Raw genomic sequence first — 56,404 nt, 5'->3', positions numbered from 1 at the left:
CCGACCTGCAACCGGGTAGCTCGATCATGCCCGGCAAGGTGAATCCCGTTCTCCCCGAAGCAGTTACGCAGGTGGCCGCGCAGGTGATCGGCAACGACGCCGCGGTCGCGTGGGGCGGCGGCAACGGTGCGTTCGAGCTCAACGTGTACATCCCGATGATGGCCCGCAACATCCTCGAGTCGTTCAAGCTGCTGACCAACGTCTCGAAGCTGTTCGCGGAGCGCTGCATCACCGGCCTGGCGGCCAACGTCGAGCACCTGCGCGAGCTCGCCGAGTCGTCGCCGTCCATCGTGACGCCGCTGAACTCGGCGATCGGATACGAGGAGGCCGCCGCGGTCGCCAAGCAGGCCCTCAAGGAGCGCAAGACGATTCGCCAGACCGTGATCGACCGCGGCCTGATCGGCGACAAGCTGTCGATCGAGGAGCTCGACCGCCGGCTCGACGTGCTGGCCATGGCGAAGGTCAAGCCGGAAGACTAGGCCCGACCGTCACGCGGCGACGGTGTCGATGAGTGTAAGGGTGGTTTTTCCATGACGGCTCCTCCCGGCGGCGGCCCCTACGGCCCTGGGCCTTACGGAAGCAATCCCTATGGGCAGGAACCGAATTGGGGTGGCCAGCCGCCGGCCGGCGGCGCTTACCCGCAGGGTCCTTACCCGCAGGGGGGTCCGTACGGCTACCCGCCGGGCGGTCAGTACCCGTATCCGCCGCCGGGTGGTCCCGCCGTCAATCCGTACCAGGCACCGCAGTATCCCCCGCCGGGACAACCATTTCCGCCCGGCGGGCCCTACCCGCCCGGCCCTCCCCCAGGCGGCTCGAAGCTGCCCTGGCTGATCGTCGCCGGCCTGGTCGCGCTGGCCGTGATCGCGCTGGTGGCCACCCTCGTGGTGATGAAGGGCGGCCACGGCAACAAGCGATCGAGCGCCGCGCCGCCGTCGACGAGCACGTCGGTCTCGCAACCGAAGAATTCGGCACAGAACGCCACGGATTGCACCCCGAACGTGTCCGGCGGTGAGATGCCCCGGGGCGACTCGATCACCGCCGGAAAGCTGTCGTTCCCGGCCAGTGCGGCGCCGTCCGGGTGGACGGTGTTCTCCGATGACCAGGGCCCCAACCTGATCGGCGGACTCGGCGTCGCCCAGGACGTGCCCGGGGCCAATCAGTGGATGATGACGGCCGAGGTCGGCGTCACCAATTTCGTTGCCAGCATGGACCTCACGGCGCAAGCCACCAAACTGATGCAGTGCGTGGTCAACGGGCCCGGCTATGCCAACGCGACACCCACGCTGGGACCGGTCAAGACGTCGTCGATCACCGTGGACGGGACCAAGGCGGTGCGGGCCGACGCCGACGTCACGATCGCCGATCCCACCCGCAACGTCAAGGGCGACTCGGTCAGCATCATCGCGGTCGACACCAAGCCGGTCACCGTGTTCATCGGCAGCACACCCATCGGTGACACCGCGTCGGCGGACCTCGTCGGCAAGATCATCGCCGCGCTGAAGGTCGCGAAATCCTGACGCGGCCCTGGTCCTAGGTGGTCGGCGCCGAGACGTGGGTCGTCTCGGATCGCCCACGCAATACGGTGGAATAGCATTCGGCCCAGTGCCCGCGTTCGGCCTCACCGGCCGCATCGATGGCGGCCGCCGAACACAGGATTCGCCGATCGGACGTCTTGGCGAGGTCGGCCAGCCGCGCGGCCTCGTTGACGGCGTCGCCGATCACGGTGTATTCGTACCGGTTCTCGGCGCCGACGTTGCCGGCGAACACGCGCCCCGCGGAGACGCCGACGCCGAAATCGACTGGCAGCCGGCGCAGTTGAGTGGCCAGCGCCCGGGCCGTCGCCAGCGCTGCGGACGCCGGCTCGCTGGTCGGCAATGGCACCCCGAAGACGGCCAGCGCGGCGTCTCCGGCGAATTTGTTGATCAATCCGTGGTGTTCGTCGACGGCGTTGACGACGATCCGGAAGAAGTCGTTGAGCACCTCGGCGACTTCTTGCGGCGGGCGGCTTTCCGCGAGCTGCGTGGAACCCACCAGGTCGATGAAGAGCACCGCCGCTTCGACCACGTCGCCGGACAGGGAGGCTCCCTCTTCGACGGCGCGCTGCGCGACGTCGGCGCCGACGTGGCGGCCGAACAGGTCACGCAGCCGGTCGCGCTCGGCGAGCCCGGCCACCATACGGTTGAAACCCGTTTGCAGCCGCCCGATCTGGGAACGTTCGTAGGCGCCGACGTAGGTTTCCATGCGGCCATGTTCAACCTCCGCCATGGCGTCGACGACCTCCCCGATCGGGTCCGAGATGGACCGCGAGGTCAGGATCATCGTCGGCAGTCCCAACACCAGCGCCGCCAACGACACCACCAGGATCGGCACGTCCAACGATGCCGACTTCTCGATCAGCCACCCGTAGGAGCGCAGAACGACCAGGGACGCGATGACCGCGATGGGAAACGCGCTGCAGAGGAACCACAGCAGAACCAGTCGCGCGTACACGCTCGGCACGGCCAGCCGTGGCTCGGCGCCCAGTGTGGCGGCACGCATGATGGGGCGCAGGGTGCGTTGCGCGAGCAGCATCCCCGTGCCGGCGGCGGCCGACCCGCCGAGCAGCACGCCGAGCACGATGGGTAGCAGAAGCCGGGCCCCGCCACCAAGATTCAGCAGGATGAAGGTCCCGCCGCTCAGCGCCCAGGCCGTCACCAGGATCGCCGACTGGCGCCCGGCGAGCTTCATCACGGCCTCGCGTTGCTGTGGTGTCGGTTCGTCGCCCGGCACGAACCAGCGCAGTGTGGGCGCCAGGCTCAAGGCGCCGGCCACCGAGACGCCGATGATGCCCAGCACGACGAGCAGCGCCACCGGCCCCGTGCTGTGCCGCGCGAAGTCGGCGTTGGCCCCGACGGACGTGTGGCCGCGCAACGGGATCAAGATGGCGGCCGCTTCGACGACCGCCAGCACATACGACAGACTCAAGTCGAGGCCGTAGTGAAACATCCACCGTCGAGCGGACTTTCGTCCTTTCGTCGCGGGCCCGCTCGTCGCGCTAGGCACCGTTGTTCGGCCCGCCGGAATTCTGCCCGGGGATGTCGGTGATCGGGAAGTTGGGCATCGGCTTGGGTGAGGGCGTGTTGGGCAGCGTGGGGATGTCACTGGCGGGAATGTCGCGCAGACCGTTGACGGGTGGCCCGTTCTCCCGGCCACCATAACTGCTGCCGGGCGCGCGTGGTCCCAGCAGTTCGCTGACCGTCACCATCCGGTAGCCGTTAGCCTTGAGCACCGGGATGAACTGATAGACCAGATCGACGGTGCTCGAGTAGGTGTTATGGAACAGCACCACCGAGCCCGGTTTGATGTAGGTCATCAGCATCGATCGCGTCGCCGCCGTGTTCGAGTCGTTGGCCCAATCGAAAGGGATGACGTCCCACAGGATTTCGGCCAGCCCGAATTGCCCGGCGGTCTGGCGCACCACCGGGTCGGACAAGCCGCCCGCGGGCCGGTACAACGTCGGCGTGTGGCCGGTCGCGGCGGTGATCGCGTCATTCGCCTTGGAGAACTGCGCGGCGATGTCCTCCCGCGGGATGGTGGTCATGTTGGGGTGTTCCCAGGTGTGGCTGCCGATTTCCATCCCCGCGTCGGCGATGCGTTTGGCCCCCGCCGGGTTGGCGGCCACCTTGTTGCCGATCAGAAAGAAGGTGGCCTTCGCGTCGTTGCCCTTGAGGATCTGCAGCAGCCGCTCGTCGAAGGGACCGGGGCCGTCATCGAAGGTCAACGCGACGCATTTGACGACCGAGCAGGACAGGTCGTCGGCGCGCGTCACGTGACCGGTCAGCCCGCCGATCACCAGCACCGCGACGGCGGCGACGACACCGGCCAGCGTGCGCCCGTAGCGCCAGGCCAAGGTGTCGGGTCGTTTCGCCACGGTAAAAGCGTACTCACCGCGAGACTGCAACCAGCGACACATATCGCGAGTGGAGCTGTCGTGGAATACAGCTTCGCGGCGAAACCGCTCAGTGCGGCCCGGCGATCTCCTCGAGCATCTCGGTGACCAGCGCGGCGATCGGCGAGCGCTCGCTGCGCAACAGGGTGATGTGGGCGAACAGCGGGTGGCCCTTGAGCTTCTCGATCACCGCCGCGACCCCGTCGTGGCGGCCCACCCGCAGGTTGTCGCGCTGGGCGATGTCGTGGGTCAGGACCACCCGCGACCCGGTGCCCAGCCTGGACAGCACGGTCAGCAACACGTTGCGCTCCAGCGACTGCGCCTCGTCGACGATGACGAACGAGTCGTGCAGCGAACGTCCCCGGATGTGGGTCAGCGGCAGCACTTCGAGCATGCCGCGGGACAGCACTTCCTCGAGCACCGCCGGGCTGGCCAGCCCCTCGAGGGTGTCGAACACTGCCTGCGCCCACGGGCCCATCTTTTCGCTCTCGCTGCCGGGCAGGTATCCCAGCTCCTGGCCGCCGACGGCGTACAGCGGACGGAAGACCACCACCTTGCGCTGGGTCCGCCGCTCCAGCACGGCCTCCAGCCCGGCGCACAGCGCCAGCGCCGACTTGCCGGTGCCGGCCTTGCCGCCCAGCGACACGATGCCGACCGACTCGTCGAGCAGCAAGTCCAGCGCGACCCGCTGTTCGGCGGACCGCCCACGCAATCCGAACACCTCGCGATCACCGCGGACCAGCTGAACGCGCTTGTCCGCGTTGACCCTGCCCAGCGCGTGAGAGCTGCCACCGAGCAGCCGAATGCCGGTGTGGCAGGGCAGGTCTCGGGCTTCCGCCAGATCGATCTCGCCGTCGCTGAACAGGGCGTCGATATCCTCGGTGGCGGTTTCGATCTCGCGCATGCCCGACCAGCCGGAGGCCACGACGTCTTGGGCGTGGTATTCGTCGGCGGCCAGCCCTACCGCGGCGGCCTTGACCCGAAGCGGAATGTCCTTGCTGACCAACGTGACTCGTTTGCCTTCGGCGGCCAGGTTGGCGGCGCAACTCAGGATCCGGCAGTCGTTGTTGTCGTTGCGGAAGCCGGCGGGCAGCACCGCCGGGTCGGTGTGGTTGAGTTCGACGTGGAGCGTACCGCCTTGTGTCCCAACGGGAATGGGTTGATCCAGGCGCCCGTGCACAAGCCGAAGATCGTCGAACAGGCGCAACGCCTGGCGGGCGAACCATCCCAGCTCGTGATGGTGGCGTTTGGCCTCCAGCTCGCTGATCACCACCAACGGAACAACCACCTCGTGTTCGGCGAACCGGCTGCACGCCCACGGGTCGGACAGCAGCACGGAAGTGTCGATCACGTAGGTCCGGATATCGGTCACGTAGCGCTCCTCGAGCGGGATGAGCCCGCGCGGACCCGCACAGGCATGTCGACGGGAACCGCAGCACCAGGACCGGGGCCGGTCCTTCCGTTGTGATGACGGGAGGTGCCGCCCTGGCAGCAGAGCATGACGCTGACCATCGGGAACGACGCTACTCCCGTGGCCGCGTGCCCGCTGTGCAGGCGCGCCGACATGACGAGCCGCGACGACGCCCCAAAGGGATCGGCGCGGAGGGGGCCGCGGCTCAGCCGACGATGAATTGCCGCAGCGCGGGCTCGTCCGCGAGCCCCCATGCGGCGATGCGGTCGGAGATCGCCTGACGCAGCTGCTCCGGACCGAAAATGCCTGCCTTTTCGACGTTCTGCACCTTGTCGCGGTACGCGTCGATGTCGGCGCCGGGCACATCCAGGTCGGCGGCACGGGCGGCGATCGCCGCGATCGTCTCGTCGCGGGTGTATCCCAGGCAGTGCTCGACGAGGTTGGAGAAGAACAGTTCGTGCCGCCGCTCGTCGCGGGCGATCCGGTCGATCAGGCCGGCCAGGATGGGCTCCTCGAGCTTGGCGGCCAGGTTCTCGCAGAACACGGCGTGGGTGCGTTCGACGAACGCCATGTGCACCAGGGTCTCCACCTGCGAGTAGGTGTCGGCGCGGTAGCCCTTCATGACGTACTGGACGCGGGCCTCTTCGTTGGCGGTCGGGTCGACCTCACGGGTCACCACCAGGTACTCGCGCAACGCGATGGCGTGCAGGTGCTCCTCGGCGGTCCACCGGCCCAGCCAGCGGCCCCAGTAGTCCTCGAGGATGAAGTGCTCGACCAGCTCGCGGTGGTGCGCGGCCAGGTTGTCCTTGAGCAGCAGCATGATCTCGCAGGCGTCGGTCAGCGGTCTCGGCAACGTCATTGACGACGGGTCCCAGTCGCGCCCACCGAGGAATGCGAAGTTCTCGCCCCGATCGAACGGCACGTAATCGTGGGCGAACCAGAGCTCTTCGGTGGACAGGTGGCGGTCGACGTTCGCTTCGACGACCGGCTCGAGTTCCAGGGTCAGCGCGTTAGCGACGGGTCTTTCGGCCATGAGATAACTGTAACCCGCGTACACAGGTTCATGAAATCGGCGGGGTCGTGTCGGAGCAAGTGGTGATTTTGGTCCTCGAGCCCGACCAGACGGGCGTCAGCGGCCGACCAGCGCCCAGTCTTCGAGGCCGTCGTACAGCGGGAACTCCTGCGCCAGCCGTGTCACGCGCTGGCGCAGCCCCGCCACGTCGGCCGAGCTGCCCGCGGCCAGGGCGGTGGCGATGACGTCGGCGACCTCGCTGAACTCGGCGTCGCCGAAGCCGCGGGTGGCCAGGGCGGGCGTGCCGATCCGCAGCCCCGACGTGACCATCGGCGGCCGCGGGTCGTTGGGCACGGCGTTGCGGTTGACGGTGATGCCGACCTCGTGCAGCAGGTCCTCGGCGGCTTGGCCGTCGAGCGGGGAGTTGCGCAGATCCACCAGCACCAGGTGCACGTCGGTGCCGCCGCTGACCACCGATACGCCGGCCTTGGCGACGTCGGCGGCCAACAGCCGGTCGGCGAGGATGCGCGCGCCCGACAGGGTGCGCTGCTGCCGCTCGACGAATTCGGGGGTGCTCGCGATCTTCAGCGCGACGGCCTTGCCCGCGATGACGTGCATGAGCGGTCCGCCCTGCTGGCCGGGGAACACCGCCGAGTTGATCGCCTTGGCGTACTCCTGCTTGCCGAGGATCATGCCCGAGCGGCCGCCGCCGAGCGTCTTGTGAATGGTCGTCGACACGATGTCGGCGTGCGGCACCGGCGAGGGGTGCAGGCCGGCCGCGACCAAGCCCGCGAAGTGCGCCATGTCCACCCAGAGCTTGGCGTCCACCTCGTCGGCGATCGAGGCGAACGCCGCGAAGTCGAGGATCCGCGGGTAGGCCGACCAACCGGCGATGATGACCTTGGGGCGAAATTCCAGCGCCTTGGCGCGCACCGCGTCCATGTCGACGAGATGCGTCGTCGGGTCGACACCGTAGAAACCGTTCTCGTAGAGCTTGCCGGAGAAGTTCAGCTTCATGCCGTGCGTCAGGTGGCCGCCGTTGGCCAGGTCCAGACCCAGCAGCCGCTCCCCCGGCGTCATCAGCGCGTGCAGGACGGCGGCGTTGGCCTGGGCGCCCGAATGCGGCTGCACATTGGCGAAGTCGGCGCCGAAGAGGGCCTTGGCCCGGTCGCGGGCGATGTTCTCCACGACGTCGACGTACTCGCAGCCGCCGTAGTAGCGGCGCCCCGGCAAGCCCTCGGCGTACTTGTTGGTCAGCACGCTGCCCTGGGCCTGCAGCACCGCGCGCGGGACGAAGTTCTCCGACGCGATCATCTCCAGCATGTCGCGCTGGCGGCCCAGCTCCTGGCCCAGCAGCCCGGCGATGTCGGGATCGACCTCGGCGAGCGGGGCGGACATCACGGAGGTCGTGGCGCGGGCGTCAGGTGCAGCAGTCACGGCGCCAGTCTATCCAGCGCCGACTTTTCGCCAGCCCAGCCGTCGGGCTTTTCGGCGCTCCTGCAACACTTGCACTATGCCGCGGCTTAGCGAGCCGAGCCCTTATGTGGAGTTCGACCGAAAGCAATGGCGTGCGCTTCGTATGTCGACGCCGCTGGCCCTCACCGAGGAGGAACTGGTCGGCCTGCGCGGTCTGGGTGAACAGATCGACTTGCTCGAAGTCGAAGAGGTTTACCTGCCGCTGGCCCGGCTGATTCACCTGCAGGTCGCGGCGCGCCAGCGGTTGTTCGCCGCCACCGCCGAGTTCCTGGGCGAACCTCAGCAAAACCCGGACCGGCCGGTGCCGTTCATCATCGGGGTCGCCGGCAGCGTGGCGGTCGGCAAGTCGACGACCGCCCGTGTGCTGCAGGCGCTCTTGGCGCGCTGGGACCATCATCCCCGGGTGGACCTGGTGACCACCGACGGATTCCTGTACCCCAATGCCGAGCTGGACCGGCGAAACCTGATGCATCGCAAGGGGTTTCCGGAAAGCTACAACCGTCGGGCGCTGATGCGGTTCGTGACGTCGGTCAAGTCGGGCTCGGACTACGCGTGCGCGCCGGTGTATTCGCATTTGAAATACGACGTGATCCCCGGGGCCAAGCACGTGGTGCGGCATCCCGACATCCTGATCCTCGAGGGCCTCAACGTTTTGCAGACCGGTCCGACCCTGATGGTGTCGGACCTGTTCGACTTCGGCGTCTATGTGGACGCGCGGATCGAGGACATCGAGCAGTGGTACATCTCGCGGTTTTTGGCCATGCGCAGCACGGCCTTCGCCGATCCCGAGTCGCACTTCCACCACTACGCGGCGCTCAACGACACCAAGGCCGTCGCCGCCGCCCGCGAGATCTGGCGTTCCATCAACCGGCCCAACCTGGTCGAGAACATCCTGCCCACCCGGCCGCGCGCCACGCTGGTGCTGCGCAAGGACGCCGACCACTCCATCAATCGGCTGCGGCTGCGCAAGCTCTAGGCGCCACTACGCCGTCTCGAGGCGACGCACTCCCAGGTACTGGAGCGCGGCGAACGCGGCCGCGTAGGCGCCGCTGGCCAGCGTCAGCGCGGCCCCGGTGATGGTCAGCGGCAATGCTTCGGTTGCCACGATCGAGGACAGCGTGAAAAAGATGTTGGCCACGATCACGCCGATGCCGACACCGCGCACGTCCGGCATCGCCCCGAGGCTGAACACCACGAGGCCGTAGATCACGAAGAAGGCCCCCATGGCGTAATTCTCGAAGGACGTCAGGCCGGTCAGCGACGAGAGCGGGTCGGCGAGGAAGGCGATGACCAAGCCGAAGAGTCCCGTCAGGGTGGCGTCGGCGCGCACGGCGAAGCGCAACAGCGAGTCGGTCGCGTCGTAGAGCGGCCGCGTGGTGAGGCCGGATACACCAGAAACAAGCAACATGTGATTACTCCTCGCGATGGCGGTGTTGGCTATTGCCACGGATACAACGACGAGGTGGTTCACCCGGCTATTCCCGTTATTTTGTAAATATTTGACACGCGCCAGTCGGGCGGGATCAGCCGCCCCACGAGTCACAGGCGCAGCGGATTTACTTCCCGTAGCGGCGATGGCGCTGGCTGTAGTCGCGCAGCGCGCGCAGGAAGTCGACGCGGCGGAAGGCGGGCCAGTGCGCCTCGGTGAACCACATCTCCGAGTACGCGCTTTGCCACAGCAGGAAGCCGGAGAGCCGTTGCTCGCCCGAGGTGCGGATCACCAGGTCGGGATCGGGCTGACCGGAGGTGTAGAGATTTTCCGAGATCGCATCGACGGTGACGGTGTCGATCAGCTCTTCGGCGGTCGCGCCGTTGGCGAGTTCCTTGCTCAGCAGCGAACGCACCGCGTCGACGATTTCGCGGCGACCGCCGTAGCCGACGGCGACGTTGACGTGGAAGGGCGCCACGACCGGGGTGGACTCCACCGCCCCGCGCAGCCGGCGGGCCGGTTGCTCGCCGAGCAGCTCGAGGTCGCCGACGGTGCGCACGCTCCAGCGGTTGGCCGGCGCGCAGATCTCCTCGACGACGTCGGTGATGATCTCGATGAGCCCGGCCAGCTCGTCGGGATCGCGCTGCAGGTTCTCCGTGGAAAGCAGGTACACGGTGGTCATCTCGATGCCGGCTTCCTGACACCAGCGCAGCATCTCCGCGATCTTGGCCGCGCCCATCCGGTAGCCGTAGCTCACGTCGTCGTATCCCGCGTCGCGCGCCCACCGGCGGTTCCCGTCGCACAGCACCGCGATGTGGCGGGGCAGTTCCGACTTGGAAGCGGTCAGGCCCTGCCGCAGCCGCATCTCGTAGATCCGATACAGCGGCTCTTTGAGTCGCCGCGGGATGATTTCCACGAACACACACCCTACTGCCAGGCGCAATGGATTCCGGGTTGCGATTTCGGCCGGTCATCCGAGCAGCCGGGCGAGAAGTCGACACTGCGCCGTAACCATCTCTGGCTACTCTGGCTCTTACACCCCGCCCATGGCACCGTGGCCACCGGCGTCCCCCGTTGTAGAGACATTCCACAGGAGACATGAGCAGCCAGACCAGCACCGTCCCGCATCCTGAGCGCGAACCCGAGCCGATCGCCCCGGGCAACACCGTCGAGCGACTCGCCGAAGGGGCCGCCAATGTTTTGGGCAAACCCCGGATGCGCGGCTGGATCCACTTCTACTCGGCGTGGCTGGCGATCATCGCCGGCGCCACGCTGGTGTCGGTGTCGTGGGCGGCGTCCTCGCCCCGCGCCGGGCATTCGACGCTGATCTACGCCGCGTGCACGGTGGCGTTGTTCGCGGTCAGCGCGACCTATCACCGGGTGCACTGGAAGTCGGACCTGGCCCGGATTCGCATGAAGCGGCTCGATCATTCGATGATCTTCATCTTCATCGCCGGCAGCTACACGCCGTTCGCGCGGCTGGTCATGCCGCAGGACACCGGCGTGGTGGTGCTGTGCATCGTGTGGGGCGGCGCGCTCGCGGGCATCGCGCTGAAGGTGTGCTGGCCGACGGCGCCGCGCTGGCTGGGTGTACCGCTCTATCTGCTGTTGGGCTGGGTGGCGATCTGGTACGCGCCGACGATCCTGCACCAGGCCGGGGTGGCCGCGATGGTGCTGCTGGCCGTCGGCGGTGTGTTCTACAGCGTCGGTGGCATTTTCTACGGTCTACGCTGGCCCGACCTGTGGCCGCGGACGTTCGGCTATCACGAGTTCTTCCACGCCTTCACCGCGATCGCGGCGATCCTGCATTACATCGCCATGTGGTTCGCCGTGTTCTACACGGAAGAACACGCGTGGCTGCTGGGAGCCTGATGGCCCGGCTAGCCCTGGTCGACGTCGTCGTCGGGTGACCAGTACGCCTTCATCGCCGCGATCTTCCCGCTGCCGTCGAAGACCATGACATCGATCGGCTCGATCACCATCCGGTGCTCGCCGGCGGTCACGATCAGCCGGAACTGGAAGGCCGCCTCGTTGCCGGCCACGCGCAGCGTCTTCAGTTCGCATTCGCGCTGCAGGTTGTCGACCGCGGAGTAGAAGCCGTGGATCGCTTGGCGCCCGATGTGCACCTCGCCGCCGACGGGGTCCTCGACCGTGGCGTCGTCGGCGTACAGCTCGACCAAGTCGTCGGCGCTGCCCTTGGCGACCAGCTCGATGTAGCGGTGGACCGTGCTTCTGATCGCTTCGGTCTTGGCGGCATTCGGCATGGGAGGCAGGGTAACCCGGCTTCAGTGGTGATCGCCAGCGCGGCGCAGCCGGGCGCAGCGGGTCACCACCACCGGCTCAGCGGCTGGAAACAGCCAGGGCGGCGGCCAGTTCGGCCGCGGTGGTCACCGGCAGGTCGCAGACCTGGCCACGACACACGTAGGCGGCGTCGGCGCCGGCCACCCGGTCGCGGCCCGCCAGCAGCGCCGAGGAATCGACGTCCCCGCCCACGACGACCGCCCCGCCGGGCGCCAGCCGTCGCGCCTCGGCCAGCAGCGGCGACCACGACGGGTCGCAGGCCACCGCGATCTGCAGCGGCCCGCGGACCGCGGCCTCCGCCACGGCCAGCCAATGCCCGGCCGACCGCGGCGCACGCTCCAGCAGCACCGAGTGCGCGCGCAGCGCGTCGTCCGCCGCCCGCAGGTACCGCTCGGCGCGCTCCCCGTCGACCACGTGCGCCGCGGTCAGCAGGGCCTCGGTGATCGACGACGCGCCCGACGGGGTCGCCCCATCCAGCGGGTCGGCGGGCCGCAGCATCAACCGCTCGGCATCGTCGGCGGTGTCGAACCAGCGGCCGGGCTGCTCACGATCGGCGAAGTGCGCCAACGCGGTGTCCAACAGATCGGTCGCCCTTGTCAGCCAGGCCGCCTCGCCCGTCAGCTGGTAGAGCGCCAGCAGCCCGGTGGACAGCATCGCGTGGTCCTCGAGGATGGCGGCGCTGTCGCCGACCACGCCGCCGAGGCTGGCGCGCCGCAGCCTGCCGTCGACCACGTGCAGGTCGAGCACCGCCCGCGCGCAGCGGCTTGCGGCGTGGACGAACTCGGGCTCGTCCAACGCCACGCCGGCCTCGGCCAAGGCGGTGATCGCCAGCCCGTTCCAGGACGTGACGATCTTGTCGTCGCGGCCGGGCTGGACGCGGGCGCGCCGGGCGTTCAACAACGCGGCCCGCACGCGTTCGGCCCGCTGCGCATCCTCCGGATCGGCGGGGAGCTGCAGCACCGAGGCGCCGTGCTCGAAGGTGCCGGCCGGGGTGACCGCGAAAACCTGTGCGGCCCAACGACCGTCGTCGGGCCCGAGCGCGTCGTTCAGCTGTTCCGGCGTCCACACATAGGTCGAGCCCTCGCGGCCGTCGGCGTCGGCGTCCAGCGATGAGGTGAACATGGCACCGTCGGCGAGGTCGTCGAGCAGGAACCGGGCGGTCTGGTCGGCGATTCGGCGCGCCAGCGGATCGCCGGTACGCCGGGCCCAATGCGCGTAGGCGCGCAGCAGCAGCGCGTTGTCGTACAGCATCTTCTCGAAATGCGGTACCACCCAAGCGTTGTCGACGCTATACCGGGCGAAGCCGCCGCCGAGCTGGTCGTAGATGCCGCCGCGGGCCATAGCGCTGCCCGCGCGCGACACCGAGTCGAGCGCCGCCGGCGATCCGGTGCGCTCGTAGTTGCGCAGCAGCGCCTCGAGCAGCGCCGAGGGCGGGAATTTGGGCGCACCGCCGAACCCGCCGTGCACGGTGTCCTCGTCCCCGAGCAGCGCGGCGACGGCGTGGTCACACAGGTCGGCCGCCACCGCGGGGCCGCCACGCGCTACACCGGAAGCCATCTTGCGCAGTTCGCCGGCGATATGGTCGGACGCCTCCTCGACCTCACCGCGACGCTCCCGCCATGTGGCCGAGACGGCCGAAAGAAGTTGCAGGAAGCTATCTTTCGGATAGTAGGTGCCGCAGAAGAAGGGCCGCCCGTCCGGCGTGAGGAAACAGGTCATCGGCCAGCCGCCCTGCCCGGTGAGCGCCACCGTGGCGTTCATGTACACCGCGTCGATGTCGGGCCGTTCCTCGCGGTCGACCTTGATGCAGACGAATCCCGCGTTCATCGCGGCGGCGACGTCGGCGTCCTCGAACGACTCGTGCGCCATGACGTGACACCAGTGACAGGCCGCGTAGCCGACCGACAGCAGGATCGGCACGTCGCGGGCGGCGGCGTCGGCCAGCGCCTCCGGTGTCCACTGCTGCCAGTGCACCGGATTGTCGGCGTGCTGGCGCAGATACGGGCTGGTGGCCAGCCCCAGGGTGTTCGCGGCGGACGAGTCAGCCTGGCTCATCGCCGGATCCCGGGGGTCGCGGCGACCCGTCCGCCCGATCCGGGGCCTGCCCGGCGCCCGGGTCGACCGCGTCGGTGCCCTCGTCCGCGGCCTGGTCCGGCTCGGGATGCTTGGGGTCGAACGACTCCGGCACCTTCTTCAGCTGCCGGTTCATCGAGCGCAGCAAGAACAGCGTGCTGATCAACAACAACACGACGATCAGCAGCCCGACCGGGCTGGCCTTGCCGAAGTCGGGCCCGGTGTGCTGCGGCGCGTTGTCGGCCTGCCAGCCGGCGGCGCTCGCGAGGAGGACGAGGTGATTCACGCGTCCGTCTCGATCCCGGCGAACAGGTCGTCCTCGGGCAGCCGGGCCGGGACCCGCGAGCGGGCCAACTCGAATTCCTCGGTGGGCCAAAGCCGTTGCTGCCATTCGATGGGCGCCGCGAAGAAGTCGTGGTCGGGGTCGATCTGCGTGGTGTGCGCCCGCAGCGCGTCGTCGCGCTGGCTGAAATAGGCCGAGCACTCGACGCGCGTGGTCACCCGGGATTCGAACGGGTCGTGCGCGGCGTCCCAGTGCTCGAGCCACTTCTTGAACGGCGGTTCGTGACCGTGCTTGAGGGCCTCGTCGTGCAGCAACTGCATCCGGGCCCGCAGAAAGCCGTGGTTGTAGTACAGCTTGGACACCGTCCACGGTTCGCCGGCGTCCGGGAAGCGCCGATAATCCCCGGCCGCCTCGAAGGCGCCGACCGAAACCTGGTGGCAGCGAATGTGATCGGGATGGGGGTAGCCGCCGTTCTCGTCGTACGTGGTCATCACGTGCGGGCGGAACTCGCGTACGACGCGCACCAGCGCCTCGATCGACTCCTCCAGCGGCACCAGCGCGAAACACCCCTCGGGCAGCGGGGGCGGGGGGTCGCCCTTGGGCAGGCCGGAGTCGACGAAGCCGAGCCAGGTGTGCTCCACCCCGAGGATCTCGGCGGCCTTCGCCATCTCGTCGCGGCGGATTTCGGCGATGTGCCCGTGCACCTCGGGCAGATCCATCGCGGGGTTGAGGATGTCGCCGCGCTCACCGCCGGTCAACGTCACCACCAGCACCCGATGCCCCTCGTCGGCGTAGCGGGCCAGGGTGGCCGCGCCCTTGCTGGACTCGTCGTCGGGGTGGGCGTGCACCGCCATCAACCGCAATTCGCTCACGTGCTCCCTTGTCACCTCGGGTGGTCACCCGGTCTGACCCTATAATTCCAGTTCCACATCGTTGCATGCTGTCGGCCGGTGCCCGGCAGCCGACAACCAGGCATAACCAGCCATGACCGATACCCCCACTCCGCGTCCGGAGGCCCGCTACGGGCGTTCCCGGCTGTCGCGCATCCCCCGGCGATGGGTGATCGTCGCGCTGGGCGTGCTGGTCGTCGCGGCCGGCCTGGCCGTGGCCGCCGTCGGCTACCACCGCTTCGGCACCAGTGATGTCAAGGGGACGCTGGCCGGGTACCGGGTGATCGACGAGCAGACGGCGTCGATAACGATCAGCGTGACCCGATCGGATCCGTCGCGCCCGGTGGACTGCATCGTGCGGGTCCGCTCCGCCGACGGGAGCGAGACGGGACGACGTGAGCTGCTGGTCCCGCCATCCGACGCGGCCACGGTGCAGGTGACGACGACGGTCAAATCCTCCCAGCCGCCGGCGGTGGCCGACATCTATGGCTGCGGCACCGATGTGCCCGCCTACCTGCGCCCGTCCTGACCGTCGCCATCGACGCCGAACAGCGAAGATGGAGTCATCAGTTGTTCGCGCGGTGGTAACATGGGTGAATGCACGGTTCCGATTGGGACCGTGTTGCTGCATTAGCGGCCGTCAGCAGATCGGCGCCGCAGCACACGGGGATGGACCCGCACGCTTTCGACGGCGGAGTTAACAGGACTTACGCGAACTCGCGGAACAACATACGAGGAGCACGACGAGATGACGGACACTTCGGTGACCTGGCTGACCCAGGAGTCGCATGACCGACTCAAGGCCGAGCTCGACCAGTTGATCGCGAATCGTCCGGTCATCGCCGCGGAGATCAACGACCGCCGCGAAGAGGGCGACCTGCGCGAAAACGGCGGCTACCACGCCGCCCGCGAAGAGCAGGGCCAGCAGGAGGCCCGGATTCGCCAGCTGCAGGATCTGCTCAACAACGCCAAGGTCGGCGAAGCGCCCAAGCAGTCCGGCGTCGCGCTGCCCGGTTCGGTGGTGAAGGTCTACTACAACGGCGACAAGTCCGACACCGAGACGTTCCTCATCGCCACCCGCCAGGAGGGCGTCAACGACGGCAAGCTCGAGGTGTACTCGCCGAATTCACCTTTGGGCGGCGCCCTGATCGACGCCAAGGTGGGCGAGACCCGCAGCTACGTGGTGCCCAACGGCAACACCGTCGAGGTCACGCTGGTCAGCGCGGAGCCGTACCACTCCTGATCGCTTTGCGCGAGGTGCGCTAGGCGAGGGCCTGCTGCAGATCGGCCACCAGGTCGGCGACGTCCTCGATGCCGACCGACAGCCGCACCAGGTCGTCGGGCACTTCCAATTGCGACCCGGCCGTCGACGCATGCGTCATCGCGCTGGGGTGCTCGATCAGCGACTCGACCCCGCCCAGCGATTCGGCCAGGATGAACACCTTGGTGTTGGCGCACAGATCCCGGGCGGCGTCCCGGCCGCCTTTCATGCGCACCGAGACCATGCCGCCGAACCCGCGCATCTGCCGCGCGGCGACCTCGTGCCCGGGGTGGCTGGGCAGGCCGGGGTAGAGCACCGCGCTCACCGCGCGATGGCCCGCGAGGAATTCCGCTACGGCCATGGCGTTTTCGCTGTGCCGCTGCATGCGCAGCACCAGGGTCTTCAGTCCGCGCATCGTCAGGTAGGCGTCGAACGGGCCGGGCACCGCGCCGGCCCCGTTCTGCAGGAAGCCGAACGCGTCGTCGAGTTCCTGGTCGTTGGTGACCAGCGCGCCGCCCACCACGTCGGAATGGCCGCCGATGTACTTGGTGGTGGAGTGCAGCACGATGTCTGCCCCCAGCGTCAGCGGCTGCTGCAGCGCGGGTGAGGCAAAGGTGTTGTCCACCAACACTTTCGCGGAATGCTGCTCGCCCAGCTCGGCGATGGCGGCGATATCGGCGATGGACAGCAACGGGTTGGTCGGGGTTTCCACCCAGATCATCCGGGTGCGCGGCGTGATCGCGGCGGCGACGGCGTCCAGCTCGTGCAGCGCGACGGGCGTGTAGTCGACGTTCCACTGGGTGAAGACCTTGTCGATCAGCCGGAACGTGCCGCCGTAGGCGTCATTCGGGATCACGACGTGGTCACCCGGCCGCAGCACTGTGCGAAGGGCGCAGTCGGTGGCGGCCATCCCCGAGGCGAAGGCCCGGCCGTAGCTGCCTTCCTCGACGGCGGCCAGCGCGGCCTCCAGCGCGGCGCGGGTCGGGTTGCCGGTGCGCGCGTATTCGAATCCGCCCCGCAATGCGCCGACGCCGTCCTGGGCGAAGGTGCTGCTGGCGTAGATCGGGGCGTTGACCGCTCCGGTCGCCGGGTCCGGCCGGTAGCCGGCGTGAATCGCTTTGGTGGCCAGCCCGGTGAACTCGGGGTGTGGGTTGCCGTCGTCGCTCATCGACGATCAGCCTAGGTGACCGGCGGCCTTTCGGTCCCGTCGATCGGCAGGCACACGGTCGTCATGATCTTGTCCGCCAGCGTCTGACGCTTCGAATCCCACAGCGGGAAAAGGAAACCGATGAAGCAGATGATCGCGTCGACGAAGTGCGCCAGCGCCCGCACCACGGACAGGCCGAAGCCCAGGGGTTGGCCGGTGACCTCGCTGACCACTTTGAATTTCATCACCGATTTGCCGACGCTCGACCCGGTCGTGCCCTGCTGGTAGCCGTAATTCCAGATCAGGTAGAACAGCCCGACGATCGACGCCAACCACTGCGCCACCATGCCCAGGGTCGAATTCTGGGTGGCGCAGTACTGGTTGACGGCGTACTGGGTGACGTCGGTGATGCAGGCCGTCTGCTGCGTGGCGAGCAGGATCGCGGTGCCGATGCCGTGCACGACGACGTACGGGAGGATGTCGATGACGAACGCCAGCGCGCGGGTGAGCCACGGCGTGTACTCCTGCGTCGGCAGGGTCCGGATCGCCGGTCCCGGCGGCGGCGGCGCGTAGCCCCCGGACGACGGCGGCGGTGGCGGGTAGGACCCGCCGGGCGGCGGTGGCGGCGGGGGGTAGGAACCGCCGCCGGGCGCCGACGGAGGCGGCGGGAACTCCTGACCGCCGGACGGCGGCTGTTGCCCACCGGATGGGCCGGGCGACGAGGGGGGCGGCGGGTAGGCGCCGCCGGGCGGCGGTTGATCGGTCATGGGCAACCTTCCACTGCGGAACAGCCGGACATCTCGCTGGATTAGCCGAATTACCGTACCTGAGCGTTTCACGGACGGGCGAGACGCGCATCACCCGCCGAGCGCGGCGAACTACCGGCGTCCGCTCAGTCCACGGGGCGCCTCGGAGAGGAAGCCCAGCAGGTCATAACGGGTGATCACGCCGACCGGTTTGCCCTCCTCGACCACCATCAACGCGTCCCAGTCCCGCAACGCCGTGCCCGCCGCGCTGATCAGCTCACCCGCGCCGATCATCGGCAGCGGCGGGCTCATGTGCTGGGCGACCGCGTCGGCCAGTTTCGCCCGGCCCTCGAACACCGCCGACAGCAATTCACGTTCGGAGACGCTGCCGGCGACCTCCCCCGCCATCACCGGCGGCTCGGCGCCGACCACCGGCATCTGGGACACCCCGTACTCGCGCAGGATGCCGATGGCGTCGCGCACCGTCTCCGACGGGTGGGTGTGCACCAGGTCGGGCAGCGCACCGGACTTGCGGCGCAACACGTCGCCGACCCTGGACTGCTCGGTGGACCCGTCGAGCCGGCTGCGCAGGAACCCGTACGACGACATCCAGGCGTCGTTGAAGATCTTCGACATGTAGCCCCGGCCGCCGTCGGGCAGCAGGACCACGACGAGCGCGTCGGGTCCGGCTTGCTCGGCGACGCGCAGCGCGGCGACCACCGCCATCCCGCACGACCCGCCGACCAGCATCGCCTCCTCGCGGGCCAGGCGCCGGGTCATGTCGAACGAGTCGGAGTCGGACACCGCGATGATCTCGTCGGGCACCGTGCGGTCATAGGCCTGCGGCCAGAAGTCCTCGCCGACGCCCTCCACCAGATAGGGCCGGCCGGTGCCGCCCGAATACACCGAGCCCTCGGGGTCGGCGCCGATGATGCGCACGGCCCCGTTCGATATCTCCTTGAGGTAGCGGCCGGCGCCGGTGATCGTGCCGCCGGTGCCGATGCCGGCGACGAAGTGGGTGACCTTGCCGTCGGTGTCGGCCCAGATCTCCGGGCCGGTGGTGGCGTAGTGGCTGGCCGGGCCTTCCGGGTTGGCGTACTGGTCCGGTTTCCACGCGCCCTCGATTTCGGTGACCAGCCGGTCGGAGACGCTGTAGTAGCTGTCCGGGTGGTCGGGGGGCACGGCCGTCGGGCACACGACCACCTCGGCGCCGTACGCGATCAGCACGTTGCGCTTGTCCTCGCTGACCTTGTCCGGGCAGACGAACACACACTTGTACCCGCGGTGCTGGGCGACCAACGCCAGCCCGACGCCGGTGTTGCCCGACGTGGGTTCGACGATCGTGCCGCCGGGCCGCAGCTGTCCGCTGGCTTCGGCGGCGTCGATCATCTTGACCGCGATCCGGTCCTTCGAGCTGCCGCCGGGGTTGAGGTATTCGACCTTGGCCGCCACGATGCCGGCACCGTCGGGAACGACGGAGTTCAGGCGCACCAGCGGCGTGCCGCCGATGAGGTCACTGATGTGCTGCGCGATCCGCATGCGTCACATCGTCTCAGGCGGTTTCGCGCGGCGCGCTACTCGGTGGCCTCGCGGATGTAGTCGCCGATCTGGCGCAGCGAGCGCACGGCCTCCGGCACCATCGGCGCGGCCAGCTGGAAGTCGTGGATCTGGCCGGGCCACACCCGCACCTCGGCCGGGGTGCCGACTGCGGCCAGCCGGCTCGCCGCCAACCGCGCGTCGTGCAGCAACACCTCGGAGCCCGAGACGTGAATCAGCGTGCGCGGCAGGCCCGGCTTGATGTGTTCCAGCGGCTCGTAGATCTCCTCGGCTTTGCCGTCGACCTTGTTCTTTCCGGCCGCGGCGGCAACCAGCTCGGCGAGGGCGTCGAACGCCCCGGCGGAGAACATCGCGTCCGTGTCGATGTTGGGGTGGGCCTGCTTGGGTTCCTTCGCCAGCTGCAGCAGCGGCGAGATCGCCACGAGCGCCGCGGGCTCCTCGCCTTCCTCCTGCAGGCGTTGCGCGAGCGTGAGCGCCAGGTAGCCGCCCGCAGAATCGCCCGCCAGCACGATCTGGTCGGGTTGGTAGCCGCGCAGCCGCAGCCATCGGTAGGCGTCGTGACAATCCTCGATCGCCATGCCCACCGAATTCTTGGGCAGCAGACGGTAATTGACCACCAAGATGGGCGCGTCGGCGAACTTGGAGAGGGCTTCGACGAGCCGGCCGTGCGAGTTTGCCCCGCAGGTCAAAAACGCGCCGCCGTGGAGGTAGACGACCACGCGGCGGCTGCCGTCGGCGGGAAGCACGCCGGGCGCGCGCACCAGCTGCGCCGAGGCGTGCGGCAACTTCACCGTCTCGCGGACGGTGGCCGACGCCGGGATCAGCACCCGGGCGGTGAGGTCGATGAGGCCCCACGGCCACGGCAGGTTGGGGACGTGGCTGCCGACGGTCAGAATCGGCCGGATCGTCAGCCGTGACGTCAGGTTGGCCAATCGCGCAGCAACGCTGGGGCCGGATTCGAGGACCTCGACGGGCGCGCCGTCGCTGATCGCGAACTTGCGCGTCTGGGCCCGACGGGCTTTGAGGACATCATGGGCACGAACGGTGGCCTCAGGCGACCCCGATACCTTGCTAGGTGCGGTCATGCTCAACACTTCCTACGCCGTTGTAGTGCGATACAGCATGTGACGAGGCTGTTGAGCGTCTGGTTCGACCGTTTGCCAAAGCGCTCAGCCATCCCCTTGTTCTCAGCTTGACAGCCATCGCTTAGTGCAACGTATGAAATCTCTGAGTTGATACCAGTTTTGCTTCGCACCGTGATCAGTTCGTTTTTTCGCACCGGCCGCGCAAACTCCGCAGCGGCCCTAAACTTGAGTGCGTGACCATTCGGGTGCCACGCCGGTCGGCGATCGCCCTGGCCACAGCGGGCGCGCTGGCCTCGACAGGAACCGCCTACCTGGGGGCACGCAGTCTGTTGGTCGGCCAGGCGTCCCACGCGCGCACCGTCATCCCCAAGGCATGGGACATCCCGCCCCGCGCCGACGGCGTGTACACGCGCGGCGGTGGGCCCGTGGAGCGGTGGCGCCGCGGGATGGCGGCCGACCTGCACCTGATGATCTTCGGCGATTCGACCGCCGCCGGATACGGATGCATGAGTGCCGACGAGGTGCCGGGGGTGCGGATCGCGCGCGGCCTGGCCGAGCAGACCGGCAAGCGAATCCGGCTGAGCACCAAGGCCATTGTGGGCGCCACCTCGAAGGGCTTGTGCGGCCAAGTCGACGCCATGTTCGTGGCGGGCCCCCCGCCGGACGTGGCGGTGGTCATGGTCGGCGCGAACGACGTCACCGCGCTCAACGGGGTGAGCCAGTCGGCGCAACGGCTGGGGTTGGTCGTCCGCAGGCTGCGCGCCCGGGGCGCCGTGGTGATCGTCGGCACCTGCCCGGATCTGGGCTTCATCAGCGCGATTCCGCAGCCGCTGCGGTCGCTCGCGCACGAGCGTTGCCTGCAACTCGCCCGCGCCCAGACCGCGGCGGTCCGCTCGGCCGGCGGCGTGCCGGTGCCGCTGGCGCAGCTGATGGCGCCGCAGTTCCGGGCCACGCCCGACGCGATGTTCTCCGCCGACGGCTACCACCCGTCGGCGCCCGCCTATGCGCTGGCCGCCGACGCGCTGCTGCTGGCCCTGTGCGACGCGCTGGGCGAGAAGGTGGACCGCCCGCCGCTGAGTCCGCCGGTGCCGCCGGCGGAGCCGGTCCTGGGGCAGCGCCACACGCGGGCGAGCGTGATGTCGCGGCTGTGGCGGCGCCCGGCACCCGGACCTGCCCCGTCTTCGTGCCCCGAGGTTGGCAGCGACTAGATTTGTCTTCGCCCGTCGGCGTGGGCCCACCGCCCGATGATGAAGCGAGCCAGCCCCATCTGTGGGATCTGCAGGGATCTGAAGGGAACCACCATGCCTGAAGCCGTCATTGTCTCAACTGCTCGCTCGCCGATCGGCCGCGCGATGAAGGGGTCGCTGGTCAACATGCGCCCCGACGACCTGACCGTCCAGATCGTGAAGGCCGCGCTGGACAAGGTGCCCGCCCTGAACCCGCACCAGATCGACGACCTGATCCTGGGCTGCGGGCAGCCCGCCGGCGAATCCGGATACAACCTGGCGCGAGTCATCGCCGTCGAACTCGGGTTCGACTTCCTGCCGGGCACCACCGTCAACCGGTACTGCTCGTCGTCGCTGCAGACCTCCCGGATGGCGTTCCACGCGATCAAGGCCGGTGAGGGCGACGCGTTCATCTCGGCGGGTGTGGAAACCGTGTCGCGGTTCGCCAAGGGCAGCGCCGACTCGTGGCCGGACACCAAGAACTCGCTGTTCGGTGAGGCTCAGGAGCGCTCGGCCGCCGCGGCCGAAGGTGCCGACGAGTGGCACGATCCCCGCGCCGACGGCAACCTGCCCGACGTGTACATCGCGATGGGGCAGACCGCCGAGAACGTCGCCTTGCTGACCGGCATCAGCCGCGAAGACCAGGACCACTGGGGAGTGCGCAGCCAGAACCGCGCCGAGGAGGCGATCAAGAGCGGGTTCTTCGAGCGGGAGATCACCCCGGTGACCCTGCCCGACGGCACCACGGTGAGCACCGACGACGGCCCCCGCCCCGGCACCACCTACGAGAAGATCAGCCAGCTCAAGCCGGTGTTCCGGCCCAACGGCACGGTGACCGCGGGCAACGCGTGCCCGCTGAACGACGGCGCGGCCGCGGTGGTGATCACCAGCGACACCAAGGCCAAGGAGCTCGGCCTGACGCCGCTGGCGCGGATCGTGTCCACCGGGGTCAGCGGCCTCTCCCCGGAGATCATGGGCCTGGGCCCGATCGAGGCGACCAAGAAGGCGCTGGCGCGGGCCAAGCTGTCGGTCAGCGACATCGACCTGTTCGAGATCAACGAGGCGTTCGCCGTCCAGGTGCTGGGCTCGGCCCGCGAGCTGGGCATCGACGAGGACAAGCTGAACGTGTCCGGCGGGGCGATCGCGCTGGGCCACCCGTTCGGCATGACCGGTGCCCGCATCGCCACCACGCTGCTCAACAACCTGCAGACGCACGACAAGACGTTCGGCCTGGAGACCATGTGCGTCGGCGGCGGGCAGGGTATGGCGATGGTGATCGAGCGGCTCAGCTGAGTCGCTCGTCGTTGGGTGCGTCCCGGCTTTGCGTGTGAAACCCGGGCTTTGAGTGTGAAGCCTGGGCGGCGACACGCCGGGTGGTTTCAAGGTTTGGTTGCAACAGTGGTTTGTGGCGGGTTTGACAGTAGCCGGTTGAGGACTTGGGCGGGGCTGTCCCAGCCGAAGCGTTTGCGTGGGCGTTCGTTGAGTTCAGCGGCGACTTCGGCGAGGTAGTCGGCCGAGTGCACGGATAAGTCGGTGCCTTTCGGAAAGTATTGGCGCAATAGGCCATTGGTGTTTTCGTTGCTGCCGCGCTGCCAGGGTGAGTGTGGATCGCAAAAGTAGATGTCGATACCGGCATCGATACTGATGCGGGCATGGCGCAACATTTCGTGGCCTTGGTCCCAGGTCAGCGAGCGCCGCAATGCCTGGGGCAGGGTTTTGATGGTGGCGATCATCGCATCAGCCACCGTCTCAGGGTCGCGACGGGCGGGCAGGTGCAGCAGTTGCACGAACCCGGTGGAACGTTCGACCAGGGTGCCGATCTGAGAGTGCTGATTTTTGCCCAGGATTAAGTCACCCTCCCAGTGCCCGGGCACCGCGCGGTCAGCGGCCTCAGCGGGCCGCTCACTGATGTTGACCATGCCCGGAATTCGGCCGCAGCCGCTACGGGCGCCGACTCTGGCCCGTGGCTTGCGCAATGCCCGCCCGGTCCGCAAACACTTAGTCAGCTCGCGGCGTAGCTCCCCGCGTCCTTGCACGTAGAGCGCCTTGTAGATGGTTTCGTGGGACACCTGCATCTCCGGGCGGTCGGAATACGTCGTGGCCAACATCCCGGCAATCTGCTCCGGGCTGTACTTCTTGACCAACCACGCTTGCACCTGATCACGCAACGCAGGGCAGCGACCCAGCTTGCCGATCTTGGGCCGGCGCGCTCGCTGCTCGCTGCGAAGCTGAGCAATCCGCGCCGAATAGCCCGATTTCGCATCCACGCCCGCTCGGCGGGCTCCGAAGCGGTAACGAGAACGATAACGGCCCACATACCCCCGCATCACGCCGTTGTTGGCGATCTCGCGCATGACTGTCGACGGGGCCCGGCCCAACCGGGCTGCCATCGAGCGAATCGATTCGCCCTGAGCGGTGCCGATCATGATCTGTTCACGCTCATCAGCCGACAACCGCGGCCGTTTCTGCCCCTGAGGGGCTAACCATCGCGGATTCACACCACCAAACCTGCGAAACCACTTGCCGCCGCACGTTGCCGACACGCCGACCGCAACCCCGGCATCCTCCGAGGACACCCCGGACGCGATCAACTCCCAATACCGGCGCTGCACCGACAACAACTGAGGCTGACCCGTCATCAACACCCCTAACTACGAAGTGTTGCAATCACCCCTTGAGCCCAAGCCGAGCCAGCGCACCGCTGGTTCACTCTCGACGCCGGCGCTTCACACTCAACGGCAGTGCACGAGGACCGCAGACAAAAACCGGCACGCCCATCGGCGTGCCGGTTTTTGTGTGGCAGAGCTAATCGTTTTGTAGATAGCTGAGCAGGCGCAGGATCTCGATGTACAGCCAGACCAGCGTCACGGTCAGGCCCAGCGCGATGCCCCACGCCGCCTTCTCCGGCGCACCGGCGCGGACCATCTGGTCGGCCGCGTCGAAGTCGATCAGGAAGCTGAACGCCGCGATGCCGATGCACACCAGCGAGAAGATGATCGCGAGCGGGCCGCCGCTGCGCAGGCCCAGGCCCGCGCCGCCGCCGACACCGAACATGGCCAGCACGAAGTTGCCGAGCATCAGGGCCAGCACGCCGAACAGCGCGGCGACCACCATGCGGGTGAACTTGGGCGTGACCCGGATGGCGCCGGTCTTGTAGACGACCAGCATGCCGAAGAACACCCCGAAGGTGCCCATCACGGCCTCCCCGATCAACACGCCGGCGTTGGCGTTCGACACCGAGAAGTGGGCGAAGACGAACGAAAGCGCTCCCAGGAACAAACCCTCGAGTACGGCGTAGCTGAGCACGATCGCCGGGCTGTCCTGCTTGCGACCGAAGGTCGCGACCAGCACCAGGCCCAGGCCGCCGAGCGCGCCGATCAGGGTCAGCGGCATCGCCAGCGCGAGGTTCGAGACCACCAAGAAGTAGGAGACGACGGCGGAGGCCGCCAGCACGGCCAGCGTGATGCCGGTCTTGGTGACGACGTCGTCGATGGTCAGGGGGCGCGAAGGCCGGGCCTCCTGGTACGGGGCCTGGTAGGGAGCCGCATAGGGGTCGGCCTGGTAGCCCTGCATCGGGGCCGCGCCAGTGCCGAATTGCGCGTATCCGCCCCTCTGCTTAGGCAGCGAACGAAATACCGGGTTGCTTGTCTCCCGCACCGTCGGATCCTCTCTTATTGGCTTCGAGCTGTGCGAACACCATCTCAACGATCAGCGGTCCACCCAGGTTCCCAGCCGAGCTGGGCATTTTGCGGAGTTCTCGAGCCTTGGAAGGCTTAAGCCGTTGTCGTCGCGTTAAACATAACCCTTACCCGCGCATACCGCGCCGGTCGTGACGATCTAGATTTCTTCCTCGAGGCTGGACCGGCGCGAGGGAGGCTAAGGCGTGACCGACGGATCCGATGAGGTTCTCACCGAGGTTGACGGAAGCGTCGGCTTGATCACGCTCAACCGGCCCAAGGCGATCAACTCGCTGAACCAACGGATGGTGGACGATCTGACCGCCATCCTCACCCGCTGGGCCGGCGACGTGGCGGTGCGCGCGGTGGTGCTCTCCGGCGCCGGTGAACGCGGACTGTGCGCGGGCGGCGACGTGGTCTCGATCTACCACAGCGCGCGCAAGGACGGGGCGGAGGCGCGACGCTTCTGGCGCGACGAATATCTGCTCAACGCCCAGATCGCCGACTTCGCCAAGCCATACGTCGCGGTGATGGACGGCATCGTGATGGGTGGCGGTGTGGGCGTCAGCGCGCACGCGAACACCCGGGTGGTGACCGACACCTCCAAGATCGCCATGCCCGAGGTCGGAATCGGCTTCATCCCCGACGTCGGCGGGGTTTACCTGCTGTCGCGCGCGCCCGGCGGCCTGGGCCTGCACGCCGCGCTGACCGGGGCGCCGTTCTCGGGAGCCGACGCCATCGCCATGGGCTTCGCCGACCACTACGTGCCGCACGCCGACATCGAGGCGTTCCGTCGGGCGATCGTCGGGGACGGCGTCGAGAACGCGCTCGCCAAATACACCGTCGAACCGCCACCGAGTGAACTTGCCGCACAACGCGATTGGATCGACGACTGCTTCGCGCGCGACACGGTCGAGGACATCGTCGCGGCCCTCGCGGGCCACGGCGCGGGCCCGGCGAACGACGCCGCCAACCTGATCGCCACCCGCTCCCCCATCGCGTTATCGGTGACGCTGGAGGCGGTACGCCGCGCGGCCGAACTGGAAACGCTCAAAGACGTTCTCGTTCAGGACTATCGGGTGTCCTCGGCGTCGCTGCGCTCACACGACCTGGTCGAGGGAATTCGCGCGCAGCTGATCGACAAGGATCGCGATCCCAAGTGGTCGCCGGCGCAGCTGGCCGCCGTCACGGCGGCCGATGTCGAGGCGTATTTCACCCCGGTCGACGACGACCTGAGTTTCTAGAAAGGCGGCCCAGATGACAGACACGCAGTACGAGACCATCCTCGTCGAGCGCGAGGAGCGCGTCGGCATCATCACGCTGAACCGGCCGAAGGCCCTCAACGCGCTGAACACCCAGGTGATGAACGAGGTCACCAGTGCGGCAGCGGATTTCGACGACGACCCCGGCATCGGCGCGATCATCATCACCGGCTCGGCCAAAGCGTTCGCCGCCGGCGCCGACATCAAGGAGATGGCCGAGCTGACGTTCGCCGACGCCTTCGGCGCCGACTTCTTCGCCCCCTGGGGCAGACTCGCCGAGGTCCGCACCCCGACGATCGCCGCGGTGGCCGGGCACGCGCTCGGTGGCGGCTGCGAGCTGGCCATGATGTGCGACGTGCTGATCGCCGCCGACACAGCGAAATTCGGCCAGCCCGAGATCAAACTCGGTGTGCTGCCCGGCATGGGCGGCTCGCAGCGCCTGACCCGCGCCATCGGCAAGGCCAAGGCAATGGACCTCATCCTGACCGGGCGCACCATCGACGCCGCGGAGGCCGAACGGAGCGGGCTGGTTTCGCGCGTGGTGCCCGCCGACGACCTACTGACCGAGGCGAAGAAAGTCGCGACCACCATTTCGCAGATGTCGCGGTCGGCGTCGCGGATGGCCAAAGAGGCCGTCAACCGCGCGTTCGAATCCACGCTGGCCGAGGGGCTGCTCTACGAACGCCGACTGTTTCACTCCACTTTCGCGACCGAGGACCAATCCGAGGGGATGGCGGCCTTCGTCGAGAAGCGCGCGCCGAACTTCACCCACCGCTAGGACGCACCATGAGCGAACCCGGCTCCGCGACCAACGTCGACACCGGCGACAAGCCGGCGGACGACGTCGAGGAATCCGCGGTCGCCGTTTCACAGGCCCCGCCCGCCCCGCGGGCCGGGCGCGCCGCCCCCACCCTGCCGTGGACCGAAAAGCCTTGGTGGGTGCGGCATTACACATTCACCGGTACCACGGTCGGCCTGGTCTTCATCTGGCTTTCGCTGACGCCCTCGCTGCTGCCGCGCGGCCCGTTGTTCCAGGGACTCGTCAGCGGGCTCTCCGGCGCCATCGGCTATGGGCTGGGCGTCTTTTCGGTCTGGTTGGTGCGGTTCATGCGGGAAAAGGATCACAGCCCGCCGCCGCCACGCTGGGCCTGGAAGGTGCTGATCCCGATCGGTGTGGTCGGCCAGGTACTGATGGCGATCTGGTTCCACGTGTGGCAGGACGACGTGCGCGACCTGATGGGCGTGCCACATTTGGAGTGGTACGACTACCCGCTGTCGGGAGTCCTCTCGCTGGTGGTGCTGTTCACGGTGGTCGAAATCGGCCAGTTCACCCGCTGGTTGGTCCGCTTCCTGGTCGGTCAGGTCGACCGGTTCGTGCCGTTTCGGCTCTCGGCGACCATCGTGGTCGTCACGCTGGCGGTCCTGACCGTCACCGTGCTCAACGGCGTCGTGCTCAAGTTCGCCATGCGCACCATGAACGACACCTTCGCCTCGGCCAACAACGAGATGAACCCCGACAGCGCGCCGCCGAAGACCGCGCTGCGCTCCGGCGGACCGGAGTCGCTGGTGTCGTGGGAATCCCTTGGCCACCAAGGGCGCGTCTTCGTCGAGGGCGGTCCCAAGGTCGGCGATCTGACCGCGTTCAACGGCGCCCCGGCGACCGAACCGATCCGGGCGTATGCGGGCCTGAACTCCGCCGACGGCATCACCGCGACCGCCGAACTCGCCGCGCGCGAGCTGCAGCGCACGGGCGGGCTGCGGCGCGCGGTCGTCGCGGTCGCGACCACCACCGGCACCGGCTGGATCAACGAGGCGGAGGCCACCGCGCTCGAGTACATGTACAACGGCAACACCGCGATCGTCAGCATGCAGTATTCGTTCCTGCCGAGCTGGCTGTCGTTTTTGGTGGACAAGGAGAACGCCCGGCACGCCGGCCAGGCGCTGTTCGAGGCCGTCGACCGGCTGATCCGCCAGATGCCGGAAGCCCAACGCCCCAAGCTGGTCGTGTTCGGTGAGAGCCTCGGCTCGTTCGGCGGCGAGGCGTCGTTCATGAGCCTGAACAACGTGCTCGCCCGCACCGACGGCGCCCTGTTCAGCGGGCCGACGTTCCAGAACACCATCTGGACCGACCTCACCACGACACGCGACCCCGGGTCCCCCGAATGGCTGCCGATCTACGACGACGGCCGCTACGTCCGCTTCGTGGCCCGCGCGGGCAACCTGGCGCGCCCGAAGGATCCGTGGGATCACCCGCGGGTGGTCTATCTGCAGCACGCCTCGGACCCGATCGCCTGGTGGACCCCGGACCTGGTGTTCAGCAAGCCCGACTGGTTGCGGGAGCGGCGCGGCTATGACGTGTTGCCGCAGACGCGCTGGATCCCGGTCGTCACCTTCCTTCAGGTGTCGGCGGACATGGCCGTCGCGGTGGACGTCCCCGACGGGCACGGTCACCGTTACGTCGCCGACGTCGCCGACGGCTGGGCGGCGGTGATGTCGCCGCCCGGGTGGACACCGGAGAAGACGGCCCGGCTGCGGCCGCTCCTGCACGCCGAAGGCTAGCCGGGTGGGCCGGGAACCGGTGTCCCCGTCTGGGATTCAGAAGCGGCGCGGTAGACGCCAGGGCGAGCCGGTATCGCGCGACGCGGTCCTTCGCGCGGCGAAGCGGCAGTTCGCCGCCCATGGCTACGACAAGACGACGCTGCGCGCGATCGCCGACGATGCGCGAGTTGATCCTTCGATGGTTCTCTATCTCTTCGGCTCGAAGGCGGCATTGTTTCGCGAATCGCTGAAGCTGGTGCTGCCCGCTGACCTGCTGACGACCGAGATCGCACGCAACGACGACGATCTGGGCTGCCGCGTAGTGCGGGCCTACCTGGGTATCTGGGAGCAGCCCGACACGGCCTCGAGCATGGCGTCGATGGTGCGGTCGGCGACGTCGAACGGCGACGCCAACGACGCGTTTCGCGGATTCCTGCACGACTACCTGCTCACCGCGGTGTCCAGCGCTTTGGGCGGTGGAGATGAGGCGCGGCTGCGCGCAACGCTGGCCGCGACCAACCTCGTCGGCACCGGAATGCTGCGCTACGTCATGCGGGTGCCTCCGCTGTCGTCGCTCGGGGTCGACGAGGTGGTCGGGTTGGTGGGGCCGGCGGTGCATCGGTTCTTGACCGCACCCGCCGACGAGCTGGGGCTGGACCCGACGTCGCAATCAGCCGACGGTTAGCGATTAATTCAATCGTTATTGAAATTTGCTCGTAGGCCCGCTACAGTTCTGCGCCGGGGGGCCGACGAACGGAGTCCTCATGTCACGTCTAGCCGCGAAACTCGTCGTTGCGGCGGTCCTCGCACTCACCGCCGTCACCGCGGCCGCGTGCGTTCCCAGTGCCGAATCACCCGTCGGGGTTGCAGTTAACTAGCGGCTAGATCCAGCGGCGGGCGCCGGCGGCCGTGTCGGCCAACGGGGCGTCGGACGCACCGCCGGCCAGCTGGGTGAGCACGCCCGCGCCGGCCAACGCGTGATACCCGCCGATGACGTCGGTGGCGCGGTGCAGGCCGATGTCCAGCAGCGCGGCCGCAGCCAGGCTGGACGTGTAGCCCTCCGAGCACAGGATCACCCATTCGACGTCGTCACCGACGGCTTCGGGCAGTTTGGCGTCGCTGGTGGGGTCGCAGCGCCACTCCAGGACGTTGCGTTCGATCACCAGCGCCCCGGGCACCTCCCCCTCGCGGAACCGCTGGGCCTGGGGCCGGATGTCGACGAGCACCGCGCCGCGCCGCAGCGCGTCGGGCACTTCGGTGGCGGGCAGGCGGCGATACCGGCGCCGGGCGGACCTCAAGACGACGTCGATGCGGCTCACGGCGATCCTTCCGGCTGGTCGGTCAGTTCGGTGCGTTGCCGGCGCAACGTGTTGCGGTCGGTGATGTCGTAGTACGACATGGCGGTCAGGGGCGGCGAGTACGCGTGCACGCTCAGGGTCGGCTGCGCCGGCCCGGCGCTCGCACCCGGCAACCCCGTGACCGGCACGGTGACCGGCCGCGGCGCCCAGACAACGTCGTGCACCCAGCCCAGCGGGAACCCGGCCTGGTCGCCGGCGTCGAGCCGACGGCGCCGCAAAGCCCTTCCGTCCCAACGGTATTCATTGAGCGAGCCGGAAACGACGGTCAACGCACCCAGCGAGCCGCCGTGGTCGTGCAGCTCGGTCGGATGGCCGGGCACCCAGCTGATCAGCCAGACGTCGAGTTCCTCGTCGCCGTGGATGCGGGTGAACCAGCGCTGCGACTCCGGGATGCCGCCCTCGGGCAGCAGGTGGTCGCAGCGCCCGCTGAGCACGTCGTCGGCGGCCTGGTCGGTCGCGTGCAACAGGTCGGGCACCCGCAGCGGGGTCGGGCCCGCGGACGGGGACGAGAGGGTTCGTGGGCGCGTGACCGCGGCGGTGACGGGCGCTGCCCCGGCAAGGGACAAAGTCATGGGGGGAACTCCAGAGCGAAAGAGGATCGAACGGGCGGCGGCGTGTTACGGCCGACAACACTCGCAAAATCCGAAGCGCTCCATCACGGCAGCCAGTGTTGCATAGATTGAGACCGTGCGCTGGCGCGGTGGTCGACCCCGGCGGCGGGGCGCGGCGGTTGCCGCGGCCCCTGTAGTGGGCGTCCTGCTGGCGGTCGCGGGCTGCTCGCAGGGCGGCCAGCACGGCCCACCGGCCCCCTCGTCGGCGCCGCAATCGGACAGCGCCGGCGGCCCGGGCTCGGTGCCGGCGGGCGCCATCGGCGTGTCCCCCGGCGGCGTGACCACCAGGGTCGACGTCCCCGCACACTCGACCGAGGAGGAGTACTACCAGGCCTGTCACGCCGCAAAAGTGTGGATGGATGGCCAGCCCAGGACCGGCGCGTCGCTGTTCGAGCCCTATCTGGCCATGCTGCAGGCGTCGCCGTCGGGCACCGCGGGCAGCTGGAACGCCCCCTGGTCGAAGCTGACCCCGGCCCGGCAGGCCGCCGTGATCGTCGCCGCGCGGGCGGCGGCCAACGACGAGTGCGGGTAGCGCCGCGCGCGGGCGCCCTCCCCCGCGGAGTAATTACGATCACGGCTGAAAAAAGTCCGCGCGCGGCCCGCTGAGGACCCCCGCCGCGCAAAATGGTGGGGTGCCTGACGAACTTTCGCGTCGCTCGGCACCGACTCGGGTGGCACTGGCGCTCGGCAGCGGTGGCGCCCGCGGCTACGCGCACATCGGGGTGATCGAGGCGCTGCGCGAACGCGGTTATGACGTCGTCGGCGTCTCCGGCTCGTCGATGGGCGCGCTGGTCGGCGGCCTGCACGCGGCCGGGCGGCTCGACGAGTTCTCCGAGTGGGCGAAGTCCCTGACCCAGCGCACCATCCTGCGGCTGCTGGACCCGTCGATCAGCGCGGCCGGCGTGATGCGAGCCGGAAAGATCCTGGACGCGGTGCGCGACATCCTGGGCCCGGTCGCCATCGAAGACCTGCGGATCCCGTACACCGCGGTGGCGACCGACCTGCTGGCGGGAAAGTCGGTGTGGTTTCAGCGCGGCCCCCTCGACGAGGCGATCCGGGCGTCGATCGCCATCCCGGGGGTGATCGCGCCGCACGCGGTCGACGGGAGGCTGTTGGCCGACGGCGGCATCCTGGACCCGCTGCCGATGGCCCCGCTGTCGGCCGTCAACGCCGACCTGACCATCGCGGTGAACCTGTCCGGCAGCGAGGCGATCACCACCCGGGAAGCGGAGCCGGGGGCCACCGCCGAATGGTTGACCCGCATGCTGCGCAGCACCTCCGCGCTGCTCGACACGGCCGCCGCCCGCTCGTTGCTCGACCGGCCGACCGCCCGGGCGGTACTGAGCAGGCTGGGCGGGCCGGGCGGCGAGCCGGATGACTGGTCGGACAACCCCGACGAAGAGCCGTCACCGGCCGACGCTGTCGCCGGCGAGCTGGCCGCCGCGGTGTCCGACGTGCCGAAGTTGGGCAGCTTCGAGGTGATGAACCGGACGATCGACATCGCGCAGGCCGCCCTGGCGCGTCACACGCTGGCGGTCTACCCGCCCGACCTGCTCATCGAGGTTCCGCGGTCGACGTGTCGGGCCCTGGAATTTCACCGGGCGGTGGAGGTGATCGCCACCGGCCGAGCGCTCGCGGATGACGCCCTGGACACGCTGGAAGCCGGGCGCGACGACGCCGCCCCGCCCGCGATCGATCGCTAAAGGTTGTGTGCGGCAACCAAATCCGTCACAAGCCCAGGAACCGGGCGAGGGCCGCGGCTTCGCGGCGACCCTGCTCGCGCCCGGCCAGGGCCGAGGGGATGCGGCAGCCCGGATCCAAGGCGTTGGGCCCGAAGGCGGCCAGCGAATCGGCGTCGGCGAACACCGCGAACGCCGCGCCGGGAAACGATGAGACCTCGGCGGCGGGCCCGGCGCCGAACGGCGACGGCACGTCGATGCCCGAGGGCACCAGCACCACCGCGACGTCACAGTCGGCGGCCACCACGAGGTTGACCGAGCTGGCCACCCCGCCGTCCATGTAGTGGCGGTCCGCGATCGCCACCGGCGGCCACGCCCCGGGCACCGCGCAGCTGGCCGCCACGGCATCGACGAGGTCGACGCCCGATTCGCGGTCGAAGACGGTCAGTTCTCCGGTGGCGACGTCGATGGCGGTGAGCCGCACCGCGCGCTCGGGCCACTCGTGCGACGGCAGGCGCTGCGCGATCACCTGGCGGCGCACCGGCGCGGGAACGGTTTCGGTCGCCAGGGCCACGGCCCCGATCCGCTGCATTTGTTGGCGGGTCTTGTCCAGCGGCTCCTCGTACGGCGCGGCCAGGGCGGTCAGGAACAGTTCGGTGATGGTGTCGACGTCGACGCCGGAGTCGATTTCGGCCGACGACTCGGAGACTTGCCGGTCGAACAGCTCGTCCAGCGTGTGGCCGCTGCCGAGCTGCGCGGCGACGGCCGAGCCCGCCGACGTCCCCACCAGCACGTCCGATTCGATCAACAGCCGGGCCGCGGCCGGCGACTCGTCGGCGATGCCCCGCAGAACACCTGTCTCCCAGGCGATTCCCGCGATCCCGCCACCCGCCAGCACCAGGGCGCGTTTGTTCGTCACGCTCACCAACTCTGCCAAACGTCCTCAGACCAGCCGCCGGGTGCTCGGCAGGGCGTGTTGCGAGTCCTCCACCGGCGTGCGCAGGTCCTCGCGGCGCAACAGCTGGTTGGGCGGGTCGGGCAGCACCAGGCTGCGGGTGAAGCGCAACCCGGCGTCGACGTGAATCAGCTCGCCGGGCTCGAGAAGGCGCCAGCGCGGGTCGGCGTCCATGCGTTCGGTGGCGAACACCACCGACGGCCGCGTGCACAGGTGCTCGGAGCGCGCGTGAATTCGTATGGTGTGCAAGTCGAATTCGGGGTCTTGGGACGCCACACCGTCGGATCGATCCAAGACGTAGAGCTCGTGGGTTTGCGGGTAACGCAGCGCCCACATGTCGGTGGCCGTGCTCAGCAGCACGTTGACCGCGTAGATCGGAACGTGCTCGGCGAGCCATCGCATGGCGTCGACGAGCCCCGCGGTGATGTCGCCGCCGCGGGCCCGGATCGAGCCGGTGATCAAGCCGAACACGCGCTCGGAGTCGGTGTCGCCCAATACCAAATCGGCGGTACCGATCTCGCGCAGCCGCTCGTCGATGATGTCCAGCCCTTCGAGGACGCCGTTGTGCGCGAAGATCCGGTCGTCCTGCATAAACGGGTGGGTGTTGCGGATGTCGAGCGAGCCGGTGGTGGCGTAGCGGACGTGGGCGATGACGGTGGTGCCGGTCAACCGGTGCGCCTCGGTCGCGAATGCGGCGTCCTGCCAGGCCGCTATCGGCTCCTTGTAGAGGTGCGGCGCGGCGTGCTCGTCGAAGATGCCCAGGCCGGTGCCGTCCGGGTTTCGCCGGCTCTGTTCGGACAGGCTGTCCGGCGCGTCCAGCAGCCAGAAGGTCGCGGTGCACGCGTGCGTCCCGGCGTGCAGGCCAAAGAGTCGGCACATGGCTTCACACCGTAACGGTTCGCGGCTCTCACTTCGTCAGCAAGCCCGACAGGTTGGCCAGCGCGCGCCGCGCGTAGCCCTTCCACATCCTGCCCAGCAGCGGGACCGCCCAGGCCGTGCGCGGCGACTTCGGGTGGATGTCCCAGCGCCAGGTGATCTCGGTTCCGGCGGCCGCCGGTGTGAAAATCCATTCGCCCACAACGTGATCGACCAGCAACGCCATCGGGCCGGTGACCTCGCAGAGCCGATAGCCGAACGAGCGCGGCGGGTCGACACTGGTCAGCTCCTCGCGCATGGTGGCGCCGCCGGCCAGGTGCACGATGCGGGTCTGCCCCGCCGCGTCCCAGGCGCCGGTCTGCTCGCGCACGTCGCGGATCGGCGGGAACGGGCCGTACCAGCGGTTGAACAGCGTGGGCAGTGGCATCGGCAGCGTCCGGCCGAACGCGTCGTGCACCGCGACCGGTGTGACGACGGATTGGTCGACGACGAGTGAATGTGTCACTGCCTCAAGCCTTTCCGGTCTCGTTGCGGCGTCGATCAGTCGCGGGCTTCGGCCACCTGGTAGCCGTCTTCGGCGTAGCGCGAGCGAATGGCTTTCTTGTCGTACTTGCCGACGCTGGTGCGGGGGATCTCGTCGACGAACGTCCACCGTTCGGGCAGCCACCACCGAGCGACCTTGTCCGCGAGGAAGTTTCGCAGCTGCCCCGGGCTGACCGACGCGCCCTCCTTGGCCACGATCACTGCGAGTGGGCGTTCCTCCCAGCGTTCGTCGGGGACGCCGACCACCGCGGCCTCGACCACCTCGGGGTGGCCGATGAGGACGTTCTCCAGCTCCACCGAGGAGATCCATTCCCCGCCGGATTTGATGACGTCCTTGGCCCGGTCGGTCAGCGTGACGAAACCGCGGCCGTCGATGCGGCCCACGTCGCCGGTGCGCAGCCAGCCGGAGTCGAACTTCGACTCGTCGTGGCCCAGGTAGTAGGAGCCGGCGATCCACGGGCCGCGGACCTCCACCTCCCCCACGGCGACGCCGTCGTTGGGCAGCACCTGGCCGTCGTCGTCGACGATCCGCATCTCCACCCCGCAGACCGGTTGGCCCTGGGTTCCGCGGAAGGCCCAGTGCTGGTCCTCGGGGGTGCCCGGCGGTGGCCAGGCCATGGTCGCCAGCGGCGACGTCTCCGTCATGCCCCACAGCTGCCGGATCTGCAGGTCGTGCTTTTCCTCGAAGGTGCGCATCAGCGAGACCGGGACGGCCGAGCCGCCGCAGACCACCAGCCGCAGCGACGACAGGTCGTGGTCGGGGTCGTCCTCGAGGTGGTGCAGGACGGCGTTCCAGATCGTCGGCACCGCGCCGGTCACGGTGGGGCGCAGGTCTTCTACCATGCCGACCACCGATGCCGGGTCGAGGTGGCGATCCGGCAGCACCAAGTCGGCGCCGGCCATCAGCGCCGCGTACGGCAGTCCCCAGGCGTTGGCGTGGAACATCGGCACGATCGCCAGCACGCTGTCGACGGCCCCGACGCCGATGCCGTTCGTGGTGCACGCCGCCATGGTGTGCAGGTAACTCGAACGATGGCTGTACACCACGCCTTTCGGGTTGCCGGTGGTCCCGCTGGTGTAGCACATCGCCGCCGCGGATTTCTCGTCGATGTGCGGCCAGTCGAATTCGGTCGGCTCCGCGGCGATGGCGTCGGCGTAGTCCAGCACGGTCTTGCCCGATTCCCGCAGCGGTTCGGTGTCGCCCTCGCCGACGGCGATCACGGTGTGCACGGTCTCGAGGCGGGGCAGCACCGGGGCGAGCACGTTGATCAGGGAGGCGTCGACCAGCACCACCTGGTCTTCGGCTTCGTTGGCGACGTAGGCGATCTGTTCGGGGAACAGGCGGATGTTGAGGGTGTGCAGTACGGCGCCCATCGAGGGCACCGCCAGGTACGCCGTCAGGTGCTCGGAGTTGTTCCACATGAACGTCGCGACCCGTTGGTCACCGGTCACCCCGAGCCGGCGCAACGCATTCGCCAGCTGGGCGGCCCGGCAGCCCAGTTCCCGATAGCTCGTCGTGCGGTAGCCGTCCCCGGTGGCGGTGGTGACGGTGCGATCCCCGTGAACGCGGCAGCCATGGCGCATGATCGCGGTGATCGTCAACGGATAGTCCTGCATCGTGCCGTCCATCGATGTACCGCCTCACTCTCCGCGCGGCACCGTCCGTGCCAAGCCGCGAAATGCCGCGCCCGCATTCCGGGCCGACGGCGACGGGCCGTCGGCCGCTTCCACCCTAAGCCCGATTTCGGCGATCGTGACAGAAACCACCCGTGCCGGTCGCCCGCGACGTGGATCCCGTTCGGCGGGCGGGCCTTTCGGATGACTCTGCGGTTGAGTGTGCGTGCTCTGCCGACGACCCGCGCCCGGTGCCGTTGAGTGTGCGTCCCGGGATTTGAGGGTGAACGCTGGGCGGCGACACGCCGACGATCCCCGGCCCAGGATTCACACTCGAGGGCGAGGATTCACACACTCCGGGCGCCGCGCCGTCCCGCAATGCAGCCGGCTAGGCCAGCGCCGGCTCCCACTGGGGCACATCGAACAGCCAGCCCGCGGTCGCGTCCGGGTGATCCGCGTCGCCGCTGTGTGGCGTCTGGCCCGAGTCGATGCGCGCCGCGGTGAGCACTCCGGAGTAGTCGGCGACGTACAGGTGGCTGCCGTCGGGGCTTTCCAGCACGCAGGACGGGTTCTTGGTCACCGTGACCTCGCCGAGGACGTCGAGCGCGCGCATGCCCAGCACCGTGACGCGGTCGTCGCTGACCAGGTAGGCCCGCTCGCCGTCGCGGCTAAGCGTCATCCGCGCCAGCGGCCCGGTGATCTCGTTGATCTTGTGCGTCTTGACGAGTTTGTTCGCGCGGGTGTCGATGACGTCGAGCACCGAGCCCACGACCGGGCCGCAACTGGCGACGTATGCCGTGGCGCCGTCGCTGCTCAGCGCCACATCGCGGACGGGCAGACCGAGCTCGATCGTGCCGACCACGCGCGAGCGGCCGCCCACCCGGCCGCCATCGGATCGGGTGCGGGTTTCGACGACGGCAAGGCTGCCGCCGTTCGGCCCGTTGACCCCGACGTAGAGGCGCCGGCCGTCGGCGCTGGCCCGCACGCATGCGGTGGTCGTGCCGGGTGCGGTGGCCAGTTCGATCACCTCGAGTTCGCCCGTGGTGGTGTCCAGGACCGTCACGTCGGCGCCGCGAACGGCGTTTCGGCTCGCGTACAGGTGCTTTCCGTCGGCACTCACCGTCAGGTCGCTCACGCTGTGCGCGACCGGGTGCGTCGCGATCCGCCAGTTCGTGACGACGTCGATGACTTCGATGGCGTCGTAGGCGGCGGTGGCGGTGCTGACGTAGGCGTAGTTCGCGTCCGCGCTGCTCATGGCGACGGCGGACGGTTCGCTGAGGCCGGCTAGGGTGCTCGAGACCCGAAGGGTGTGGGCGTCGATGACCGTTACCGCGTCGCGGGCATAGTTCGTGACGAGCAGCCGGCGACCGTCGCCGCTGAGGTCCATGTCGCTGATCGGGCCGTGGTGCACCGGGACTCGAACCACCGCGGTGTCGTCGACCGAGAACCCGGCCGCCGTTGGGTCGTATGCATCACTCACGCTGGTACCGCCTTTGCTGTGTTCGTCGGCCCTGGTGGCCAAGTGGCGCCGCCGCACACACGCGACGATTTGGCCTCCGGATCCACCGGCTTTCAGCACCGAAAGGCGCTGACGAGACTGGTTTTCGGTAGTCTACTGACCAAAATTCGCCTTAAAGCAGTTCAAAATGCTCGACGTTAGCTACGTCACTCCGCGCACTCAGGTTCTGCTCAGACTTTCAATCACGCTGTATCGCAATCGCTTACCCGTAGCGAAACGCATGCAAACCCTCTTCCGGCGGATTTTGCCTACACCGCTAACGATTCGCGTTTCCGCTCGACCGAGGCTTTAGTAAGGAATTCTCAGGATTTGCCGTCAGCGAGGCGAATATCACACCGCCGCGATTCGGCCGCCGCCGCTAGCTGAACTGCGTCTGCGGCCGCGCCAATGGGGCCCCGTCGACGACGATGTCGACCTTTTCGTTGTAGAAGGCGATCAGGCCGGCGATCTGACCGACCGCGGGCAGCGGATAGTGGTAGGTCCACGCCAGGTCCTCGTGCACGATGTCACCCACTCGCACCGACCAATATCCCGACGTCGTTCCCTTGTACGGGCACAACGTCTGTGTGGTGCTGGGTTGCAGGTGCTCGAAGACGACGTCGGTAGGATCGATGTAATACCTTGTGGGCAAGCCTGTTTCGAACAGCAACACGGGAGATTTGGTGTCCGCCAAGGTGATTCCGTCGAGCTCCACCCGGACATGGCGGTGCGAGCGCAGGGCGTCGACACGCGAATAGGGGTTGCGCGGGTGACCGTAGACCGGCTCGTCCTCTTCGAACCAGCGCAACGGATTCCATTCGAACCGCACGGTGCCCGCCAGCGGGCTGTCGCTGTCGGCGTCGAATACCCGTGCGGCGGATGCATGCGTCTGGCCGGCGGCCACCAGGGAGTACAGCCGCGACGGGCCGAATTGCACTGTCTGCGCGTGGTTCTCGTCGCGCAGGAACTCGGTACGCACGTCGGCCAGCGGAATGTAGTACTGCGGGTAATAGGGGACCTCCCACACGTAGCGCGCGGCGGTGGTGTCGAAGACCAGCGCGTCGCCGAGAAAGCCACGGACCCGCCGGGGCACGGGCTCGATCCTGCCCCGGGCGGCGGCCATTTGCGGATAGTCGGTCATGGGCGGTCGTATCCGGGCAGGTGGTGAATCCACACGATGCCCTCCGTCGGGCTGGACGCGTTCATCACGACTCCTTGTGGGGTTCAGTGCCGCTTGTCGCGCACCTTGTACGTCGACGGCCACGACTTGCGGGACTCGTCTCCGGTCAACGGGGTTCCCATCCCGCCGACCTTGACGGCGTAGGCCTCCTTGCCCGGGCCCACCTCTCGGTTGGCGTGTTCCTGGGCGAGGAAGTACAGCTCGTCGATGGTGGCCTCGTCGTAGGCGACGAAGGAGGTTTCCCGCGCCACATCGTCGATTCCGACCAGCATCCGGTCGGGCAGCAGCCGCGAGGCCACCGCGGCCAGGCCCAGCAGCCCGAACGGGATGATCCAGTAGCAGAGGAAGGACAGCGGGGTCTTGGTGTCCAGGATCAGGCCGGAGGCGTTCGCCGCGGGCCGTTGCACGATCGACGGGATGGCCGAGGACACCGTCATGGCGGCGAACGTCGCGACCCAGACCCAGCCGAGGACCTGGACGACGCGGCCGAACAGCTCGGTTTTGGCGACGTCGGGAGCGTGCTCCGCGGCGGCGAACTCGGCCACGAACGGCTTGCCGACCAGCATCCCCACCAGTGTCACCACCAAGATCCCGGCGTTGCTGAGCGTCAGTAGCCACCGCTCGAGGAACGACTGACTGAGCGTGAAAGTCAGCACGGCGAGGATCAAAAGCGCTGCGACAGAAGCGAAGTCAAAGAACTGCCACTGCCTGCCCGTCGCGCCGCCCAGGCCCAGGCCGGCGGCGGCGACCGCCAGCGCGACCAGTACTGCAGCGGCGAAGGGAACGTTTCCGACAAGGACCCAATACACAATCCACGGCGCGAGACCGAACAGCATGCCCATGCTGGGTCAGTGTATGAGTGACGGTTTGCTCCGGCGTGGGCAGGCCCAAAATGTTGGTCCGACGCTGAACCACGTCGCCGGGGGTGCTAATCCGACGACGTGTGCAGCGACATCGCCAGGAAATCGAGGCGCCACAGCGACTGGAACAGCTGGTGCCCGAACTCGCGCACCCGCGTGCCGTCCTCCCGGCTGCCCTGGGCCACCGCATCGACGATTTCCCGTATGGTGCGCCGCCCGTCGACGCGCCGGACAAATGCCAACTGGGCCGCGGTGAGTGTCAGCTTCGCGCCGGGAAGGTGAATCTCGTCGCCGGACAGCAGGCATGCCGTCCGCGGCAGGGGGACGTAATCGAGGGACGACGCCGTCGAGAAGTCGATCGCATAGTCCCGTGTCGGGCGTTCGGGGCGGCAGGCGAGGAAGAAGTGGGTGGCATTGGCCGGCTGCAGGCGTTCCATCACCGACCACAGCGTGGCGTCGGGCAACCGGTTCAACAGCGACTGAAACGGACCCGTCTGCGCAAAGAGCCCGTCGTGGGGGTAATACGGCGAATTGCGCAGCCAGCCCTGGAACGTCAGCCCGGCGGCGCCGACCAGCTCCAGGCATTCCTCGACGGTGTAGCTGCGTTGGCGGGCGTGCAAGAAGGTGTCGACCAGCGCGCCGTCGGACATCAGGTCACGCGCGCCGTGCAGGTAGGGACGGACGGGATGGTCGGGCGGCAGCGCCGCAACCGCCTCCTTGACCAGCTGAACCGACGCGTCGTCCTGCGACAGGCCGAGGTCGCGAAACGCCGATTCGAGCAGCTCCACGCCGAACCGGCCGTACTTGGCGTAGAGCATGACGCCCAGGGCGCCGTCTCTGCGCAGGCATCCACCGAGCGCGCTGAGCCCGGCCAACGGATCCGCCAGGTGGTGCAAGACGCCGGTGGAGACGATGAGGTCGAAGTCGCGGGACAGTGCCGAGACCTCTTCGATGGCCAGCAAATGCAGTTCCAGGTTGGTCAGCTGATGCTTGTCCTTCAGGTACCGCTGGTGATCCAACGCGGACCGGCTGACGTCGATCGCGACGACCCTGGCGGCGCGGTTCATGAAGGCGAAAACGGCCGCCTGGAACGTGCCGCAACCCGCAATGAGGATGTCGAGATCCGGCTTGTATGCGCGGTTCGGCCACAACACGCGATGCGCATAGAAGGGATCGAACCAATCCCAATGGTTCTTGGTCCACGCCTCGAGATCGGTTACCGGGGGCGGATATTCCCACCGATCGTATTGGCGGGAGACGCCGTCAGCCCGCGGATCCTCGGACACCTTCGCGCTGGCTCCTTCGCGGTGGCGGCTCGCACAACGGTCTCGAGCAACTTACCGCGAGTGGGGTGTTCAGGGGCGGGTCGCCGTTGCGTCCCAGCCCTCGACGTACGTGGACACGTCCTCGATGTCGTCGGCGCTTCTGCCGAGAATGCTTTTGACGGCCTTGCCGTGCACGTAGATCGTCACGGTCTGCGCGCTGGCCTTGTCGTCCTTGTTGAAACGCCTGACCAGCCACCGTTTGATGCTGTCGGAGATATCGGCCAGCAACAGCGACAGGAATTGGGTTGTGACGCCGGCGAGGATGTAGACGCTGACCGATTCCGGCGTCTGCACGGCGAACTTGCCGGGATCGGGCATTCGGAGGGTGACGTTGCGCCCTTCGCTGGCCAGCTCACTGCGCAGTGCGTCAACGTCTTGCCGGGAGCCGGGATCGAAAGCCGTACGAATAGTTGGTCTGAGCAATACCGACGGCTGTCCATCCATCCCTGGACACTAGCCGCAAACCCGCACCGGCGCCGCGAGCCGGTGGATGCGGGCGTGGCGTCCACACTGCGCGCGTGCGTGTTCGGACGCGTTTCGCGGTGCCCCCAGTCGGACTCGAACCGACACTTGACGGATTTTAAGAGTGCTCTACCTGGTGATTTATAGTTAGCGGTTAGCAACGGCTTGAGATGAATTTCTTCGCATACGCTGCGTAAATAGCGACGAACAAACTTGGTTGTTGTTGGCTGCTGTCGAGTGCTCTGCGGACTGCCTGCGGACTGCAACCTCGGACCTACGGCGGCCGCCGCAATCGATCCGGGACGGCGAAGTGTCCCGCGGGCGCGTCCGACGGACAGCGAGCAAAGTCTCCGAAACCGTGCAGACCCTCTGGTCCCTCCATAAGCAATCAGCGGTGACTGGAGTCGATCGACGCGGCAGTCATTCGCCGACGGATTCACAGTCGACCGGACTGCCAGGGCTGGTGTTTTCCATCGATGTCCCTGGGGTGCCCGCCCATTTGGGGGTTAGTCGATGTTGTCAATGATTTGTTGGGCGATGTCGACGAGTTTCGTGTTGGACTCTTGTGATAGGCGGGTGAGCAGTTCGAATGCTCGGACGGCATCGATGTTGAACTCGTTCATGATGATGCCCTTGGCTTGGCCGATGAGGTCACGGGAAGCCAGTGCGCTGCGGAATTGCGCGTTCCGACGAAACATGTTCCACGCCAACGCGATATGGGCGGCGAAGATGACGCCGAGCTCGGTGGATTCCTGCTCGAACGTTCGGGGATGCTCGGAGTAGAAGTTGAGTGCCCCCAAGCTGTCGTCGCTTACGAAAACCTCGATCGCGAGCACCGAGCGCACTGGAGTCTCGGCGAGGGCGTCGATGCGGTAGCGCGGCCACCGTCGCTCGGTTTCCACGTCGTCAATGCGGACGGTGTGGTGCTCCCAAGCCGCCGAGAGGCAGGGGCCTTCCTGGTGACGCTGTTGAATTTCGTCGAGAATCCTCGCGTAGGTACTGGTGGCTGCAGCGGTGCTGATTCCCTGGGTCCGGCTAGCCACCGTCATCCCGGCGAACTGCGCGCCGGGGACGTGCTGAGCGGCACTGGCGACGAGTTCGCCCAGCCCGGATGCCATCGGGGAATCACTGCGCTGCTGCTTACCGACCAACGCGGCGAGTTGAGCAACGATTTCGTTGTGCTCACCCTCTGACATGACCACAACTTTCCACTCGGCGGCGACCTGCGTTACAGACTACTGTCCGAGCGCGCTGATCGTCCGAGGACGAAAGCTGCTCAGCGATCGCGGCCCACATTCTCGATCGCTGACTGCGGCTTCCTTCTCGGCGGGAGGACTGAGTCCAGGGCCGTCCATCTCGACGTACTCGACGTCGGTCTTCGAAATCGCGTGGGCATCATGGGGGGATGACCGCCACAGCGTTGCTGAATCGGATTTGGGGCGGCGATCGCGTTACGCCGGTCCAATGACGCCCCGTTTCGGGCTCCCGACACCGGGTATTCGGCCCAATCATTGGTCGGCGTGGCCAAGGATGGGAACGATGATGAGACGCAAGCGGTACATCCACGCGATCCGGCTCGAACACTGACGATGCCGGCGATCGAAGAGCAGCTGCTCGCCGCGATGGGTGAGCAACGGGGTGTCGGTGCCGCCGATCGGCTTTGTGAGGCGTGCGTAGGTCTGTTGGGCATCGATGCGGCCGCGGTGTCGTTGGTGTTCGATGGTGCCAATATCGGCACCCTGGGTGCCAGCGGCCCCGCGGCGCGCATATATGACGAGGAACAATTCACCCACGGCGAAGGCCCGTGCCTGGACGCGGTGGCTTATAAGGCGCCGGTGGTTGTCGTCGATCTAGCCGATCCCGCCGAAACTCGGTGGCCCGCCTACGGTCCGGCGATGCTGGCCCGCGAGATCCGCGGGGTGTACGCGATGCCGATCATGGTGGCCGGCGAGTACGTCGGTGCCCTGGACCTTTTTCAGACCACACCCACCATGCTCGCGGCAGAACAGGTCGCCGGAGTCACGGTAGCCGCCGAACTGGCCCAGATGCCGATGCTGGACCTGCTCGAGCAGAACCTGGACGACGCCGCTGCCAAACCGGGCAGCACCGCCTGGAACGAGATCAACAACCTGACGCGCTCCGAAGTTAGCCAGGCCACCGGCATGCTGATGGCGCAACTCAATCTTGCCGCCCCCGTGGCTCTGGTCCGGCTGCGGGCACACGCCTATGCCACCGGGCGCAGTGCCACCGAAATCGCCCGCGACATTCTTGAGCGCCGCCTGCGACTGGACCCCCACTGATGCGCCACGGTCGCGGTACCGCTCCGGCGTCGAGCGAGCAGTGCAGAAAGGGACACACCGATGAGTGACACTCCTCGAGAAACCCGCGTCCTGAACGCGGTCGTCTCGCTGGTTGACAGCATGCTCGACGACTTCGACGTCGTGGAACTGCTTACCGACCTCACCGAACGCTGCGCCACGCTGCTTGACGTCGAGGCCGCCGGTCTTCTGCTAGCCGACCCGCGCAAACACCTGCATTTGATGGCCGCGACCTCGGAGCGCTCTCACGAGCTGGAGTTGCTTCAACTGCAAGCTGACGAAGGCCCCTGCCTGGACTGCTATGCCACTGGCCAACCCGTCACCGTGGCCGACCTATCCACCCAACGCGAGCGGTGGCCGCAGTTCGTGCCGGCCGCCACCGACGCCGGGTACGCTTCCGTGCACGCCGTGCCCATGCGCGCCGCCGGCACTGTGCTAGGTGCACTCGGACTCTTCGGAACCCGGATTGGCGACCTCAACGACGCCGACCTACTGGTCGCCAACACCCTGGTCCATGTCGCGTGCGTGGCCATACTCCAAGACCACGCCCCCACTCCGAGCACTGTTCTTCCGCAACTACGCGCCGCGCTCAACAGCCGGATCGTCGTCGAGCAGGCTAAAGGGTACCTGCGTGAACACTTCAACATTTCCATCGAAGACGCCTTCACGATGCTGCGACAGCACGCACGGTCGCATGGCGAGCACCTCACCGAAATCGCCCGGAGCCTGATTAGCGATTCAGACGAACGTCGGACCATCCTGGCCGGCATGGAAAGCAACGCTTCGTTGCCCGATCAGCATCACTGAACGCGCCGAGGATTCGGCCGGGCCGAAGTTTCAGGCGCCTTAACTGACCGCCCGGTCATCCCTCCATATGAACCCGTCCGTGCTACGTTGCACGGCCATCTCGACCTCATCCGATCGACCGTCCGTACACCGAGCGTTCAATGGCGACACCGCGAGTGAGCGTGAAAGCAGATTGGACCGAACCGTGCCACCAATCTGCGCAGCGTCAGCACTGCGTCGGCGAGGCAGGAAATTGTTTCGTTGCCCGAGCTTCAGGTGCGCCTCGTCGAAATACCTGCTGGAGAAGCGGTTCGGAAGCGCCAGCCGATGAATGGTGCGCAGCGTCTGCAGATACTGCGTCAATAGTGACCCGGTTGTGTAGGGCAGGCCGAACCTTTCGCACAGCGTCCGCACCCGCACGGCGATCTCGGCGTACCGGTTACTGGGCAGGTCGGGGAACAGGTGATGTTCAATCTGGTAACAAAGGTTTCCGCTGGCGAACGCCATCAGGGCGCCGGCCCGAAAGTTCGCGGTACCCAGCATCTGGCGCAGGTACCATTCCGGCTTGCTTTCATCCTGTACAACGGCGGGAGTGAACTTTTCGGCGCCGTCGGGAAAGTGCCCGCAGAAGATCACGACGTATGCCCACAGATTGCGCAGGACGTTGGCGGCCACGTTGGCGTAAAGGGTTCTGCGCCAACGCGAGAGGCTCAGCGCGGGGAAGACCAGGTAATCCTTCGTCGTCTGCCTGACGATCTTCCTGACGAAGGCCCGTGACTGCGCGGCCTTCTCCGGCTCCGTCTGGGCCCGCGCTTGCGCGGCATGCATGCCGTGCCGGGCGATTCCGAACTCGAACCCCACCGCCATCAATAGGTTTCGCAACGGCTGCAGCAGATAGCGAGGTTCCCACGGTTGATCGCGGGTCATTCGCATGACGCCGTAACCGAGATCGTCGTCTAGGTCAAGAACGTTGGTAAACACGTGGTGGCGATAGTTGTGGGAGTAGCGCCACTGCGACGACAAGCCCGCCATGTCCCATTCCCAGGTGTTGGAGTGAATTTCTGGGTCGTTCATCCAGTCCCATTGGCCATGACCGACGTTGTGGCCGATCTCCATGTTCTCGACCGTCTTGGCGAAGGCCAGCGCCGCGACGCCGGTGCCCCAACTTGCTTTGGAGCGGCCAACGGCGATGAGTAATCGCGCACCGACTTCCAGGGTGCGCTGGAAGGCAATCGTTCGACGGATGTAGGACGCATCGCGCGCACCCCGAGAGCCCTCGATGTCGTAGCGAATGGCGTCCAGCTCAGCGCCGAGCGTTTTCATATCATCCTTGGTCAGATGCGCAAACTGCGCAACATCGGCTACAGCCATGATCGTCCTAAGTGCACTCTGCAGCCGCTGGGGCTGCACAACGAAAAGAATGGATCGGCTCCGCGCTGTTTGGGAACCTGAGACAGTCGGATCCGGCGGGCCGTGTTTTGTCAGACACCGTATCGAGGTGGGTCGATCGCCGTCGGAACCTTCGCGAATTGGTTACCCGCAAAAGGCGGAAGGAAACCCGACGTGCCTGTGATTTAGAACCGGTTCATTTTCCTCCGCGTCCACGCCTGATTTTGCTCAAGAGCGTGAAAAGTTGATTCAGTCGCCATCTGAAACAAGCTGTGAGACAGTCGATGCGGACAAACTGACGAGGTTCGGTCCCCTGCCGCGCGATCACACAAGCAATGCAATCAGAACTCGGGTCCGTACTGTCGCGAGTAAACGACTCAGCAATCGGGACACATGCATCTGGGAGATGCCGAGCCGTTGGGCGATTTGCGTCTACGTCAGGTTCTCGAAGAATCGAAGCTGCAGCACGGCCCGTTCCTATCGGGCAGCGCCGCTATCAGCGGGCGAACCGTCTCTATGTCGAGCACCTTCTCCAGGTTGGGGTCGATGTCTCCAAAATTGTCCGCGAGGAGGGGCGCGTCGCCGTCTCCTGCAGCACGAGGGCTAAGCGCGTCGGAAGACTGGGTTGAGTATGCATAGGAGGCAATCTGGGCCCGCACCACCTCCTCCCGGTCAATTCCAGGAGGCCCGGAAGGACTGCTCGACCGCTCGTCACGCCCGCATCACTGCCCGTGCCGTACCTCGGCGGCGGTGGAAACTGCGGTAGTCGAACTGCGTCGCTCCTCACGCCGCGGCCAGGACTGGATCGGCGCCGAACTCGCGGTGCCGGCCCGCAGAGTCAGTGCAATCCTGCGTCGCCACCAGGTGGCGTACTGCGTGATTGCGATCCGTTGACCGGAGAATTGATCCGCGTGTCGAAGACCACCGCACTGCGTTACGAACGCTCACGCCCAGGCGAACTGATTCACCCCACGCAGCGATCGTCGCGAAAAGCGGATCCTTCTGTAGCCGTTTCTGGTCTTGACGTCAGAGAGGCGACGAGCCGGTTAGCCTCTGGTGGTCGGTATCGCAACGGTGTGGCGCATCTGGCACCAGGGACTCGAGAGACGTAGTCGCAAATCTTTAGCAGCAAGACAGACGGGCTCTTTGTGGGAACCGCACAACTCAGGTAGCGGCGGTTCGTTTCACGGTGTTGTAGCGCTAGGGGCTAGTGCGGCGACATGGTCGGGCTCCAGTTCAATCAGGGTGGCCAATTCGGCGTCGAGCACCTCACTCTGGAATTTTGCCAACTCTCTTGGGCAGAAACTCAACACCCCGCCCCGCAAATCCGAATCGAGCGTGGATCGCCCATCAGCGGGTAACTGCTAGCAAGGCCGCGCGCACCGTGAACATGTTGCGCCAGGCCAACCAGTACCGGTGTCGTCGATTTTGTTCCGTATGGAAGAAGAGGGGGAGCGCATGAAATGTCTGGTGACCGGCTCCACCGGTTACGTGGGTGGCCGACTCATCCCACGACTACTCGCTGCTGATCATCAAGTCCGCGCGATGGCGCGCGACCCTCGCGATCTCGATGCACTGCCCTGGGTCGGCCAGGTGGACGTCGTTGCCGCCGACCTTAGTGACCCCAGATTCCTGGAGCACGCGTTCGCAGGGGTTGACGTGGTGTTCTACCTAGTGCACTCGATGGGCAGCTCGATCAACTTCAGCAGCGCCGAAGCTGAATCGGCCCGCCACACCGTCACTGCTGCCCGACGGGCGAATGTCAGCAGACTTATTTACCTCGGGGGCCTGCACCCTCGCACCAGGGAACTGTCCCGGCACCTCCGATCCCGCTCCGACGTCGGCGACACCCTCATTGGGTCCGGGATCGAGACCATGATCCTGCAGGCAGGGGTTGTCATAGGCGCTGGGTCAGCATCATTCGAGATGATTCGCCTGCTCGCCACTGCCCTCCCAGTGCTTCCGGTGCCCCCTTGGACCCGCCATCTGGTCCAACCCATCGCCATCGACGACGTCCTGCACTACCTCCTTGGCGCAGCCACCGTAGACCTACCCGGTTCTCGCAGCTGGGACATCGGCGGCCCCAACGTCCTTCGTTACCAAGACATGCTGAGCGATTTCGCCGAAGAAGCCGGACTACCCCGCCGACGGTTCATCCCGGTCCCATTCATTACCCCAGCACTGAGCGCCCGCGGCATCGCCTTCCTCACGCCCATGCCAGCCGACCTGATACGCCCCCTTGTGGAATCACTGCGACACGACGCAGTAATGAAAGACCGTGACATTGACAACGTCATCGGCCCCCCACCACATGGGCTCAGCACCTACCGCGGCTCCATCCAACAGGCCCTACGACACCCACCCACGACCCACCACCTCGACACCCCTAGCGCTGACTCCGACGCGGCGGCGCTACTCAGCACCGACCCCATATGGGCGCACCACGGCCGCAACTAACCCCAAATTGCAGCGCCGCGCACCCGCCTATGAGACAAGAACTAATCCGTCTCGACTCTTTACCTTTGAGACGGAGCCACGAAGACCGTTCGCCGGGAAACCTTCGCCGCCGTTTCGGGGGTGGCGACGATCTGCTGCCCACGCCATCCGTCTCAGCGAACAGAATTGTCTGATCAGCGACGAAGCGCCGCAATGTCTTTGGGGTCACTGAAGGATGGGACGCCCCGCACGCAAAGCTGATGTACTGCGTTGTCGTATGCGACTTGTCACAGTGAGTGCATTCGATCTTGGTCATGCTGCAATCCTGGACTGCAATGCAATCGCGCGACGTCTCACCGACCCCAGAATCCGTGTCACACCGGTTGGCCAACCCATATAGGCATTACAAATGGACTACAACCCAAGCGTGGTCTATTGGGTCTGCTGCTTTTTGCCCTGAATCGAGATCCGCGATCGGAGTGCAGGATGCAGCCTGCCACCGCGCCGCGGCGTGCCACGGCATTGCCTAAGGCCGTGGTCGCTAACCGGGACTTCATTCGAGAGTCGATCGAGTACCCGACGATGGGTTAGAGAAAGCGTCTTTGATCGCATAAAGGTAGAGCTTTCCTTCGGTGTGATGTTCTGTTATGTCGCTGAGCCACAGCTGATTTGGTGCATCTGCGGTGAAGTCACGCTCGACGAGGTCGTCGTGCACAGATGGCCCGACTTTGCCGTTCTTGCCGCGCTTCTTGCCGAACACACTCCACCACCGTTGTTGGTGCAGATCCGCCAGGCGGTGCGCTCGGCCATCGATTCGCCGACGTCTCGGGCCTCCTCGACCAGGTAGCGGTAGCCGAACTCCGGGTCGTCTTCGTGGGCGTTGAACAGGGCGTTAGCGCGGTAGGCCTCGACGATTTCGGCATCGGTGATGGGATTGGCCAGCCAGCGGTAACACGGTTGGCGGGCGAGCTTGAGTACCCGGCAAGTCACCGCGACGGGGATCCCGTCGGCGGCGAGCTCTTTCCCGAGCGGGGAGAGCCCTTTCCCGGCAGGTTGGCCGGCGACAGACAGGCCGTGGCCCGGCGCAGGACTTCGTTCTCCTGCTCCAATAACTTGATCCGTCGCCGTGCCTCCCTCAGCTCAGCGGACTCCCCGGTGCTCCTGCCGGGCTTGGCGCCTTCGTCGATATCGGCTTGGCGCATCCACTTGTGCAGTGTCATCGGGTGCACCCCGAAGTCTGTGTCGATCTGTTCGATCGTCACGCCGTCGTCGCGGTTGCGGGCGACCCGCACGACATCATCGCGGAACTCTCGGGGGTAGGCCTGGGCACAAGGACATCCTTCCAGCTCACCCATCCCGGGCAAGCCAACTCAGATGTCACCTATTCGTGCAGCAGACCCGACCCGTCGTCGCTGGCGGCTCGGTCACTTCCGACAACGTGACGACGACGTCTTCGCCGTTGGAACCAAGGCGGCAGGAATATACGGATGACACCTAACCTGTGTACGCGGGTAACGGTTCAGAACAACGGCAACGAGCAGGCGGCCTTCAACGCACTGCTCGACTGGAAGATGCAGGACCCCCCGGGAAGGACGAGAGACGCAACCCTGATGGGTGCAACCACCGAAAACTTGCTCGGTGCGGGGAAAGTTGCGCCGGGCGGTACCGCCCAGGGCATGTCTGCTTCGAGAGCCCCACAGTCAACCCCCGCGGCGCCTACGTCGTCCTCTTCGACCCGACGATTCGTCTCTCTTCGAACCGCGTCGGCTGGATCAACGAGTTATAGACGAGGGGCGCTTAAGGGCGGCGGTTTGACGGGCCAGGCTCGCTGCTGAACCAGGGTCACCACCGCCGAACCACCTAACGCCAGCGTGGACTGTGACCGACCCCAGCTTCGGCGCGGAGCAAACAGTTCCCGCGACACCCAAAGCCGAAACGCGTCGGTGGTGCGCCCAAAGAACGCCCGTCCGCCGGTGTGAACGCTACGGCTCTCACGATCGAAGGGCTCCTATGGGCGGCTACTTGCGCTTTCGTGGTGCCCCCACTGGGATTCGAACCCAGACTTTCCGGATTTTAAGTCCGCTGCCTCTGCCAATTGGGCTATGGGGGCCCGGCGGCGAATCTAGCGCGTGAAACCCGAACACGGGGCATCGCATCCCGGCCGGTATTTGCCAGACGTCCAACATGCGGGGGCCGTGTCCATCGATTAGGATCCGCGCGCCGCGCGCGGTTTCTCCCTGTCCGCGCCCGCGATCAGATGACGTCCCGATGTCGTCCGACAGGGTCTTGTTAAAACTGCCGCCCTTGTCGTTAAGAAGCCGTAAACGACTGTAACCCCAGCTCATTGGGTGGGGAATGTGGAGTTGTGGCTCGCTAGCGTTACGCCAACGCACAGCGGCCGTTACGTGAACACACAGCGACCCACACCGGGGGTCGGCTCGTTCAGCATAGGAGCAACAGATGTCGTTTCTGACAACACAGACCGAGGAAATGCTAGCCGCGGAGACGTTGCTGTCCGGAATCAACAGCAACCTGGCGGCGCAAAACACGGGCGCCGCGTCGGCGACGACCGTCATCGCGCCCGCCGCCGCCGACCCGGTGTCGGCCCAGCAGGCGGCGATCTTCTCGGCGTACGGCGCCCAGTACCAGGCGATCGCCGCCGAGGCGCAGGCGCAGCTGGAGAAGTACTCGCAGACCCTGGGCATCAGCTCCAACAGCTACGGCGACACCGAGGCCGTCAACGCCAGCCAGGCCGCCGTTCAGGCTTTGGACGCCGCGGATTCCGGCACCGGCGCTGCCACGGGTTCCAACCCGATCGACATCCTCGCCTGGCTCCTGGGCTTCAACGGCCAGTCCAGCGGCGGCCTCGGTGGCATGTTCGGCCTGTCGAGCAACGGCGCCAACATCGGAAACATCGGCTTCGGAAACTGGGCGTCGGCCACGTCGAACCTCCTCGGCCTCGCCGGTGGCGGCCTGCTGGACACATCCGGTGACGCCGCCGGTGCGGCCGCCGCGGCGGACCTGGCCACCTCGACCACGCCGGCCGGCGCCGGGGTGAGCGGCGTGGCGGGCGTGGGCGCGATGCCCGCCGCCGCGATGGGCCAGGCGACCATGGTCAACAAGCTCTCGGTGCCGCCGAGCTGGGCCGGCTCCACCCCGGTGGCCGCCTCGAGCGCCGCGCCGCTGCAGACCGTCGGCTGGACCGCCGCCGCGCCGCAGACCGGTGCCGGCACGGTGGTGCCCGGCATGCCCGGGGTGGGTGCGATGGGGCGCAACAGCGCCGGCTTCGGCGCGCCGCGCTACGGCGTCAAGCCGATCGTCATGCCGAAACCGGCGGCCGTCTAGGCGATCACGGCCACTCGTCAGACATCGAATCCGAACAGACAAGGAGCGGGAAACCCAGATGGTTCTTGACTTTTCAGCGATGCCCCCGGAGATCACCTCCTCGCTCATGTACGCGGGTGCGGGCTCGGCTCCGCTCATGGCCGCCGCGACGGCGTACGCCAACCTGGCCGCCGAGGTGAGCGCCACCGCCACGCAGTGGGAGTCGATCATCTCGCTTTTGACCACCGAACAGTGGACCGGCGGTGGGTCGGCCGCGGCGGCGGCCGCCGCCCAGCCCATCGTGTCCTACCTGACGGAGACGGCGACCACCCTCGAGCAGGCGAGCGCGCAGGCCACCGCGTCGGCGGCTGCCTACGAGGCGGCGTTCGCCGCGACGGTGCCCCCGCCGGTGATCGCGGCCAATCGCACGTTGCTGGCCACACTCGTCGCGACCAACTTCCTCGGCGTCAATTCGGCCGCGATCGCCGCGACCGAAGCGCAATACGCCGAGATGTGGGTGCAAGACGCCACCATGATGGCCGCCTATCAGGCCTCCTCGGCGGCGGCCGGGGTCCTCACCCCGGTGACGCCGCTGACGTCGACCACCGACCCGGCGCGAGCCGCGGCCGTGGACAACGGCGCGGTCGCCTTCGACGCGGCGAACAGTACGTCGCAGGCGGCCGGCCTGGACCTGTCGTCGCTCATCACGTCGCCAACGAGCAGTGGCGGCCTGCTGCAGTCCATCGACAACTTGATGGGCACCCCGTCGTTCCTGAACGCCACCAACGGCGCCGTCAACACCGCGGCGTGGTGGGTGTGTGCCACGATCCCGAACGCGGTGTCGCTGGGGCACACGCTGGGATCGGTGCCGTCGATTCCGTTCTCGCTGGCCGACTCCGTCGCGCCGGCGGCGGGCGCGGCCGCGATCACGCCCGGCACCACTGTGGGCTCGGTGTCGGGCGCGGGCGCATCGGCGGCGCTGGGCGAGGCCTCCACCGTGGGCCGCCTCTCGGTGCCGGCCGGCTGGAACGCGGCCGCCCCGGCGTCGTCGTTGGCGTCGGCCACCGCTCCGCTCGAGGGTTCGGGCTGGACGGCCGCGGCCGAAGCGGAGGGCGTCACCGCGATGCCCGGCATGCCGGGCATGGCGGCGGCGGCCAAGGGCGCCGGCGCCTACGGCGCCGGACCCCGGTACGGCTTCAAGCCGATCGTCATGCCCAAGCAGGTTGTCGTCTGAGGAGGGACGCTGATACGGGAATCAAGGGGGTACATGTCGCCCGTTTAAGGCGAACAATTAACCGGCAGGCCGTAATCTAGTTGAACCGCGGCCACCGCCGCATCAATTTCCATTGTTAAGACTTCGGCCGACTGAAGCTATCAAGATAGGAGACAGCCGAGATGGCAACACGTTTTATGACCGACCCGCACGAGATGCGGGCGATGGCGGGCCGTTTCGAGGTCCACGCCCAGACCGTCGAGGACGAGGCTCGCAAGATGTGGGCGTCGTCGATGAACATCGCGGGTGCGGGCTGGAGCGGCCAGGCGCAGGCGACGTCGTATGACACCATGGGCCAGGTCAACCAGGCCTTCCGCAACATCGTCAACATGCTCCACGGGGTGCGCGACGGGCTGATCCGCGACGCGAACAACTACGAGCAGCAAGAGCAGGCCTCGCAGCAGATCCTCAGCAGCTAGCCCAGAACTGCTGCTGCCCAACACTTTTAAGGAGTCATGTAATGAGCATTAACTACCAGTTCGGCGACGTAGACGCCCACGGCGCCCTGATCCGCGCCCAGGCCGCGTCCTTGGAGGCCGAGCACCAGGCCATCATTCGCGATGTGCTTGCTGCCGGCGACTTTTGGGGCGGTGCCGGTTCGGTCGCGTGCCAGGAGTTCATCACCCAGTTGGGTCGCAACTTCCAGGTGATCTACGAGCAGGCCAACTCCCACGGGCAGAAGGTTCAGTCCGCGGGCAACAACATGGCCAGCACCGACAGCGCCGTCGGGTCCAGCTGGGCCTGACGCCTCGTCTCTGTAAAACGGGGCCGCGCACCGACCGGTGTGCGGCCCCGTTTTGCATCTTCCGTGCACTCGACGAAACCCGCTCGGGCGCTGTCGTTTTGGAAGACGAATGCCCGTAACGCCTCAATGCACAGCGCCTTTCGAAAGCGTCGGGAGACGCGCATACATTTGAGAATTCTATGAACTCCGTGACAATCCGGTGTGTGACCGGCCAGAATTGAAGGAATATGACCGCAACGGCCGGATACTCAGGCTCGCAGCGGCCCCGCCAAGCCATCCTGGGGCAGCTGCCGCGGATCAACCGTGCCGATGGCTCACCGATCAGGGTTTTGCTGGTCGACGACGAGCCGGCGCTGACCAATCTGGTGAAGATGGCCCTGCACTACGAGGGCTGGGTGGTCGACATCGCCCACAACGGGCGCGAGGCCATGGCCAAGTTCGAGAGGGTCAACCCCGACGTGCTCGTCCTCGACATCATGCTTCCCGACGTCGACGGGTTGCGGATCCTCGAGCGGGTGCGCCAATCCGACGTCTACACCCCGACGCTTTTCCTGACCGCGCGCGACTCGGTCATGGACCGGGTGACCGGCCTGACCGCGGGAGCCGACGACTACATGACCAAACCGTTCAGCCTGGAGGAATTGGTCGCCCGGCTGCGCGGGTTGCTCCGCCGCTCCGGCCAGCCGCCCACGCCGACGGCCGAAACCCTCATCGTCGGCGACCTGCGGGTCGACACCGCCAGCCGGGAAGTCACCCGCGGTGACACCGCGGTGTCGCTTTCCTCCACCGAGTTCGAGTTGCTGCGCTTCCTCATGCGCAACCCGCGGCGCGCGCTGAGCCGCACCGAGATTCTGGACCGGGTGTGGAACTACGACTTCGCGGGGCGCACCAGCATCGTGGATCTCTACATCTCGTACCTGAGGAAAAAGATCGACTCCGGCCGGGAGCCGATGATTCACACGGTCCGCGGCGTGGGGTACATGCTGCGGCCGGCGGAATGACCGAAGACAAGGCCGCGACATCCGGGATCTTTCCCCGGTGGTTTCCCTCGTCGCTGCGCCGCCAGCTCCTGTTGGGCGTGCTGGCCGTGGTCAGCGTGGTGCTGGTGACCGTCGGCATCGTTTCCGTGCTGAGCCTGCGCGGCTATGTCAACGCCATGAGCGACGCCGACATCGCCGAGTCCCTCGACGCGTTCAGCCACCAGTACACGAAATACCGCAACGGCGAACACACTTCGACGCATCCGGGCACACCGCCGATCGGACAGGCGATGCTCGAATTCACCGGACAGACGCCGGGCAACCTGATCGCCGTGCTGCGCAACGGCGTGGTGATCGGGTCGGCGGTCTTCTCCGAAGGCGAACCGAAACCCGCGCCTGCCGACGTCATCAGCGCGCTGGAAGGGCAGACGTGGTCCGGCGGCCCACCCCGGACCGAAATACTGGGCAGGCTCGGGTCTTATCGCCTGGACAGCACCGTGGACGGCTCCGACGTGCTCGTGGTCGGGATGTCGCAGAACCTCGCCGACCGGATCATCGCGCGCAAGCAGATCACCACGATCGCGCTGACCGCCGGGGCGCTGGCCCTTACCGCGGCTCTGACCGGGTGGGTCGTCGGATACACGCTTCGTCCGCTGCGCCGGCTCGGCGCGATCGCGGCCAACGTCGCCGCCATGCCGCTCGCCGACGACGACCACCGCATCAGCATCCGGGTACAACCGCAGGACACCGACCCGCAAAACGAGGTCGGGATCGTCGGCCACACGCTGAACCGCTTGCTGGACAACGTCGATGGCGCGCTGGCGCATCGGGTCGAATCCGATTTGCGGATGCGGCAATTCATCAGCGACGCCAGCCACGAACTGCGCACA

56 protein-coding genes, 1 tRNA gene and 1 pseudogene (2 of these 58 running past the window's edge) are annotated in these 56,404 nt (G+C 67.3%); 24 read left to right on the top strand and 34 right to left on the bottom strand.

All coding sequences use genetic code 11. The features are described 5' to 3' along the window. Together OCQ_RS05570 and OCQ_RS05565 are read left to right on the top strand one after the other, a co-directional pair. Positions 1-479, top strand: partial view of a class II fumarate hydratase gene (locus tag OCQ_RS05570; protein ID WP_008254358.1) — the final stretch only. It extends 928 nt beyond the left edge of the window; 479 of the gene's 1,407 nt are visible here — the last part of the coding sequence; its start codon lies beyond the left edge, outside the window; its stop codon occupies positions 477-479. A gap of 51 nt (positions 480-530) precedes the next feature. Continuing rightward, positions 531-1,517 carry a hypothetical protein gene (locus OCQ_RS05565; protein WP_014379382.1) on the top strand — a complete coding sequence of 329 codons (987 nt, stop codon included), beginning with the start codon at positions 531-533 and terminating at the stop codon, positions 1,515-1,517. Between the two features lie 13 nt (positions 1,518-1,530). Here OCQ_RS05565 and OCQ_RS05560 read toward each other — a convergent pair whose 3' ends face one another. From OCQ_RS05560 to glyA, 5 genes are all read right to left on the bottom strand, one after another. Next, the gene (locus OCQ_RS05560) at positions 1,531-2,985 is read right to left on the bottom strand and encodes an adenylate/guanylate cyclase domain-containing protein (RefSeq protein WP_008254355.1); all 1,455 of its coding nucleotides are present in this window, start codon (positions 2,983-2,985) and stop codon (positions 1,531-1,533) included. A 49-nt stretch (positions 2,986-3,034) separates the two neighbouring features. Beyond that, entirely contained in the window at positions 3,035-3,910 is an 876-nt protein-coding gene (locus OCQ_RS05555; protein ID WP_008254353.1) for a polysaccharide deacetylase family protein, read from the bottom strand. Between the two features lie 88 nt (positions 3,911-3,998). After that, on the bottom strand, positions 3,999-5,300 hold the full coding sequence (locus OCQ_RS05550; protein WP_008254341.1) for a PhoH family protein: 1,302 nt from the start codon (positions 5,298-5,300) through the stop codon (positions 3,999-4,001). A 244-nt stretch (positions 5,301-5,544) separates the two neighbouring features. Further along, entirely contained in the window at positions 5,545-6,372 is an 828-nt protein-coding gene (locus OCQ_RS05545) for an acyl-ACP desaturase (RefSeq protein ID WP_008254339.1), read from the bottom strand. A 96-nt stretch (positions 6,373-6,468) separates the two neighbouring features. Next, on the bottom strand, positions 6,469-7,749 hold the full coding sequence (glyA, locus tag OCQ_RS05540; protein ID WP_008254337.1) for a serine hydroxymethyltransferase: 1,281 nt from the start codon (positions 7,747-7,749) through the stop codon (positions 6,469-6,471). A 115-nt stretch (positions 7,750-7,864) separates the two neighbouring features. On the opposite strand from glyA, the gene coaA reads away from it, so the two are divergent. Next, on the top strand, positions 7,865-8,803 hold the full coding sequence (gene coaA / locus OCQ_RS05535; protein ID WP_008254336.1) for a type I pantothenate kinase: 939 nt from the start codon (positions 7,865-7,867) through the stop codon (positions 8,801-8,803). Positions 8,804-8,809: 6 nt separating this feature from the next. Here the strand turns inward: coaA and OCQ_RS05530 are convergent, their stop codons facing one another. Continuing rightward, positions 8,810-9,235: a hypothetical protein gene (locus OCQ_RS05530; protein WP_014383990.1), complete on the bottom strand. Its 426-nt coding sequence runs from the start codon at positions 9,233-9,235 to the stop codon at positions 8,810-8,812. Positions 9,236-9,383: 148 nt separating this feature from the next. Further along, the gene (locus tag OCQ_RS05525) at positions 9,384-10,172 is read right to left on the bottom strand and encodes a (2Z,6E)-farnesyl diphosphate synthase (RefSeq protein ID WP_008254334.1); all 789 of its coding nucleotides are present in this window, start codon (positions 10,170-10,172) and stop codon (positions 9,384-9,386) included. A 182-nt stretch (positions 10,173-10,354) separates the two neighbouring features. Here OCQ_RS05525 and trhA point away from each other — a divergent pair, with 182 nt between their 5' ends. Next, the gene (gene trhA / locus OCQ_RS05520; protein WP_008254333.1) at positions 10,355-11,128 is read left to right on the top strand and encodes a PAQR family membrane homeostasis protein TrhA; all 774 of its coding nucleotides are present in this window, start codon (positions 10,355-10,357) and stop codon (positions 11,126-11,128) included. Between the two features lie 8 nt (positions 11,129-11,136). On the opposite strand, the gene OCQ_RS05515 is transcribed toward trhA, so the two are convergent. From OCQ_RS05515 to mca, 4 genes are all read right to left on the bottom strand, one after another. After that, a complete protein-coding gene (locus OCQ_RS05515) occupies positions 11,137-11,520 on the bottom strand; it encodes a nuclear transport factor 2 family protein (protein ID WP_014383989.1) in 384 nt (127 codons plus the stop codon). A gap of 76 nt (positions 11,521-11,596) precedes the next feature. Continuing rightward, positions 11,597-13,612: a thioredoxin domain-containing protein gene (locus tag OCQ_RS05510; protein WP_014383988.1), complete on the bottom strand. Its 2,016-nt coding sequence runs from the start codon at positions 13,610-13,612 to the stop codon at positions 11,597-11,599. Beyond that, complete coding sequence (locus tag OCQ_RS05505) at positions 13,599-13,916, bottom strand: hypothetical protein (protein WP_009954600.1); 318 nt, start codon at positions 13,914-13,916, stop codon at positions 13,599-13,601. The genes OCQ_RS05510 and OCQ_RS05505 overlap by 14 nt, the downstream gene beginning before the upstream one ends. Continuing rightward, positions 13,913-14,785: a mycothiol conjugate amidase Mca gene (mca, locus tag OCQ_RS05500; protein WP_008254328.1), complete on the bottom strand. Its 873-nt coding sequence runs from the start codon at positions 14,783-14,785 to the stop codon at positions 13,913-13,915. The genes OCQ_RS05505 and mca overlap by 4 nt, the downstream gene beginning before the upstream one ends. A 112-nt stretch (positions 14,786-14,897) precedes the next feature. Here mca and OCQ_RS05495 point away from each other — a divergent pair, with 112 nt between their 5' ends. Then, positions 14,898-15,332: a DUF4307 domain-containing protein gene (locus tag OCQ_RS05495; RefSeq protein WP_014379376.1), complete on the top strand. Its 435-nt coding sequence runs from the start codon at positions 14,898-14,900 to the stop codon at positions 15,330-15,332. A gap of 219 nt (positions 15,333-15,551) precedes the next feature. Then, positions 15,552-16,046 (top strand): transcription elongation factor GreA, encoded by a 495-nt coding sequence (greA, locus tag OCQ_RS05490; protein ID WP_007168983.1) that lies wholly within the window; start codon positions 15,552-15,554, stop codon positions 16,044-16,046. 19 nt (positions 16,047-16,065) lie between these two features. On the opposite strand, the gene OCQ_RS05485 is transcribed toward greA, so the two are convergent. The 4 genes from OCQ_RS05485 to OCQ_RS05470 form a co-directional block, all read right to left on the bottom strand. Then, entirely contained in the window at positions 16,066-17,232 is a 1,167-nt protein-coding gene (locus tag OCQ_RS05485; protein ID WP_014383987.1) for a cystathionine gamma-synthase, read from the bottom strand. Positions 17,233-17,243: 11 nt separating this feature from the next. Continuing rightward, positions 17,244-17,978 (bottom strand): RDD family protein, encoded by a 735-nt coding sequence (locus tag OCQ_RS05480; RefSeq protein ID WP_008254318.1) that lies wholly within the window; start codon positions 17,976-17,978, stop codon positions 17,244-17,246. Positions 17,979-18,089: 111 nt separating this feature from the next. Continuing rightward, complete coding sequence (locus OCQ_RS05475; protein ID WP_014383986.1) at positions 18,090-19,496, bottom strand: cystathionine beta-synthase; 1,407 nt, start codon at positions 19,494-19,496, stop codon at positions 18,090-18,092. Between the two features lie 35 nt (positions 19,497-19,531). After that, complete coding sequence (locus tag OCQ_RS05470; RefSeq protein ID WP_009954592.1) at positions 19,532-20,599, bottom strand: alpha/beta hydrolase; 1,068 nt, start codon at positions 20,597-20,599, stop codon at positions 19,532-19,534. 245 nt (positions 20,600-20,844) lie between these two features. Here OCQ_RS05470 and OCQ_RS05465 point away from each other — a divergent pair, with 245 nt between their 5' ends. Beyond that, positions 20,845-21,807 (top strand): SGNH/GDSL hydrolase family protein, encoded by a 963-nt coding sequence (locus OCQ_RS05465; protein WP_139826565.1) that lies wholly within the window; start codon positions 20,845-20,847, stop codon positions 21,805-21,807. Between the two features lie 93 nt (positions 21,808-21,900). Then, positions 21,901-23,118: an acetyl-CoA C-acetyltransferase gene (locus tag OCQ_RS05460; RefSeq protein ID WP_009954588.1), complete on the top strand. Its 1,218-nt coding sequence runs from the start codon at positions 21,901-21,903 to the stop codon at positions 23,116-23,118. Positions 23,119-23,204: 86 nt separating this feature from the next. Here the strand turns inward: OCQ_RS05460 and OCQ_RS05455 are convergent, their stop codons facing one another. Together OCQ_RS05455 and OCQ_RS05450 are read right to left on the bottom strand one after the other, a co-directional pair. Continuing rightward, positions 23,205-24,464 carry an IS30 family transposase gene (locus tag OCQ_RS05455; RefSeq protein WP_167324038.1) on the bottom strand — a complete coding sequence of 420 codons (1,260 nt, stop codon included), beginning with the start codon at positions 24,462-24,464 and terminating at the stop codon, positions 23,205-23,207. 166 nt (positions 24,465-24,630) lie between these two features. Further along, positions 24,631-25,482 (bottom strand): Bax inhibitor-1/YccA family protein, encoded by an 852-nt coding sequence (locus OCQ_RS05450; protein ID WP_026071427.1) that lies wholly within the window; start codon positions 25,480-25,482, stop codon positions 24,631-24,633. A gap of 226 nt (positions 25,483-25,708) precedes the next feature. Here OCQ_RS05450 and OCQ_RS05445 point away from each other — a divergent pair, with 226 nt between their 5' ends. Genes OCQ_RS05445 through OCQ_RS05430 form a run of 4 tightly spaced genes read left to right on the top strand, consistent with a single transcriptional unit; the run spans position 25,709 to position 29,987 of the window. After that, a complete protein-coding gene (locus OCQ_RS05445; RefSeq protein WP_008254290.1) occupies positions 25,709-26,746 on the top strand; it encodes an enoyl-CoA hydratase/isomerase family protein in 1,038 nt (345 codons plus the stop codon). 13 nt (positions 26,747-26,759) lie between these two features. Beyond that, positions 26,760-27,542 (top strand): enoyl-CoA hydratase, encoded by a 783-nt coding sequence (locus OCQ_RS05440; protein WP_008254287.1) that lies wholly within the window; start codon positions 26,760-26,762, stop codon positions 27,540-27,542. An 8-nt stretch (positions 27,543-27,550) separates the two neighbouring features. Next, on the top strand, positions 27,551-29,323 hold the full coding sequence (locus OCQ_RS05435) for an alpha/beta hydrolase (protein WP_009957777.1): 1,773 nt from the start codon (positions 27,551-27,553) through the stop codon (positions 29,321-29,323). A 4-nt stretch (positions 29,324-29,327) separates the two neighbouring features. After that, the gene (locus OCQ_RS05430) at positions 29,328-29,987 is read left to right on the top strand and encodes a TetR/AcrR family transcriptional regulator (protein WP_014383984.1); all 660 of its coding nucleotides are present in this window, start codon (positions 29,328-29,330) and stop codon (positions 29,985-29,987) included. Between the two features lie 196 nt (positions 29,988-30,183). Here the strand turns inward: OCQ_RS05430 and OCQ_RS05425 are convergent, their stop codons facing one another. Next, positions 30,184-30,621: a rhodanese-like domain-containing protein gene (locus tag OCQ_RS05425; RefSeq protein WP_008254281.1), complete on the bottom strand. Its 438-nt coding sequence runs from the start codon at positions 30,619-30,621 to the stop codon at positions 30,184-30,186. Next, positions 30,618-31,232, bottom strand: a complete 615-nt coding sequence (locus tag OCQ_RS05420; RefSeq protein WP_008254278.1) for a cupin domain-containing protein — start codon at positions 31,230-31,232, stop codon at positions 30,618-30,620. The genes OCQ_RS05425 and OCQ_RS05420 overlap by 4 nt, the downstream gene beginning before the upstream one ends. 175 nt (positions 31,233-31,407) lie before the next feature. Between OCQ_RS05420 and OCQ_RS05415 the strand changes: the two genes are divergently transcribed. Then, entirely contained in the window at positions 31,408-31,803 is a 396-nt protein-coding gene (locus OCQ_RS05415) for a lipoprotein LpqV (protein WP_008254276.1), read from the top strand. 100 nt (positions 31,804-31,903) lie between these two features. Next, positions 31,904-32,974: a patatin-like phospholipase family protein gene (locus OCQ_RS05410; RefSeq protein WP_170320553.1), complete on the top strand. Its 1,071-nt coding sequence runs from the start codon at positions 31,904-31,906 to the stop codon at positions 32,972-32,974. Between the two features lie 25 nt (positions 32,975-32,999). On the opposite strand, the gene OCQ_RS05405 is transcribed toward OCQ_RS05410, so the two are convergent. The 10 genes from OCQ_RS05405 to OCQ_RS05360 all read right to left on the bottom strand — a co-directional run bounded on the left by OCQ_RS05405 (position 33,000) and on the right by OCQ_RS05360 (position 43,459). Continuing rightward, a complete protein-coding gene (locus tag OCQ_RS05405) occupies positions 33,000-33,869 on the bottom strand; it encodes a patatin-like phospholipase family protein (protein ID WP_008254267.1) in 870 nt (289 codons plus the stop codon). Positions 33,870-33,893: 24 nt separating this feature from the next. Further along, on the bottom strand, positions 33,894-34,784 hold the full coding sequence (locus OCQ_RS05400; RefSeq protein WP_008254266.1) for a class II glutamine amidotransferase: 891 nt from the start codon (positions 34,782-34,784) through the stop codon (positions 33,894-33,896). 28 nt (positions 34,785-34,812) lie between these two features. Then, a complete protein-coding gene (locus OCQ_RS05395) occupies positions 34,813-35,286 on the bottom strand; it encodes an SRPBCC family protein (protein WP_008254265.1) in 474 nt (157 codons plus the stop codon). Positions 35,287-35,321: 35 nt separating this feature from the next. After that, the gene (locus OCQ_RS05390) at positions 35,322-36,953 is read right to left on the bottom strand and encodes a fatty acid--CoA ligase (RefSeq protein ID WP_014383982.1); all 1,632 of its coding nucleotides are present in this window, start codon (positions 36,951-36,953) and stop codon (positions 35,322-35,324) included. 373 nt (positions 36,954-37,326) lie between these two features. Further along, positions 37,327-38,418 carry a YncE family protein gene (locus OCQ_RS05385; protein ID WP_225331965.1) on the bottom strand — a complete coding sequence of 364 codons (1,092 nt, stop codon included), beginning with the start codon at positions 38,416-38,418 and terminating at the stop codon, positions 37,327-37,329. A gap of 397 nt (positions 38,419-38,815) precedes the next feature. Continuing rightward, entirely contained in the window at positions 38,816-39,577 is a 762-nt protein-coding gene (locus OCQ_RS05380) for a DUF427 domain-containing protein (RefSeq protein WP_014383980.1), read from the bottom strand. An 83-nt stretch (positions 39,578-39,660) separates the two neighbouring features. Then, positions 39,661-40,458 (bottom strand): hypothetical protein, encoded by a 798-nt coding sequence (locus OCQ_RS05375; protein ID WP_014383979.1) that lies wholly within the window; start codon positions 40,456-40,458, stop codon positions 39,661-39,663. Between the two features lie 86 nt (positions 40,459-40,544). After that, a complete protein-coding gene (locus OCQ_RS05370) occupies positions 40,545-41,762 on the bottom strand; it encodes a class I SAM-dependent methyltransferase (RefSeq protein ID WP_014381937.1) in 1,218 nt (405 codons plus the stop codon). A gap of 69 nt (positions 41,763-41,831) precedes the next feature. After that, positions 41,832-42,245, bottom strand: coding sequence for a hypothetical protein (locus tag OCQ_RS05365; protein WP_232065568.1), 414 nt, complete (start codon positions 42,243-42,245; stop codon positions 41,832-41,834). Between the two features lie 524 nt (positions 42,246-42,769). Next, positions 42,770-43,459 (bottom strand): GAF and ANTAR domain-containing protein, encoded by a 690-nt coding sequence (locus OCQ_RS05360; protein WP_041785403.1) that lies wholly within the window; start codon positions 43,457-43,459, stop codon positions 42,770-42,772. Positions 43,460-43,774: 315 nt separating this feature from the next. On the opposite strand from OCQ_RS05360, the gene OCQ_RS05355 reads away from it, so the two are divergent. Together OCQ_RS05355 and OCQ_RS05350 are read left to right on the top strand one after the other, a co-directional pair. Then, complete coding sequence (locus tag OCQ_RS05355) at positions 43,775-44,563, top strand: GAF and ANTAR domain-containing protein (protein WP_014383975.1); 789 nt, start codon at positions 43,775-43,777, stop codon at positions 44,561-44,563. A 60-nt stretch (positions 44,564-44,623) separates the two neighbouring features. Continuing rightward, on the top strand, positions 44,624-45,388 hold the full coding sequence (locus OCQ_RS05350; protein ID WP_014383974.1) for a GAF and ANTAR domain-containing protein: 765 nt from the start codon (positions 44,624-44,626) through the stop codon (positions 45,386-45,388). 39 nt (positions 45,389-45,427) lie between these two features. Here OCQ_RS05350 and OCQ_RS05345 read toward each other — a convergent pair whose 3' ends face one another. Together OCQ_RS05345 and OCQ_RS26995 are read right to left on the bottom strand one after the other, a co-directional pair. After that, positions 45,428-46,738, bottom strand: a complete 1,311-nt coding sequence (locus tag OCQ_RS05345) for a fatty acid desaturase family protein (RefSeq protein WP_014383973.1) — start codon at positions 46,736-46,738, stop codon at positions 45,428-45,430. A gap of 342 nt (positions 46,739-47,080) precedes the next feature. After that, positions 47,081-47,155 (bottom strand): hypothetical protein, encoded by a 75-nt coding sequence (locus OCQ_RS26995; RefSeq protein ID WP_232065650.1) that lies wholly within the window; start codon positions 47,153-47,155, stop codon positions 47,081-47,083. Positions 47,156-47,440: 285 nt separating this feature from the next. Between OCQ_RS26995 and OCQ_RS25815 the strand changes: the two are divergent. Further along, a pseudogene (locus OCQ_RS25815) lies at positions 47,441-47,724 on the top strand (IS481 family transposase); the annotation flags it as partial. 448 nt (positions 47,725-48,172) lie between these two features. Further along, complete coding sequence (locus tag OCQ_RS05335; protein WP_014383971.1) at positions 48,173-49,213, top strand: NAD(P)H-binding protein; 1,041 nt, start codon at positions 48,173-48,175, stop codon at positions 49,211-49,213. Positions 49,214-49,745: 532 nt separating this feature from the next. Here OCQ_RS05335 and OCQ_RS26475 read toward each other — a convergent pair. From OCQ_RS26475 to OCQ_RS05320, 3 genes are all read right to left on the bottom strand, one after another. Further along, entirely contained in the window at positions 49,746-49,952 is a 207-nt protein-coding gene (locus OCQ_RS26475) for a hypothetical protein (protein ID WP_158023540.1), read from the bottom strand. 226 nt (positions 49,953-50,178) lie between these two features. Continuing rightward, a complete protein-coding gene (locus tag OCQ_RS26935) occupies positions 50,179-50,547 on the bottom strand; it encodes a transposase (RefSeq protein WP_051019704.1) in 369 nt (122 codons plus the stop codon). 678 nt (positions 50,548-51,225) lie between these two features. Beyond that, a tRNA-Leu gene (locus OCQ_RS05320) sits at positions 51,226-51,302 on the bottom strand. A 350-nt stretch (positions 51,303-51,652) separates the two neighbouring features. On the opposite strand from OCQ_RS05320, the gene OCQ_RS05315 reads away from it, so the two are divergent. From OCQ_RS05315 to OCQ_RS05290, 6 genes are all read left to right on the top strand, one after another. Then, positions 51,653-52,537 carry a PPE family protein, SVP subgroup gene (locus OCQ_RS05315; protein WP_014383968.1) on the top strand — a complete coding sequence of 295 codons (885 nt, stop codon included), beginning with the start codon at positions 51,653-51,655 and terminating at the stop codon, positions 52,535-52,537. Between the two features lie 58 nt (positions 52,538-52,595). Then, positions 52,596-53,750 (top strand): PPE family protein, encoded by a 1,155-nt coding sequence (locus tag OCQ_RS05310; protein ID WP_014383967.1) that lies wholly within the window; start codon positions 52,596-52,598, stop codon positions 53,748-53,750. A 161-nt stretch (positions 53,751-53,911) separates the two neighbouring features. Beyond that, on the top strand, positions 53,912-54,208 hold the full coding sequence (locus tag OCQ_RS05305; RefSeq protein ID WP_003874404.1) for a WXG100 family type VII secretion target: 297 nt from the start codon (positions 53,912-53,914) through the stop codon (positions 54,206-54,208). A gap of 41 nt (positions 54,209-54,249) precedes the next feature. Further along, positions 54,250-54,534 (top strand): WXG100 family type VII secretion target, encoded by a 285-nt coding sequence (locus OCQ_RS05300; RefSeq protein ID WP_008254256.1) that lies wholly within the window; start codon positions 54,250-54,252, stop codon positions 54,532-54,534. Positions 54,535-54,761: 227 nt separating this feature from the next. After that, positions 54,762-55,535 carry a response regulator transcription factor gene (locus OCQ_RS05295; RefSeq protein WP_009954125.1) on the top strand — a complete coding sequence of 258 codons (774 nt, stop codon included), beginning with the start codon at positions 54,762-54,764 and terminating at the stop codon, positions 55,533-55,535. After that, on the top strand, positions 55,532-56,404 hold the 5' portion of the coding sequence (locus OCQ_RS05290; protein WP_014379347.1) for a sensor histidine kinase. Its footprint extends 663 nt past the window's final position; the window shows 873 of its 1,536 coding nt (coding positions 1-873); its start codon is at positions 55,532-55,534; the stop codon falls past the right edge of the window. Before OCQ_RS05295 ends, OCQ_RS05290 begins: the two co-directional genes overlap by 4 nt.

Source organism: Mycobacterium paraintracellulare (genome assembly GCF_000276825.1).
Lineage (GTDB): Bacteria > Actinomycetota > Actinomycetes > Mycobacteriales > Mycobacteriaceae > Mycobacterium > Mycobacterium intracellulare.
The sequence above is the reverse complement of the archived record's forward strand: the minus strand, read 5'-3'. Positions and strand labels throughout refer to the sequence as shown.

What these genes read in the sequence shown, in the direction of transcription:
- OCQ_RS05565 (WP_014379382.1), top strand. Translation starts at nt 531, where the DNA reads ATGACGGCTCCTCCCGGCGGCGGCCCCTACGGCCCTGGGCCTTACGGA.
- OCQ_RS05560 (WP_008254355.1), bottom strand. Translation starts at nt 2,985, where the DNA reads ATGTTTCACTACGGCCTCGACTTGAGTCTGTCGTATGTGCTGGCGGTC.
- OCQ_RS05545 (WP_008254339.1), bottom strand. Translation starts at nt 6,372, where the DNA reads ATGGCCGAAAGACCCGTCGCTAACGCGCTGACCCTGGAACTCGAGCCG.
- glyA (WP_008254337.1), bottom strand. Translation starts at nt 7,749, where the DNA reads ATGTCCGCCCCGCTCGCCGAGGTCGATCCCGACATCGCCGGGCTGCTG.
- coaA (WP_008254336.1), top strand. Translation starts at nt 7,865, where the DNA reads ATGCCGCGGCTTAGCGAGCCGAGCCCTTATGTGGAGTTCGACCGAAAG.
- OCQ_RS05530 (WP_014383990.1), bottom strand. Translation starts at nt 9,235, where the DNA reads ATGTTGCTTGTTTCTGGTGTATCCGGCCTCACCACGCGGCCGCTCTAC.
- trhA (WP_008254333.1), top strand. Translation starts at nt 10,355, where the DNA reads ATGAGCAGCCAGACCAGCACCGTCCCGCATCCTGAGCGCGAACCCGAG.
- OCQ_RS05515 (WP_014383989.1), bottom strand. Translation starts at nt 11,520, where the DNA reads ATGCCGAATGCCGCCAAGACCGAAGCGATCAGAAGCACGGTCCACCGC.
- OCQ_RS05510 (WP_014383988.1), bottom strand. Translation starts at nt 13,612, where the DNA reads ATGAGCCAGGCTGACTCGTCCGCCGCGAACACCCTGGGGCTGGCCACC.
- OCQ_RS05495 (WP_014379376.1), top strand. Translation starts at nt 14,898, where the DNA reads ATGACCGATACCCCCACTCCGCGTCCGGAGGCCCGCTACGGGCGTTCC.
- greA (WP_007168983.1), top strand. Translation starts at nt 15,552, where the DNA reads ATGACGGACACTTCGGTGACCTGGCTGACCCAGGAGTCGCATGACCGA.
- OCQ_RS05485 (WP_014383987.1), bottom strand. Translation starts at nt 17,232, where the DNA reads ATGAGCGACGACGGCAACCCACACCCCGAGTTCACCGGGCTGGCCACC.
- OCQ_RS05480 (WP_008254318.1), bottom strand. Translation starts at nt 17,978, where the DNA reads ATGACCGATCAACCGCCGCCCGGCGGCGCCTACCCGCCGCCCCCCTCG.
- OCQ_RS05475 (WP_014383986.1), bottom strand. Translation starts at nt 19,496, where the DNA reads ATGCGGATCGCGCAGCACATCAGTGACCTCATCGGCGGCACGCCGCTG.
- OCQ_RS05470 (WP_009954592.1), bottom strand. Translation starts at nt 20,599, where the DNA reads ATGACCGCACCTAGCAAGGTATCGGGGTCGCCTGAGGCCACCGTTCGT.
- OCQ_RS05460 (WP_009954588.1), top strand. Translation starts at nt 21,901, where the DNA reads ATGCCTGAAGCCGTCATTGTCTCAACTGCTCGCTCGCCGATCGGCCGC.
- OCQ_RS05455 (WP_167324038.1), bottom strand. Translation starts at nt 24,464, where the DNA reads ATGACGGGTCAGCCTCAGTTGTTGTCGGTGCAGCGCCGGTATTGGGAG.
- OCQ_RS05440 (WP_008254287.1), top strand. Translation starts at nt 26,760, where the DNA reads ATGACAGACACGCAGTACGAGACCATCCTCGTCGAGCGCGAGGAGCGC.
- OCQ_RS05435 (WP_009957777.1), top strand. Translation starts at nt 27,551, where the DNA reads ATGAGCGAACCCGGCTCCGCGACCAACGTCGACACCGGCGACAAGCCG.
- OCQ_RS05420 (WP_008254278.1), bottom strand. Translation starts at nt 31,232, where the DNA reads ATGACTTTGTCCCTTGCCGGGGCAGCGCCCGTCACCGCCGCGGTCACG.
- OCQ_RS05400 (WP_008254266.1), bottom strand. Translation starts at nt 34,784, where the DNA reads ATGTGCCGACTCTTTGGCCTGCACGCCGGGACGCACGCGTGCACCGCG.
- OCQ_RS05390 (WP_014383982.1), bottom strand. Translation starts at nt 36,953, where the DNA reads ATGGACGGCACGATGCAGGACTATCCGTTGACGATCACCGCGATCATG.
- OCQ_RS05380 (WP_014383980.1), bottom strand. Translation starts at nt 39,577, where the DNA reads ATGACCGACTATCCGCAAATGGCCGCCGCCCGGGGCAGGATCGAGCCC.
- OCQ_RS05375 (WP_014383979.1), bottom strand. Translation starts at nt 40,458, where the DNA reads ATGGGCATGCTGTTCGGTCTCGCGCCGTGGATTGTGTATTGGGTCCTT.
- OCQ_RS05365 (WP_232065568.1), bottom strand. Translation starts at nt 42,245, where the DNA reads ATGGATGGACAGCCGTCGGTATTGCTCAGACCAACTATTCGTACGGCT.
- OCQ_RS05360 (WP_041785403.1), bottom strand. Translation starts at nt 43,459, where the DNA reads ATGTCAGAGGGTGAGCACAACGAAATCGTTGCTCAACTCGCCGCGTTG.
- OCQ_RS05350 (WP_014383974.1), top strand. Translation starts at nt 44,624, where the DNA reads ATGAGTGACACTCCTCGAGAAACCCGCGTCCTGAACGCGGTCGTCTCG.
- OCQ_RS05345 (WP_014383973.1), bottom strand. Translation starts at nt 46,738, where the DNA reads ATGGCTGTAGCCGATGTTGCGCAGTTTGCGCATCTGACCAAGGATGAT.
- OCQ_RS26935 (WP_051019704.1), bottom strand. Translation starts at nt 50,547, where the DNA reads ATGGGTGAGCTGGAAGGATGTCCTTGTGCCCAGGCCTACCCCCGAGAG.
- OCQ_RS05315 (WP_014383968.1), top strand. Translation starts at nt 51,653, where the DNA reads ATGTCGTTTCTGACAACACAGACCGAGGAAATGCTAGCCGCGGAGACG.
- OCQ_RS05310 (WP_014383967.1), top strand. Translation starts at nt 52,596, where the DNA reads ATGGTTCTTGACTTTTCAGCGATGCCCCCGGAGATCACCTCCTCGCTC.
- OCQ_RS05305 (WP_003874404.1), top strand. Translation starts at nt 53,912, where the DNA reads ATGGCAACACGTTTTATGACCGACCCGCACGAGATGCGGGCGATGGCG.
- OCQ_RS05300 (WP_008254256.1), top strand. Translation starts at nt 54,250, where the DNA reads ATGAGCATTAACTACCAGTTCGGCGACGTAGACGCCCACGGCGCCCTG.
- OCQ_RS05295 (WP_009954125.1), top strand. Translation starts at nt 54,762, where the DNA reads ATGACCGCAACGGCCGGATACTCAGGCTCGCAGCGGCCCCGCCAAGCC.